Origin of the sequence: Ruegeria arenilitoris (assembly GCF_013030265.1) — a bacterium.
Lineage (GTDB): Bacteria > Pseudomonadota > Alphaproteobacteria > Rhodobacterales > Rhodobacteraceae > Ruegeria > Ruegeria arenilitoris_E.
In genome coordinates this window covers 346,029-403,699 of record NZ_WPZQ01000005.1, presented here as the reverse complement: position 1 = coordinate 403,699, position 57,671 = coordinate 346,029, and the positions used below count along the sequence as shown (strand labels likewise).

49 protein-coding genes and 1 tRNA gene (2 of these 50 cut by a window edge) are annotated in these 57,671 nt (G+C 55.1%); 32 read left to right on the top strand and 18 right to left on the bottom strand.

The window, feature by feature from the left end; all coding sequences use genetic code 11:
- The 5 genes in view from GOX61_RS11405 to nqrF are tightly spaced (at most 12 nt apart) and all read left to right on the top strand, a layout consistent with a single transcriptional unit that may run on beyond the window.
- Positions 1-618 carry the 3' portion of an NADH:ubiquinone reductase (Na(+)-transporting) subunit B gene (locus GOX61_RS11405; RefSeq protein ID WP_170333794.1) on the top strand. The gene continues 591 nt to the left of window position 1, outside the view, so 618 of the gene's 1,209 nt are visible here — the last part of the coding sequence; its start codon lies beyond the left edge, outside the window; it ends in the stop codon at positions 616-618.
- On the top strand, positions 611-1,426 hold the full coding sequence (locus GOX61_RS11400; protein ID WP_170333792.1) for a Na(+)-translocating NADH-quinone reductase subunit C: 816 nt from the start codon (positions 611-613) through the stop codon (positions 1,424-1,426). Before GOX61_RS11405 ends, GOX61_RS11400 begins: the two co-directional genes overlap by 8 nt.
- Positions 1,426-2,079, top strand: a complete 654-nt coding sequence (locus GOX61_RS11395) for an NADH:ubiquinone reductase (Na(+)-transporting) subunit D (protein ID WP_155145536.1) — start codon at positions 1,426-1,428, stop codon at positions 2,077-2,079. Before GOX61_RS11400 ends, GOX61_RS11395 begins: the two co-directional genes overlap by 1 nt.
- Positions 2,079-2,687, top strand: coding sequence for an NADH:ubiquinone reductase (Na(+)-transporting) subunit E (gene nqrE / locus GOX61_RS11390; protein ID WP_010441340.1), 609 nt, complete (start codon positions 2,079-2,081; stop codon positions 2,685-2,687). The genes GOX61_RS11395 and nqrE overlap by 1 nt, the downstream gene beginning before the upstream one ends.
- A gap of 12 nt (positions 2,688-2,699) precedes the next feature.
- Positions 2,700-3,923, top strand: a complete 1,224-nt coding sequence (gene nqrF / locus GOX61_RS11385; protein ID WP_155145538.1) for an NADH:ubiquinone reductase (Na(+)-transporting) subunit F — start codon at positions 2,700-2,702, stop codon at positions 3,921-3,923.
- A gap of 65 nt (positions 3,924-3,988) precedes the next feature.
- On the opposite strand, the gene GOX61_RS11380 is transcribed toward nqrF, so the two are convergent.
- From GOX61_RS11380 to GOX61_RS11370, 3 genes are all read right to left on the bottom strand, one after another.
- The gene (locus GOX61_RS11380; RefSeq protein ID WP_170333790.1) at positions 3,989-4,570 is read right to left on the bottom strand and encodes a hypothetical protein; all 582 of its coding nucleotides are present in this window, start codon (positions 4,568-4,570) and stop codon (positions 3,989-3,991) included.
- 121 nt (positions 4,571-4,691) lie between these two features.
- A complete protein-coding gene (tviB, locus tag GOX61_RS11375) occupies positions 4,692-5,975 on the bottom strand; it encodes a Vi polysaccharide biosynthesis UDP-N-acetylglucosamine C-6 dehydrogenase TviB (RefSeq protein ID WP_170333837.1) in 1,284 nt (427 codons plus the stop codon).
- Positions 5,976-5,989: 14 nt separating this feature from the next.
- Positions 5,990-7,003, bottom strand: coding sequence for an NAD-dependent epimerase/dehydratase family protein (locus GOX61_RS11370; RefSeq protein WP_170333788.1), 1,014 nt, complete (start codon positions 7,001-7,003; stop codon positions 5,990-5,992).
- A gap of 359 nt (positions 7,004-7,362) precedes the next feature.
- Here GOX61_RS11370 and GOX61_RS11365 point away from each other — a divergent pair, with 359 nt between their 5' ends.
- Positions 7,363-8,133, top strand: a complete 771-nt coding sequence (locus tag GOX61_RS11365; RefSeq protein ID WP_170333786.1) for a metallophosphoesterase family protein — start codon at positions 7,363-7,365, stop codon at positions 8,131-8,133.
- Between the two features lie 161 nt (positions 8,134-8,294).
- Here GOX61_RS11365 and GOX61_RS11360 read toward each other — a convergent pair whose 3' ends face one another.
- Positions 8,295-8,819, bottom strand: a complete 525-nt coding sequence (locus tag GOX61_RS11360) for a CBS domain-containing protein (RefSeq protein WP_170333784.1) — start codon at positions 8,817-8,819, stop codon at positions 8,295-8,297.
- Between the two features lie 123 nt (positions 8,820-8,942).
- Between GOX61_RS11360 and GOX61_RS11355 the strand changes: the two genes are divergently transcribed.
- The 7 genes from GOX61_RS11355 to GOX61_RS11325 all read left to right on the top strand — a co-directional run bounded on the left by GOX61_RS11355 (position 8,943) and on the right by GOX61_RS11325 (position 16,332).
- Positions 8,943-9,128, top strand: a complete 186-nt coding sequence (locus GOX61_RS11355) for a hypothetical protein (RefSeq protein ID WP_155145549.1) — start codon at positions 8,943-8,945, stop codon at positions 9,126-9,128.
- Positions 9,129-9,194: 66 nt separating this feature from the next.
- On the top strand, positions 9,195-10,220 hold the full coding sequence (locus GOX61_RS11350) for an FAD:protein FMN transferase (RefSeq protein ID WP_170333782.1): 1,026 nt from the start codon (positions 9,195-9,197) through the stop codon (positions 10,218-10,220).
- Positions 10,221-10,235: 15 nt separating this feature from the next.
- The gene (gene nqrM, locus GOX61_RS11345) at positions 10,236-10,472 is read left to right on the top strand and encodes a (Na+)-NQR maturation NqrM (RefSeq protein WP_155145553.1); all 237 of its coding nucleotides are present in this window, start codon (positions 10,236-10,238) and stop codon (positions 10,470-10,472) included.
- Positions 10,473-10,562: 90 nt separating this feature from the next.
- Positions 10,563-12,236 (top strand): sulfatase-like hydrolase/transferase, encoded by a 1,674-nt coding sequence (locus tag GOX61_RS11340; RefSeq protein WP_170333781.1) that lies wholly within the window; start codon positions 10,563-10,565, stop codon positions 12,234-12,236.
- A gap of 101 nt (positions 12,237-12,337) precedes the next feature.
- Positions 12,338-13,855 (top strand): 2,3-bisphosphoglycerate-independent phosphoglycerate mutase, encoded by a 1,518-nt coding sequence (gene gpmI / locus GOX61_RS11335; RefSeq protein WP_170333779.1) that lies wholly within the window; start codon positions 12,338-12,340, stop codon positions 13,853-13,855.
- Entirely contained in the window at positions 13,852-14,985 is a 1,134-nt protein-coding gene (locus GOX61_RS11330) for a murein hydrolase activator EnvC family protein (protein ID WP_170333777.1), read from the top strand. The genes gpmI and GOX61_RS11330 overlap by 4 nt, the downstream gene beginning before the upstream one ends.
- A gap of 6 nt (positions 14,986-14,991) precedes the next feature.
- On the top strand, positions 14,992-16,332 hold the full coding sequence (locus tag GOX61_RS11325) for a S41 family peptidase (RefSeq protein WP_155145562.1): 1,341 nt from the start codon (positions 14,992-14,994) through the stop codon (positions 16,330-16,332).
- 44 nt (positions 16,333-16,376) lie between these two features.
- Here the strand turns inward: GOX61_RS11325 and GOX61_RS11320 are convergent, their stop codons facing one another.
- The 3 genes from GOX61_RS11320 to GOX61_RS11310 form a co-directional block, all read right to left on the bottom strand.
- Entirely contained in the window at positions 16,377-17,903 is a 1,527-nt protein-coding gene (locus tag GOX61_RS11320; RefSeq protein ID WP_155145564.1) for an MFS transporter, read from the bottom strand.
- Between the two features lie 109 nt (positions 17,904-18,012).
- Positions 18,013-18,375: a hypothetical protein gene (locus tag GOX61_RS11315; RefSeq protein ID WP_170333775.1), complete on the bottom strand. Its 363-nt coding sequence runs from the start codon at positions 18,373-18,375 to the stop codon at positions 18,013-18,015.
- 11 nt (positions 18,376-18,386) lie between these two features.
- Entirely contained in the window at positions 18,387-19,148 is a 762-nt protein-coding gene (locus tag GOX61_RS11310; protein WP_170333773.1) for a DUF6478 family protein, read from the bottom strand.
- Positions 19,149-19,395: 247 nt separating this feature from the next.
- Between GOX61_RS11310 and GOX61_RS11305 the strand changes: the two genes are divergently transcribed.
- Genes GOX61_RS11305 through GOX61_RS11290 form a run of 4 tightly spaced genes read left to right on the top strand, consistent with a single transcriptional unit; the run spans position 19,396 to position 25,642 of the window.
- Positions 19,396-22,491: an ABC transporter transmembrane domain-containing protein gene (locus GOX61_RS11305; protein WP_170333771.1), complete on the top strand. Its 3,096-nt coding sequence runs from the start codon at positions 19,396-19,398 to the stop codon at positions 22,489-22,491.
- On the top strand, positions 22,481-23,380 hold the full coding sequence (locus GOX61_RS11300) for a CPBP family intramembrane glutamic endopeptidase (RefSeq protein ID WP_170333769.1): 900 nt from the start codon (positions 22,481-22,483) through the stop codon (positions 23,378-23,380). The genes GOX61_RS11305 and GOX61_RS11300 overlap by 11 nt, the downstream gene beginning before the upstream one ends.
- A gap of 58 nt (positions 23,381-23,438) precedes the next feature.
- Positions 23,439-24,371 (top strand): acetyl-CoA carboxylase, carboxyltransferase subunit beta, encoded by a 933-nt coding sequence (accD, locus tag GOX61_RS11295; RefSeq protein ID WP_170333767.1) that lies wholly within the window; start codon positions 23,439-23,441, stop codon positions 24,369-24,371.
- Positions 24,368-25,642 (top strand): bifunctional folylpolyglutamate synthase/dihydrofolate synthase, encoded by a 1,275-nt coding sequence (locus GOX61_RS11290; RefSeq protein ID WP_170333765.1) that lies wholly within the window; start codon positions 24,368-24,370, stop codon positions 25,640-25,642. The genes accD and GOX61_RS11290 overlap by 4 nt, the downstream gene beginning before the upstream one ends.
- Positions 25,643-25,695: 53 nt before the next feature.
- On the opposite strand, the gene zapE is transcribed toward GOX61_RS11290, so the two are convergent.
- A complete protein-coding gene (gene zapE, locus GOX61_RS11285; RefSeq protein ID WP_170333763.1) occupies positions 25,696-26,754 on the bottom strand; it encodes a cell division protein ZapE in 1,059 nt (352 codons plus the stop codon).
- Positions 26,755-26,899: 145 nt separating this feature from the next.
- On the opposite strand from zapE, the gene GOX61_RS11280 reads away from it, so the two are divergent.
- Positions 26,900-28,141: an MFS transporter gene (locus GOX61_RS11280; protein ID WP_170333761.1), complete on the top strand. Its 1,242-nt coding sequence runs from the start codon at positions 26,900-26,902 to the stop codon at positions 28,139-28,141.
- Between the two features lies 1 nt (position 28,142).
- Here the strand turns inward: GOX61_RS11280 and GOX61_RS11275 are convergent, their stop codons facing one another.
- The 6 genes from GOX61_RS11275 to mbfA form a co-directional block, all read right to left on the bottom strand.
- Positions 28,143-28,763, bottom strand: coding sequence for an HAD family hydrolase (locus GOX61_RS11275; RefSeq protein WP_170333758.1), 621 nt, complete (start codon positions 28,761-28,763; stop codon positions 28,143-28,145).
- Positions 28,764-28,917: 154 nt separating this feature from the next.
- The gene (locus tag GOX61_RS11270; protein ID WP_170333756.1) at positions 28,918-29,373 is read right to left on the bottom strand and encodes a YaiI/YqxD family protein; all 456 of its coding nucleotides are present in this window, start codon (positions 29,371-29,373) and stop codon (positions 28,918-28,920) included.
- Positions 29,370-30,848: a Si-specific NAD(P)(+) transhydrogenase gene (sthA, locus tag GOX61_RS11265; protein WP_170333754.1), complete on the bottom strand. Its 1,479-nt coding sequence runs from the start codon at positions 30,846-30,848 to the stop codon at positions 29,370-29,372. Before sthA ends, GOX61_RS11270 begins: the two co-directional genes overlap by 4 nt.
- A 3-nt stretch (positions 30,849-30,851) precedes the next feature.
- Complete coding sequence (fghA, locus tag GOX61_RS11260) at positions 30,852-31,685, bottom strand: S-formylglutathione hydrolase (RefSeq protein ID WP_170333752.1); 834 nt, start codon at positions 31,683-31,685, stop codon at positions 30,852-30,854.
- Between the two features lie 102 nt (positions 31,686-31,787).
- Entirely contained in the window at positions 31,788-32,717 is a 930-nt protein-coding gene (locus GOX61_RS11255; RefSeq protein WP_170333749.1) for an AEC family transporter, read from the bottom strand.
- A gap of 43 nt (positions 32,718-32,760) precedes the next feature.
- Complete coding sequence (mbfA, locus tag GOX61_RS11250; RefSeq protein ID WP_170333747.1) at positions 32,761-33,735, bottom strand: iron exporter MbfA; 975 nt, start codon at positions 33,733-33,735, stop codon at positions 32,761-32,763.
- Between the two features lie 128 nt (positions 33,736-33,863).
- Here mbfA and GOX61_RS11245 point away from each other — a divergent pair, with 128 nt between their 5' ends.
- Complete coding sequence (locus tag GOX61_RS11245; RefSeq protein ID WP_170333745.1) at positions 33,864-34,481, top strand: TetR/AcrR family transcriptional regulator; 618 nt, start codon at positions 33,864-33,866, stop codon at positions 34,479-34,481.
- A gap of 12 nt (positions 34,482-34,493) precedes the next feature.
- Here the strand turns inward: GOX61_RS11245 and GOX61_RS11240 are convergent.
- Positions 34,494-34,578, bottom strand: a tRNA-Leu gene (locus GOX61_RS11240).
- Between the two features lie 759 nt (positions 34,579-35,337).
- Between GOX61_RS11240 and GOX61_RS11235 the strand changes: the two genes are divergently transcribed.
- The 13 genes from GOX61_RS11235 (at position 35,338) to GOX61_RS11175 (ending at position 53,439) form a co-directional block, all read left to right on the top strand.
- Positions 35,338-35,766 (top strand): hypothetical protein, encoded by a 429-nt coding sequence (locus GOX61_RS11235; RefSeq protein ID WP_170333743.1) that lies wholly within the window; start codon positions 35,338-35,340, stop codon positions 35,764-35,766.
- Between the two features lie 2 nt (positions 35,767-35,768).
- Positions 35,769-37,781 (top strand): dynamin family protein, encoded by a 2,013-nt coding sequence (locus GOX61_RS11230; protein WP_155145594.1) that lies wholly within the window; start codon positions 35,769-35,771, stop codon positions 37,779-37,781.
- A gap of 8 nt (positions 37,782-37,789) precedes the next feature.
- The gene (locus GOX61_RS11225) at positions 37,790-39,583 is read left to right on the top strand and encodes a dynamin family protein (RefSeq protein WP_170333741.1); all 1,794 of its coding nucleotides are present in this window, start codon (positions 37,790-37,792) and stop codon (positions 39,581-39,583) included.
- 126 nt (positions 39,584-39,709) lie between these two features.
- Complete coding sequence (locus GOX61_RS11220; protein ID WP_155145598.1) at positions 39,710-40,111, top strand: hypothetical protein; 402 nt, start codon at positions 39,710-39,712, stop codon at positions 40,109-40,111.
- A gap of 23 nt (positions 40,112-40,134) precedes the next feature.
- Positions 40,135-41,025, top strand: a complete 891-nt coding sequence (locus GOX61_RS11215) for a hypothetical protein (protein WP_170333739.1) — start codon at positions 40,135-40,137, stop codon at positions 41,023-41,025.
- 72 nt (positions 41,026-41,097) lie between these two features.
- Positions 41,098-43,140, top strand: a complete 2,043-nt coding sequence (locus tag GOX61_RS11210) for a dynamin family protein (RefSeq protein ID WP_170333737.1) — start codon at positions 41,098-41,100, stop codon at positions 43,138-43,140.
- Positions 43,137-44,423 carry a dynamin family protein gene (locus tag GOX61_RS11205; RefSeq protein WP_170333735.1) on the top strand — a complete coding sequence of 429 codons (1,287 nt, stop codon included), beginning with the start codon at positions 43,137-43,139 and terminating at the stop codon, positions 44,421-44,423. The genes GOX61_RS11210 and GOX61_RS11205 overlap by 4 nt, the downstream gene beginning before the upstream one ends.
- Positions 44,424-44,763: 340 nt before the next feature.
- Positions 44,764-46,956 (top strand): protein kinase domain-containing protein, encoded by a 2,193-nt coding sequence (locus GOX61_RS11200; protein WP_170333734.1) that lies wholly within the window; start codon positions 44,764-44,766, stop codon positions 46,954-46,956.
- Between the two features lie 182 nt (positions 46,957-47,138).
- A complete protein-coding gene (locus tag GOX61_RS11195) occupies positions 47,139-48,221 on the top strand; it encodes an FHA domain-containing protein (protein WP_254436831.1) in 1,083 nt (360 codons plus the stop codon).
- 3 nt (positions 48,222-48,224) lie between these two features.
- Complete coding sequence (locus GOX61_RS11190; RefSeq protein WP_170333730.1) at positions 48,225-49,010, top strand: PP2C family protein-serine/threonine phosphatase; 786 nt, start codon at positions 48,225-48,227, stop codon at positions 49,008-49,010.
- A gap of 27 nt (positions 49,011-49,037) precedes the next feature.
- Positions 49,038-50,300: a transporter substrate-binding domain-containing protein gene (locus tag GOX61_RS11185; protein WP_170333728.1), complete on the top strand. Its 1,263-nt coding sequence runs from the start codon at positions 49,038-49,040 to the stop codon at positions 50,298-50,300.
- Between the two features lie 44 nt (positions 50,301-50,344).
- Positions 50,345-51,454 (top strand): transporter substrate-binding domain-containing protein, encoded by a 1,110-nt coding sequence (locus GOX61_RS11180; RefSeq protein ID WP_155145610.1) that lies wholly within the window; start codon positions 50,345-50,347, stop codon positions 51,452-51,454.
- A gap of 413 nt (positions 51,455-51,867) precedes the next feature.
- Positions 51,868-53,439: a carbamoyltransferase C-terminal domain-containing protein gene (locus GOX61_RS11175; RefSeq protein ID WP_170333726.1), complete on the top strand. Its 1,572-nt coding sequence runs from the start codon at positions 51,868-51,870 to the stop codon at positions 53,437-53,439.
- Positions 53,440-53,458: 19 nt separating this feature from the next.
- On the opposite strand, the gene GOX61_RS11170 is transcribed toward GOX61_RS11175, so the two are convergent.
- From GOX61_RS11170 to GOX61_RS11160, 3 genes are all read right to left on the bottom strand, one after another.
- Positions 53,459-54,619: a glycosyltransferase family 4 protein gene (locus GOX61_RS11170; protein WP_170333725.1), complete on the bottom strand. Its 1,161-nt coding sequence runs from the start codon at positions 54,617-54,619 to the stop codon at positions 53,459-53,461.
- 70 nt (positions 54,620-54,689) lie between these two features.
- Positions 54,690-55,952 carry a lipopolysaccharide biosynthesis protein gene (locus tag GOX61_RS11165; RefSeq protein WP_170333722.1) on the bottom strand — a complete coding sequence of 421 codons (1,263 nt, stop codon included), beginning with the start codon at positions 55,950-55,952 and terminating at the stop codon, positions 54,690-54,692.
- 856 nt (positions 55,953-56,808) lie between these two features.
- Positions 56,809-57,671 carry the 3' portion of a glycosyltransferase family 4 protein gene (locus GOX61_RS11160; protein ID WP_217353838.1) on the bottom strand. Its footprint extends 325 nt past the window's final position, so only the last 863 of its 1,188 coding nucleotides appear in the window; the start codon falls outside the window, past its right edge — the gene reads right to left on this strand; the stop codon is at positions 56,809-56,811.

The following is a 57,671-nucleotide window of genomic DNA, read 5'->3' as shown; positions in this document are numbered from 1 at the left end:
GCACTTGTCGGCCGCGCCTTCCTGTATTTCGCTTATCCCGCGAACATGTCGGGCGACACTGTCTGGACACCTGTTGATGGTTTCTCGGGCGCGACGGCGCTGTCGGTTTCTGCCTCAGAAGGGTATCAGGCTCTGGCTACTGAAGGTTTGACCTGGTGGAACGCGTTTCTGGGTCAGATGCAGGGTAGTTTTGGTGAAACCTCAACGCTGGCCTGCATGATTGGTCTGGCATTCCTGCTGATGACCCGCATCGCCAATTTCCGCCTGATTGTCGGCTGTCTGGCTGGGACTATCGGTCTTACTCTGCTATTCAACTTGATTGGGTCGGATACCAACCCGATGTTTGCGATGCCCTGGTACTGGCACATCGTTGTTGGTGGCTATGCCTTCGGTCTGGCCTTCATGGTGACCGAGCCCGTTTCGGCCAGCCACACTAACATGGGACGCTACATCTACGGCGCTTTGATCGGTGTCATGGTTGTGTTGATCCGTGTGGTTAACCCGGCTTTCCCGGAAGGCATGATGCTGGCAATCCTGTTCGGTAACGTCTTTGCACCGCTGATCGACTACTTCGTCGTTCAGGCAAACATCAAACGGAGGGCGCGTCGCCATGTCTGATACGCAACCCCAAGAACCCAAAGGGGCGATTGCCCGGTTCCTGGCGGCCTCGCCGGATTCCATTGGCAAGACGATCTTTGTTGCCGTCGCCGTCTGTCTGGTTGCATCGATGGTCGTTTCGGCCGCTGCAGTCAGCCTGCGCCCGGTGCAGGAAGCAAACGCGCTGAAGGACAAGCAGGTCAACGTTTTGCAGGTTGCCGGTGTTTACGAGCCGGGCATCAACGTGAGCGAAGCCTTCGCCGCGTTTGAACCTCACGTACTGGAATTGGCTACTGGCGAATTCGTTGACGATCAGTTCGATCCGGCGACCTTTGACGACATCGCTGCCGCCAGCGATCCCGAGTTGAGCGTTGCATTGGACAATGACCCGGCGGGTATTGGGCGCAAGTCCAAATACCGTGTGATCTATCTGCTGCGCGACGACGCCGGTGACCTGGATAAAGTCATCCTCCCGCTGCACGGTTACGGACTGTGGTCAACGCTCTATGGCTTTATCGCGCTGGAAAACAACGGCAACGATATCTTTGGTCTGCAGTTCTACCAGCATGGTGAAACCCCCGGCCTTGGCGCCGAGGTGGATAACCCGCGCTGGAAAGCACTGTGGAACGGCAAGAAACTGCGGGATGAGGCTGGCGATCTGCAGATCACCGTGTCCAAGTCACAACCCGCCGCCGGCCCTGAGTTCTATGTTGACGCGCTGGCCGGTGCCACGCTGACTTCGGTTGGTGTCGATAACCTGGTGAAATTCTGGATGGGTGATGCGGGCTACGCTCCGTTCCTGGCCAAACTGCAAGCAGGAGAGATTTGATGTCCCAGACCAAGAAAGAGATGCTGGTCGACCCGCTTGTCGACAACAACCCGATTACCCTGCAGGTGCTTGGCATCTGTTCGGCGCTGGCGGTGACCTCTTCGCTGCAGGTGTCCTTCGTGATGGCGCTGGCGGTAACGTTCGTGACCTCGTTCTCGTCCTTCTTCATCTCGTGCCTGCGCAACCAGATCCCGGGTTCGATCCGGATCATCGTTCAGATGGTGATCATCGCCTCGCTGGTGATCCTGGTGGATCAGGTTCTCAAGGCCTACGCCTTTGAGATTTCGAAAACCCTGTCGGTCTTCGTCGGCCTGATCATCACCAACTGTATCGTGATGGGCCGCGCCGAAGCGTTTGCAATGAAGAACCCGCCGGTCGCGTCCTTCATTGATGGTCTGGGTAACGGTATGGGCTACGGCCTGATCCTGCTGCTGGTCGGTTTCATCCGCGAGCTTTTCGGGAACGGATCGCTGTTCGGCGTCACCATCCTTGAGACTGTCAACAACGGCGGCTGGTATGTACCCAACGGCATGTTGCTGCTTCCGCCATCGGCGTTCTTTATCATCGGTCTGATCATCTGGGCCTTCCGCACATGGAAGCCGAACCAGGTCGAAGAACGTGAATACAAAATTCAGCAGGTAGAGGCCCACTGATGGAAGGTCTGATTTCACTGGCCGTAAAGGCCATCTTTGTTGAAAACCTCGCGCTCAGCTTCTTCCTCGGCATGTGTACCTTCATCGCCGTGTCCAAGAAGATCTCGACGGCGCTGGGACTAGGTATCTCGGTGATGGTTGTTCAGGCGATCACCGTACCGACGAACAACCTGCTGCTTAGCTATCTGCTGAAGCCGGGCGCGCTGGCTTGGGCTGGCTTCCCCGATGTGGATCTGACCTTCCTTGGCCTGATTTCCTACATCGGCGTGATCGCGGCGATGGTTCAGATCCTTGAGATGGTCTTGGATAAATACTTCCCGCCGCTCTACAATGCGTTGGGGATCTTCCTGCCGTTGATCACCGTGAACTGCGCCATCCTTGGCGGCTCTCTTTTCATGGTTGAGCGTGACTATAACTTTGCTGAGGCAGCGACCTATGGTCTGTCTTCGGGCTTTGGCTGGGCGCTGGCGATTACTGCAATGGCGGGTGTGCGCGAAAAGTTGAAGTACTCGGACATTCCGGATGGTCTGCAGGGTCTTGGTATTACCTTCATCACCGCGGGACTGATGGCGATGGCCTTCATGTCCTTCTCGGGCGTGAAGCTGTAAGGAGAGGCTCGCATGGAAACTTTTAGCCTGGGCGTCGTCCTTTTCACCCTGATTGTTATCGCACTGGTGGCCATCATTATGGCTGCCCGTTCGAAACTGGTGTCGACCGGTGATGTGAACATCACGATTAACGGCGAGAAAACCATCTCGGTTCCAGCGGGTGGCAAACTGCTGCAAACACTGGCGGCCGAGAAGCTGTTCGTCCCGTCGGCCTGTGGTGGCGGTGGTACCTGTGCGCAGTGCCGCGTGCGTGTGCATTCGGGTGGCGGATCTATCCTACCGACCGAAGAGAGCCATATCACCAAGCGTGAAGCTGCCTGCGGCGACCGCCTGTCCTGTCAGGTTGCGGTCAAGCAGGACATGGATATCGAAGTTCCCGAAGAGGTCTTCGGCGTCAAGAAATGGGAATGTACAGTTCGTTCTAACGAAAACGTGGCGACCTTCATCAAGGCGCTGACGCTGGACTTGCCCGAAGGTGAGGATGTGAACTTCCGCGCCGGTGGATACATCCAGATCGAAGCCCCTGCGCACGCTCTGAAATACACCGATTTCGATATTGAAGAAGAGTACCGCGAGGACTGGGATCGCTTCAATCTGTGGCAGTATGAGTCGGTTGTGAACGAACCGATCGAACGTGCCTATTCGATGGCCAACTATCCGGACGAAAAAGGCATGATCATGCTCAACGTTCGGGTTGCTTCGCCACCTCCGGGGTCAGAAGGCATCCCGGCCGGTCAGATGTCGTCTTACATCTTCAACCTGAAGCCGGGTGACAAAGTGACAATCTCGGGTCCGTTCGGTGAATTCTTTGCCCGCGAAACCGAGAAAGAGATGGTCTTCATCGGCGGTGGTGCTGGTATGGCACCGATGCGCAGCCACATTTTTGACCAGCTCAAACGTCTTGAGAACCGCAACCGCAAGATCAGCTTCTGGTACGGCGCGCGTTCAAAGAAAGAGATGTTCTTTGTCGAGGATTTCGACACGCTGGCCGCAGAGTTCGATAACTTTGAATGGCACGTAGCCCTGTCGGATGCGCAGCCTGAGGACGATTGGAAAGGCTATACCGGCTTCATCCACAATGTCCTGTTTGAAGAGTACCTCAAGAACCATCCGGCACCAGAGGACTGTGAGTTCTACATGTGTGGCCCGCCAATCATGAACCAGTCGGTCATCAACATGCTGCTGGACCTGGGAGTGGACCGCGAAGACATCATGCTCGACGATTTCGGCGGGTAAGAAACGAAAAACCGGCGCTAATGGCGCCGGTTTTGTTTTTCAGGCAGTGCTTGAGCAGAGCAGTGTCACTGTTTCGGTGGATAAAGCCAAAACGCCATGAGGCGTGTAAATCTCGGCATTATGACGTATGTCATCAGGACCACTACGATGGCCACCGCAATTCCATTTCCTAGAATCGTTGGAAGCGCTTCGAATTCAGGAACGTATGCTAAGGCGGCATGGACCAGCAGGATCGTCGGAAAAAGCGCAATGTAAGTTGTGATGGCCATCTTATAAGCCGGTGGCCTTGCTGCTGCGTTAGCCGAGACCGGCAAGGTAAACCAAGTCTCCAACCCGGTCAGCCAGGTCCGCTGAGGCTCACCTGCCGTAAACTCGTCAGCAGCTGTGACGAGGCGCACATGGTCATCAGACGCCTCCCAGGCCTTCAGATGCTCATCGCTGTCGAAGGTGCAAATTACTCGGTATGCAGGCTGATGCGGCAGGGAGGGACGAACGACATGAACACTGTTGAGCCCATAAGCGCTACACATTGCATCGATTATATCACTGATCGCAGCTTCAAGCTGCTGCTCCTGACCAGCCTTCGGTATTCTATCGATGATTTTCGTTGCGCCCTCACTAACGTGATCGCCTGTCGCACTGCTCATCAATCTCGTTCTCCCGAAACAAATCTGTAGCTATGTTAGCACCTGTATCCCACACAAACTGCGGTGTGTTGCAAACTACTGAATGACAGGTTGGCGTCTTTTCGTGAGCGGTTTCTGACTGTTACAACCTCAGATCGCTGGCTTCTCGCGGCAGGCAAGACTTTACGTCGAACAGGATGTTCTTTGCTTTGCCATAGGATCGGATTTCTTCCGGAGACAGCGTAAGGAACTCTCGATGCGCGACTGCCAATACGATCCCGTCATAGCTGTCTCGCTGAGGTTCTGACACGAGCGTGATACCATGTTCGTCCAGCGCGGCCTGCGCATCGGCGTGAGGATCATGAACATCCACCGTGACACCGTAATCCTGCAGTTCATGGACAATATCGACCACGCGGGTGTTGCGCAGATCGGGGCAATTCTCCTTAAAGGTCAGCCCCATGACCAACACCCGTGCTGACCCTACGTTGATCCCATCGCGCGTCATGCGTTTGACTAGTTGCGAAACCACATAGCTGCCCATCCCGTCATTCAACCGTCGCCCGGCGAGAATGATCTGCGGATGATGCCCAACCGCTTCGGCCTTGTGTGTGAGGTAGTAGGGGTCGACACCGATGCAGTGTCCGCCCACCAAACCGGGGCGGAATGGCAGGAAATTCCACTTGGTTCCTGCGGCACGCAGAACGGCGTCAGTGTCGATATCCATCCGGCCAAAGATCATGGCCAGTTCATTCACCAAAGCGATGTTCAGGTCCCGCTGTGTGTTCTCGATGACCTTAGCCGCTTCGGCCACACGGATGCTTTCGGCCTTGTGTGTACCCGCCGAGATTATCCTAGCATAGAGGGCATCCACCAGTTCAGCGACTTCGGGGGTAGATCCAGAGGTTACCTTGCAGATATCGGAAATCCGATGGGTTTTATCCCCGGGATTGATCCGTTCGGGGCTGTATCCCGCAAAGAAGTCCTGATTGAAGCGCAAGCCCGAGACACGCTCCAATACCGGAACACAATCCTCTTCGGTTGCGCCGGGATAGACCGTGGATTCATAGATCACGAGGTCACCGGGTTTAAGTACACCGCCTACTGTTTTAGACGCACTTAGCAGCGGGCTCAGATCAGGCTGCTTCCCTGCAGTGATCGGTGTTGGGACAGTAACAATGTAAGTATCGCAATCTGCCAGATCCGCAGCGTTGGTGGTGAAATTCAGGCCTGTGGCGGTGGCAAGGTCTTCCGGCTCAACCTCAAGCGTTGAATCCTCACCACGCTGCAGTTCCTCGATACGTGCCTGATTGATATCAAACCCAATTACCGATCCTAGTTTTCCAAACGCCACAGCCAGTGGCAGCCCGACATAGCCAAGGCCGATGACTGCGATTTTTCGGGAATTGGGGTTCGTTTCCAGCATCCAGATCTCTTGGGTCATTTTCCGTGGTAATCACGGAACCATTCTACAAATTGCGCGATGCCATCCTTGAAATCCGTTTGCGGACGGTATCCAGTCAGTCGCTGCAACAGGTCCGTATTGGCCCATGTAGCAGGGACATCACCCATCTGCATGGGCATGTAGTTGCGGATCGCCTTTTTTCCGACGGCTTCTTCGATGGCTTCTACAAAATCCAGCAAGCGCACCTTGTCACCGTTTCCGATGTTCACGACCCGATACGGAGCAACCGGCGACAGGCTGTCGCCTTCTTCGATATCGTCAGGACTCGCAGGTCGGATTGGGGGGGTATCAATCAACAATCGAATGCCCCGGACCAGATCGTTGACGTTGGTAAAGTCACGATGCATGTCACCATGGTTGTAGATATCGATCGGGCGACCGTCCAGAATCGCATCGACGAATTTATAAAGTGCCAGATCAGGGCGACCCCAGGTGCCATATACGGTGAAGAACCGGAACATTGTGGTCGGCAGGTCCCAGAGGTGAGCATAAGAGTGCCCCATCGCCTCATTTGCTTTTTTGGTCGCCGAGTAGATGGTCAGCTGGGTGTCCGCCTTTTCGACCTCGGTAAAGGGCATCTCATCGTTTGCGCCGTAAACCGACGAAGTGGATGCCATCAGCAGGTGATCCACCTTATGCTGACGGGCGGCCTCCATCACGTTGAACGTACCAACAATGTTGGAATCTATGTAGCTTCGTGGTTGTTCCAGACTGTACCGAACTCCGGCCTGCCCGGCGAGATGGACAATGACATCGGGTTCAAACTCGTCCGCGACCTGCATCAGGCGTTCGTGGTTTTCCAACAGGTCTTCGGTGGCGGAGAAACCGGGTGTCTGCAGCAGCATCTGGTGACGGCGTTGCTTGAGGCTGACATCGTAATAGTCGGTCATCCCGTCATAGCCATGGACCTGAAACCCCTCTGACAGCAACAGCTTTGCCAGATGGAACCCAATGAACCCCGCTGTACCCGTAACCAGAACCCGTTTCATGAAACCCTCGAACGTTATCCAAACACTGTGACCATCAGGGACCCTTTCCATCCGGTGAGGTCAAGAGGATTTCCCTGTCGGCGACCGTCATATCAGCCGGGCAGAGGTCAGCGTCAACCAGTTGGCTTATCAGGAGGAGATTGACCTGAACAGGCAGAAGCTAATCCAGCACGCGACCTCATTGGTGGTGGATTGCGTTCGGATGGAAGCGAAACAGTCGATGCGCGATATCTGATCGAGACTGCTTGTCGTTGACCGCAAATCAGGTCCAGCGCTTGTTGATGTGTTGAAGGCTCCTAAGTAACCTTTGGCAGTTGGGAATTGCCGATAACGACCGGGCAGGGTACTGAACTTCAGAGATGATTAAGGAATGGATCAGAAAACTCGTTAAGCAGTCAGCTGCCCAGGATATGGGAGCTTCGCTTGCCGAACTCGCACCGGATCAGCGGTTTTATGCGGTTGGTGACATCCATGGTCGACTTGATCTGCTGCAGGCGTTGCTTCCCCGTTTGGACCGCCGATACCCTTTGGTCTTTGTTGGCGACTACATCGATCGGGGAGAGTACAGCGCACAAGTCTTGCATCATCTGAAACACCTCAGCGAAGACACCAACCGTCAGGTCGTGTGTCTGCTGGGCAATCACGAAGAAATGCTGTTGAAATTTGTCGATGACCCCAAGCGGATGGGGCGACTGTGGCTGCAAAATGGTGGCCTGCAGACATTGGCTTCTTTTGGGCTTGGCAATGTCACCGAAGCCGTTATCGGCAAGGATGCGGTAGAGGTTGCAGGGCGATTGCGGGCCAGAATTGGCGACCGGGTTCTCGACTGGCTGCGAGGGTTGCCTCTGACCTGGAGCAGCGGAAACGTGACCGTGGTTCACGCCGCTTTGGATCCCGCCTTTCCGCTCGATGATCAGCCCCGACAAGTATGTTTGTGGGGGCATCCACGATTTCGTCTGGATCGTCGCACTGATGATCAATGGGTTGTGCACGGTCACACAATCGTTTCCGAGCCACGCATCAAACATAAGATTGTATCGATCGACACGGGCGCTTTTGCGACCGGTCGATTGACCGCGGCTGAAATCTCGGCAGGCGAAATCCGATTTATTTCAGCTGATCAGAAGTAACCGAAACGGTATCTGATGACTTTCTCATAACTGGCAAGTCGGTGCAGCTGCACACCCAAAAGGCCACCCCATGAGGTCGTCAGCAATAATCTGCACAATTGGCTACACCGACCAACGGGCAGGTCCGTGAGGTCCTTGCCCGTTGCGACGAGGTTTATCTGTCAGCCGACAATCATCTGTTTCATGCGCAAGGCTTCATATTCCAGCTCTTTAAGCCGGAAATGTACGACATCTCCAATGGTGATGACACCTTTGAGGTTGCCATCGCTGATCACTGGCATGTGACGGAACCGTCCTTCGGTCATGGTTTTCAGCACATCCATCAGCAGATCATCCGGAGCGCAGCTTTTCACCTCTCGCGTCATCAGATCTTGGACAGATTGCGGCAGCGTCTGACCGGGTGTATCGGCCATGCGCCGAACGATATCCCGCTCGGACAGGATACCCTGCAGCGCACCGTTCTGATCTGTGACGACGACGGCACCGATGCGTTTTTCCTTCAGGATGTCCACGACCGAATGGATCGTATCGTTTGGACGTACCGCGATCACCGCATTTCCCTTGCCTTCCAGCAATTTCGCCACCGTCGTCTGAGTATGTGACAGGTTCGACTCGACGGATTGGCTGTAAGTACTGGACTCGGCCTTGTCGCCACGCGTCGGGGGCTGGTAAGAGCTTGGGGCCATGGGCGGTCTCCTCCTTTACCGGATTTGGCTTATACCTCCACCTTAGCGCAGGGACAGAACCTGTATAGGGTGCAATTTCACAAACTGGCGTAACTCCGCCACTTCGCAAGGAAAATTGGCTTCTTGGACCAGCTGTATCTTACCCCTCCCGTTGCGGCGCTGATCTTTTTCTTTGTGGTGGTGTGCGGTCACAACTTCCGGAAAACCTGGAAACAGCAAGAAGCGGGCTGGCAAAAGCGCGCGTGGCTGTTCGGGGTGCCTGCCGCCGTTGGGTTATTGGCATTGGGCTTTCTGCCGCTGAAAATCTGAAGCCGGTTTGACTCTGTTGGGGACCGCTGGCATACGCCGGTCACAGTTTTCCCAGGAGGTCGCCTAATGCGCCGTTTGACTGCACTGGCCCTGATGCTTTTCGTTTCCGGCTGTCTGTTCGACAAAGAACCCGAGGTGGTTCGTCTGTCGGGTGAGACGATGGGAACCACGTTCAACATCACTGCGATTGGTGAGGATATCGACGAAACAGCGCTTGCTGCGTCCGTTGAAGAAACGCTCGCGCAGGTCAATGCCAAGATGTCCAACTGGGATCCGAATTCCGAGGTTTCGACTTTCTCGGCCTCGGACAGCACAGCTCCTGCTGATGTATCCGAAGAATTCGCGTATGTGATTGCTGCCGCAAATGAGGTTCACGAGAAAAGCAACGGTACCTTTGATGTGACCTTGGGCCCGCTGATCGAGCTGTGGGGCTTTGGCCCGCGCAAACCAGAGGATCCTGTACCAGCTGACGCCGACATTCAGGCCGCGCTGAATGGGGTAGGCCAGGCGCGCTTGCTGAAACTGGATAGCGCGGCTGGAACGCTGGCGAAATCCAACGCGGATGTTGGCATCAACCTGTCCGCCATTGCCAAAGGTTACGGAATCGATGCTGTAGCTCAGAGCCTCAGCGATGCGGGTCTTGAGAACTATATGGTCGAGATCGGCGGCGATCTGGTCGCCAAAGGTCAGAATGATAAAGGTGAAAGCTGGCAGATCGGCGTGGAAAAGCCGGAAACCGGTAGCCAGCTCATTCAACTGATCGTCCCTGTAGACAATCTGGGCATGGCAACATCCGGTGATTACAAGAACTTCTTCGAACAGGATGGTGTGCGCTATTCACACATCATTGACCCGACGACCGGGCGCCCGATTACGCACCGCACAACCTCGGTCACTGTACTGGCTGAGAATGCGATGATGGCTGATGCGTGGGCAACGGCAATGCTGGCCTTGGGTCAGGAAGAAGGCTTGAGACTAGCCGAGGAGCATCAACTTGCCGTGTTCTTCATCTCTCGGGATGTTGCCGCTGGCGAAGATGCTTATATCACGGTACAAAGCAGTGCGTTCAAAGACGCGCTGGGAACCAACTGACAGGTAGGAACCGGGATGAGCACCTTTATTCTAGCTTTCGTGCTTTTACTGATCATCATGGTGGGCATGTCTCTGGGTGTCATGCTGATGGGCAAGACAATCAAAGGCAGCTGTGGCGGTCTGAACGCGATATCCGGTGCCGACAAATGTGTCGTCTGCAAGAAAGATGTCGATCCGAACAGCCCTCTGCGTGATCAGTTGCAATGCAAGCGCGCGAAAAAGATGCTGCAGCAGATGGAAAGCCAGACCTGAATTTTGGACAACCCTGAAATTTTGTCTTCGCTGTCTGGCCGTGACCGGTTAAGTTAGCATGTGAAGTAAATTTCAGGGACACCCATCGTGATGGCCAAAGCCAGGAACATTCTGTTCATCATGTTCGACCAGCTCCGCTGGGATTATCTGAGCTGCTACGGCCATCCACATCTGCAAACACCGAATATTGACCGTCTGGCGGCGCGCGGTGTCCGCTTTGATCGCGCCTATATCCAATCTCCGATCTGCGGTAGCTCCCGCATGTCCACTTATACCGGGCGGTATGTCCATTCTCATGGTGCATCGTGGAATGGTATCCCCCTGAAGGTGGGTGAGGTGACCATGGGCGATCACCTGCGCAAGGCGGGGATGGATTGCTGGCTGGTTGGCAAAACGCATATGCGCGCGGATGCCGAGGGTATGGAACGGCTGGGTCTGGAGCCAGACAGTCTGATCGGTGCCCGAGTGGCTGAATGTGGTTTTGATGTTTTTGAACGCGATGACGGCATGCGGCCCGAGGGGCCGGATGGCTTTTATGATCCTGAAGGCTCTCGAGAATACAACAAATACCTGAACGCGAAGGGGTATGAGAGCGACAATCCATGGCACGACTTTGCCAATTCCGGCCTCGACGCGGACGGGAACGTTCTTTCGGGTTGGTTCCTGAAAAACTCTCCCGAGGCTGCAAACATCGCCGAAGAGGACAGTGAAACCCCATATCTGACCACGCGCGGAATGGAGTTCATGGAAACCCACGATGGCCCGTGGTGCTGTCATCTCAGCTATATCAAACCTCATTGGCCCTACATCGTGCCGGAGCCTTATGCGTCAATGTATGGACCCGAACACGTACTGCCGGTGGTTCGATCTGAATCCGAGCGACAGAATGCACATCCCGTGCTTGCCGCTTTCATGAACACCAAGATCGGGCAGACCTTTTCGCGTGACGATGTGCGGGATGCCGTCATTCCAGCTTATATGGGGCTGATCAAACAAGCCGATGATCAGATCGGGCGTCTGCTCGACTGGATGGAAGAAACGGGTCGGATGGACGATACGATGATCGTACTGACCTCGGACCACGGCGACTTTCTGGGTGATCACTGGATGGGGGAAAAGACATTCTTCCACGACGCGTCGACTAAAATGCCGCTGATCATCTACGATCCATCAGCCGAAGCGGATGCTACGCGCGGGACTGTCAGCGACGCGCTGGTCGAGTCGATTGATCTGGCACCAACCTTTTTGGATGTGGCAGGTGGTCAAGTGGCAGATCACATCCTCGAAGGTCATTCCTTGCTGCCCATCCTGCACGGCCAAGCCGAGGCCACAGCCCGGGAATATGTGATCTGCGAATACGACTACTCTGCCTCACCCATCGCCGACATTCTGGGGGTTTCGGTTCGGGACGCGGTGATGTTCATGGTGGCGAACAGGAAATGGAAGCTGATCCATTGCGAAGGCGGATACAGACCGATCCTGTTTGACCTGGAAAATGACCCGGACGAATTGGTTGATCTGGGCACCAGTGCTGAACATGCGGATGTGATTGCAGAGATGTATGATCATCTGTTCGCGTGGGCTCGCAGACCGTCGCAACGCACCACGCGTTCGGAACAGCAGCTGATCGAAATGCGCACAAAAAGCCGGGGAACTGGCGTGGTATTGGGTATCTATGATGAAAACGATGCGCCGCTGGATCTGACGGTCAAGTATCGTGACAGAAAGGCCAAGCCGTATCGCGATCTCATCGATAAGGGTTAGGGCGGCAGAATTAATTCTGGCAACCCGGACATAAAAGACGGTTCACGCCCGCGCGGGCAGGGGGTAGAAGACTGCGCAAGAGCAGTAACCGGAGATCCTCTATGACCGCCCCCAAGCCCGTTGTCCTGTGCATTCTCGATGGATGGGGTCTGTCGAATGACACACGGGCCAACGCGCCTTTTCTTGCCGAGACGCCAACCATTGACGCGATCATGTCCAAGGGACCGCATGCAACGCTGATCACGCATGGCCCGGATGTAGGGCTGCCGAGCGGTCAGATGGGTAATTCCGAGGTCGGTCACACCAATATCGGCGCGGGCCGGATCGTCGCGATGGATTTGGGACAGATTGATCTGGCGATCGAAGATGGATCGTTTTTAGATAACGCGGCGCTTCAGGATTTCATTAGCAAGGTCAAGGCTGCCAATGGTACTGCGCATCTGATGGGTTTAATCTCGGATGGCGGGGTACATGGTCATTTGAATCATATCATCGCCGCTGCAAAGGCCATCACCGATGCAGGTGTCCCTGTGGCATTGCACGCCATGACAGATGGGCGCGATGTATCGCCCAAATCGGCCTTCACATACGTTGCCCAGCTTGAAGAACACCTGCCCAAAGGTGCAAAGATTGTCACTGTCAGCGGGCGCTACTTTGCCATGGACCGCGACAACAGATGGGAACGCGTAAGCGAAGCCTATGACGCGATGATCAACGCAAAAGGGCGCGAGGGTAGGACCGCTCACTCTGCAGTGGACCATGCGTATAATCAGTCGGAAACAGACGAGTTCATCACGCCAACGGTGCTAGCAGGCTATGAGGGTGTTAAGGATGGGGACGGTGTCTTCTGCCTCAATTTCCGGGCCGACCGCGCCCGTGAAATCCTGCGTGCCATTGGTGAGCCTGGATTTGCAGATTTCGATACCGGCCAGCGGCCACACTTGTCTGCGTTGCTAGGTATGGTCGAATACTCAGATGGCCACAACGCCTATATGACAACCGTTTTTCCCAAGCGCGATATCGTGAATACTCTGGGCGAATGGGTGGCAAAGCAAGGGCTACGGCAGTTCCGGCTAGCCGAGACCGAAAAGTACCCGCATGTGACCTTCTTCCTCAACGGCGGCAAAGAGCAGCCGGAGGAGGGCGAGGATCGCTTCATGCCCAATTCACCCAAAGTGGCCACCTACGATCTACAGCCCGAGATGTCTTCGGCCGAAGTCACAGCCAAATTTGTCAAAGCAATTGAAGCGGGCTACGACCTGATCGTCACCAACTATGCCAACCCCGACATGGTTGGACATACCGGAGATTTGCAGGCCGCGATCAAGGCCTGTGAAGCAGTGGATCAGGGATTGGCTCAGGTCGTCGCAGCGCTGGAGAAGGTGGGTGGTGCGATGATCGTGACTGCTGATCACGGGAATTGTGAGATGATGGTCGATCCCGAAACGGGTGGCCCACATACAGCACATACCTTGAACCCGGTTCCTGTGGCTCTGGTTGGTGGACCAGAGGGGGTTAAACTGCGGAATGGTCGTTTGTCCGATCTGGCACCGACCCTATTAGAGTTGATGGAGCTGCCTAAACCACCCGAGATGACCGGAGAAAGCTTGCTGTCATGAGGTTTCTTGCGCTTCTGTTTGCAACTGCTTTGGGATCTGCGCCCGCATACGCGCAGACAGATCCTGCTCAGGCGGCGTTGGAAGCAGCGCAGATGCTGGAACAAGCTTCAATCTCTCTGACCGAGGCGGATAGCGCCCGTGATCGGGTGCGTGCACTGACCGAAACATTGCAGGCCTATGAGGCAGGTCTGACCGCCATGCGTGACGGGCTGCGCAAGGCTGCTACGCGTGAAGCCCAGCTGACCGCAGAACTGCGCGCACGGGAAAAGGATATCGCGCAGCTGTTGGGCGTTCTTCAGACTATCGAAACCACTGCGCCGCCGGTGTTGATGCTGCACCCATCAGGCCCATTGGGTGCCGCACGCACGGGAATGATGTTGTCCGAAGTCACACCGGGCCTGAACGCCAAGGCGCAGGCTTTGGCGCACGACCTGCAAGAAGTGCAAACCTTGCGACAGTTGCAGCAAAGTGCAGCTGAGACCCTGACAGAGGGCCTGATTGGTGTTCAGGATGCGCGCACGCGGCTCAGCGAGGCGATTGCCGACAGAACTGATCTGCCGCGCCGGTTTGTCGAAGATCCGGTGCGCACGGCAATCCTGATTTCGTCAACCGAAACTCTGGACGGTTTTGCCAGCGGGCTTTCCGAAATCTCCGAGGGTGAGATCGTGGAAACCAATGCCGATGTAACGGATCTGAAGGGGCAGATCGCATTGCCCGTTCAGGGGGTTCTCCTGCACAAGGCGGGCGAGACGGACGCGGCCGGAGTGACACGCCCTGGGCTTGTCATGGGTACCCGTCCCCGTTCGTTGGTAGTTTCTCCCACAGCTGCAACAATCCGTTATCGAGGGCCATTACTGGATCTCGGTAACCTCATAATTCTGGAGCCTCAGCCCGGATTATTGTTTGTGTTCTCAGGCTTGCAGGAAGTTTACGGTGAACCCGGACAGGTGATCCCCGAGGGCACTCCGGTCGGATTGATGCCCGGCGGTACGCCAGAAATAGGCGCGATTTTGTCAACATCCGGTGATGGCACTGGAACTGACCGGTCAGAAACGCTCTATATAGAAGTAAGAGAAGAAAATACGCCCGTGAATCCGGAATCGTGGTTTCGGACAGACAAGGATGGATAAACGAGTATGAAGAAATTTATTATGGCCGGTCTGGCCGGAACCGTGGCAGGGATTGTTGCCACGACACAAATCGCCGGACCACTGCTGGCGCAAGAGGCTGAAAACAAGGCCAGTGTCTATGAGCAACTGGACCTGTTCGGTGACATCTTTGAACGGATCCGTGCACAATATGTCGAAGAAGTCGAATCTGACGAACTGATCGAAGCGGCAATCGATGGCATGCTGACGTCGCTTGACCCGCACTCCAGCTACTTGTCGCCTGATGACGCTGAGCAGATGCGCGTTCAGACTCGCGGAGAGTTCGGCGGTCTGGGCATCGAGGTCACGCAAGAAGAAGGTTTCGTCAAAGTGGTTTCGCCCATTGACGACACACCAGCGGATGAGGCCGGGATCGAAGCCGGCGATTTCATCACCCATGTCGATGGTGAGAGCATTCTTGGCCTGACGCTCGACAAAGCGGTTGACCTGATGCGTGGACCAGTTGGGTCCGAAATCGTCATCACGGTGGTTCGTGAAGGCGAGCAGGAGCCATTCGATGTCACCATCATCCGTGACACGATTAAGCTGACCGCGGTGCGCGCCCGTACCGAAGGCACCAGCGTTGTTCTGCGCGTGACCACCTTCAACGATCAGACCTATCCGAACCTTCAGGCCGGGCTGGAAGAGCAAATTGAAGAAGCTGGTGGCATCGACAAAGTCAACGGTTTCGTTCTGGACCTGCGCAACAACCCCGGCGGTTTGCTGACACAGGCAATCAAGGTGTCTGACGCGTTTCTGAACGAAGGCGAAATCGTCTCGACCCGTGGCCGCAACCCCGAAGAGGGCGAGCGTTTCAACGCGACACCAGGTGACCTGGCCGAGGGCAAACCGATTGTGGTTCTGATCAACGGCGGTTCTGCGTCAGCGTCCGAAATTGTTGCCGGTGCTCTGCAGGATCACCACCGCGCGATTGTTGTCGGCACCAAGAGCTTCGGCAAGGGATCGGTGCAGACTGTCATGCCACTGCGTGGTGATGGAGCTATGCGCCTGACGACCTCGCGCTATTACACCCCTTCGGGTCGCTCGATCCAGGCGCTTGGTGTCAGCCCCGACATCATCGTTGAGCAACCGCGCCCGACGCCGGAAACCGAAGAGGAAGAGACCAACACGTTCTCACGCTCTGAGGCCGATCTGCGCGGCAGCCTGAACAATGACAGCTTAAGTGAAGACGAAATTCGTCAGATCGAAGAAGACCGTGCCAAAGCCGAAGCAACGGCTGAACTGCGGGAAGAGGATTATCAGCTGGCTTACGCCATCGATATTCTAAAAGGTCTGTCCGCCTTCAACCCGAACGGGCCATCGCAGTAAGACAAAAGGGTCGCGCCACTGTCGCGGCCCTTTTCATTTCCAGGTCAGCTTTCGACTTTGTGCAGCTTGTTCTCGTCCAGCATCAGGGCCAGCAAAACGCCGATAGATACGGATACAGTCGCAAAGATAAACGCCATATTCATACCGCTGTCGAAGGCTGCATTTATCGCGTTTCGAACCTGTTCTGCCTCAGTGGTACTAAGCTTGTTTAAAACGTCCTGAGCAGAAGCTGTCGAAAGTGTACCCCCATTGATCGCGCGTTGATCAGCCTCGGACATGCTAATGCCCGCGGCACTCAGTCGTTCGCGCAGTGATGAAAGACTGGTGACATACATAATCGCAGTCGCACAGGCGACAGAGATGGCACCATAGACCAGATGAGTCATGAAGCTGAGGCCGCCAACCAACCCCGCGCGCTCAGGTTTGACGGCACACACTGCTGCAGTCCCGGAAGGACCAACGGTAAGCGTCGCTCCAAGGCCAATCATCGCCATTCCGGGCAATATCTGAAAATACCCTAACCCGGCGGGTAAGATCACCACGCTGGCCGCTCCGAGCGTTGCGCACATATAGCCCCAAAACAACAACCGCTTAGGACCAAAGTCGTTGTAGAGAGTGCCAGAAATAATCGATCCGACCGCCAGCAATACCGTAAGTGGAGCCAATCCAAGCGCAGATTGAAAAACCGACCAGCCCAGAACCTTTTGCATGTATTGGGGGAAGTACAGCAGGCCAACAAACGCAGCTGACACATTGAACATATTCAGACCAAGGGTGATCAGAAACTCTCGGTTCTGCATCATTTGGGGCAGCAGTAGCGGTTCCTTCACCCGTTTTTCGACCCTCGGGAATAGCAGGAACAGCACAGCACTCACGAAAAACAACAAAAGCAGCGGAACCGAAGTCCAGCCCCAGTCCGCGCCCACATCCAGCCCATAAAGCAACAGCAGAACCGCAAAAGACAGGATGCCCATTCCGGCAAAGTCGATGTGTTCACCTTGTTTGTGGGTCTTCTCGCGCTCCATAAGTATAAGGGCGGTCGCCATCGAAATGCACGAAAACACAACGTTGGCCAGGAAGAACAGGCGCCAATCTCCGAGATTGACGACAAACCCACTGATCATGGGCCCAAAGACGTTTCCGGTGGTAACACCCGCAAGGATCAACCCCATGACCATGGCGCGGTGTTCCTCTCGGGATACTTTTGTTGCACCAAAGGCCAAGGTGCAGGGCCAGACGCATCCGGCACCGATGCCTTGCAGTGCACGTGCCCCAACCAGAAAATCCAGACTGGGCGCAACAAAACACATAATGGACGAAAACAGGAATATCGAAAGGCCGATGATCATCATCTTCCGGTGACCGAACATGTCACCCAACCGACCACCAGCAACCATGGTCATGGCAAAGAACAGGGCGTAAATATTCAAAACCCACTGCGTGCTGGTGATGTCTGCGTCGAATGTGTTTTCGATGGCCGGAACCAGCATAAGCGCGCCCGTGAAATCGATACCGATACCAAAGGCAGTCACCATCAGGGCGATGACCTTTACAATGCTGCTGCGTTCCATGGGGTCACCCGAAATGTGCTGGATGCCCGTTATGATGCATTGTTCCGGCTAAAAAGATAGAAAAATCGGTCAATTACCGCTTTCTACCTAGTGTCATGCCCAACCCGGATCAGGGGTTGTTTTCGCCGTGAAGCCGGCGAAACGCGCGTTTCAACATATCCAGTTCAGCACGTAGCAGAGACAATTCAGCCCGCATGTCTTCTGCGACTGGTGAGCCAGAGATAACTGTGAAATCACCTAGTTTGTGGTTGGAACGCTGATCCCAAATAACAACGCTATGTACACCTTCGGATAACAGGCTCGAGGGGACCGGGACGCGCAGCGTCCATCCACCTTCGGCCTCTACCAATTCAACATCCGGCAAGGTTTGATCCCGATAGCGCACTTCAATCTCAGGCGTATCTTCCGAGGCCAGATGCCCTTCCCAGATGGCATTTTCAAAGCGAATGGGGGTCAAATTCGTTTGTGTCATTTATTGAACTCTCACAAATCAGCCCGATGATGGCGGCACAGGGTCAGGTCGCGCAGAACGATCCGGTTCATTCTCGGATCGTTTATGATGAGATCCAACCAGATTTTCTCGACCCGGCGTTCATTCAGATGGAGATGAGCCAGATCGAAATCTACCGACATAGAAGAATCAGAGTGGCTCAGTTCACGCAGCACTTGTTCAGTGTTGGGCCCGTGCTGAATGTTGAGGCGTGCGAACATGCCTGTTGGTCTTTCACACTCGATCTGGGCACTGGCGCGTATCAGATGCTGCCGTGTTAAGCCAATAGTGGCTTCGGCAGGCAGTTCGATGGACAGAGACAGGAACGAACCGGTGAATTCAAAAATCTCCAGTGCAAGACTGAATGGTGCCAGATCCTTGTCCGCCGTGTTTCGGGTTTGCCGGATGGCGATTTCGCCAAGATCGCAGTCATGAAACAGGGTAACCTGCTTATCCATTGACGTTTTGCGCGAAAGTGATGCGTGGCCATGCTTTGCCAAAGGTCCGCGCCATAGATCTGGTCGCCACGCCCAGTCGGTACCGAGCGGTTTGGGAAAACTCGTCGATCCGATCAGGGGGCGGGTTAGTCTCCCATCGGCAACTTGGATCAACCGCTCCAGATGCAATCTGAATTGACGGGCTTCATCTCTCTGCCGTCGCAACAAATGCAGCGCGGTAAATGGCGCCGACTGCGCTGCTTTGCGCCAACGCCCCAATACCTTGCGGCTCACATATTGATCCAGAATCTTGCCCATGGCTCCAACGTTTGAAACTGCATCTGTTTAGTCAAAGATAACAGGTGGGATAAACCCATGTTTCGACTCCGACTTCAGAATTTTGTGATTTGTTAAGGTCACGACCAGAGGGCGAGCTCTTATTCGAAATTTGTAGCTTCTGCCATTCTTGAAATAGTCGAACCCAGAGCTTACCGTCAGGCACCCGGTCGCAGTGGATCCCCCGCAACGTGCCGAAGATCACTCAAGTTCATGGCGAGGCCGGGGTATGGAACCCACTCTATTCGCGTTCATCTGGAAACACTCAAAAAAGCAGCAGTTAATCCTGCTGTTGCTGACTGTATTGTCGTTTCCGTTTCTGTACGCCTCGCTTGAACTGCCGAAGCAGATCATCAATGACGCAATCGGTGCGCCGGGTGATACCGTCACCAAATTTGGCATAACGGTCACCCAGATACAGTATCTGCTGGTCTTGTGTTTCGCATTTCTGGCGACAGTGATTGCCAGCGGCCTGATGAAAATGCGCATCAACACCATGAAGGGCATTCTGGCCGAACGGATGCTGCGCCGGTTGCGATTCACGCTGATTAGCAGGTCCATGCGGTTTCCAAAGTCATATTTTGCCACCACCAGCCAGGGTGAGCTGGTGTCGATGATCACGTCCGAGGCCGAACCCATGGGCGGGCTCATGGGTGATGCCATTGCACAGCCGGTGTTTCAGTTCGGACAGATGATGACCATCGTTACCTTCCTGTTCATGCAGAGCGTTTGGTTCGGGCTGGCAAGTATCGCGCTGATCCCGCTACAAGCTTGGCTGATCCCCAAGCTGCAGCGGCAAATTAACCTGCTGAACAAGGAACGTATTCAGGAAGTCCGCCAGCTTAGTTCGGAAATTGGTGAAAGCGCGGCCGGGATCAGTGATCTGCGCACAAACGGTGGCTGGCGGTATCGTCTGGCGCAATTCAGCCATCGGCTAGGGACTTTGTTCGAGATTCGGTTCCGGATCTACAACAAGAAGTTCTTTATGAAGTTCCTCAACAATCTGATCACTCAGATGACGCCGTTTCTGTTTTATTCGGTCGGCGGCTATCTGGCGATCACAGGTGAGGTAACGGTCGGTGCGCTGGTCGCCGCACTTGGAGCCTACAAAGACCTGAGCGGGCCCTGGAAAGATCTGCTGACCTATTACAACCAGGTACAGGACATGTCTCTGCGCTGGCAAATCGTGACCGAGCGGTTTGCCCCGTCAAACATGATCCCCGAAGATCTGTTCGAGAATGAGCCCGAGACGATCCCGCATCTGAAAGGCGATATTGAACTGCGGAACGTGACTGTCCGCGACGATGACGGCAAGACCGTTCTGGAAGATATCGACCTGACCATACCCAGCGGTGCGCGCGTCGCGATTCAATCGACCCACGCTGCGGAACGCAATGCACTGGCTCAGTTGCTGACCCGTGAGCTTTTGCCGACTCAGGGCGAAGTCGTTTTGGCCGGACATAATCTCAGAGAATTGCATCAGGCAGTGATAGCCGCGCGGATCGGCTACGCATATTCCAGACCCTATCTGTTCGACGGCACATTGGGCGATAACCTGATGATGCCACTTCGCACGCACCCGCAGCACGAAAGCGATGCAATCAAAGCGCCCACGCGCCGCCAGATCGAGGCCGTTCGTGCGGGCAATCCACCGGACTCGCTATCGGATGAATGGGTCGATCCGGGCCTTGCCGGGCTGGATGATATTGACGAAATTCGCGACTGGTGGTTCCAGCTGGTTGAAGCGATGGGCATTGACGAGTTCATGTTCCGGCGCACTTTGCGCTCGCAATTTGACCCTGAACTGCATCCGGATCTGGCAGGTGAAATCGTAAGATTACGAAATACGGTTGCCGAGCGGCTGCAAGAGCGCGATCTGGACCAATACGTCTACCGATTTGATCCGGACCAGTTCAACCCGGCCGTACCTTTGGGTGGAAATCTGTTGTTCGCTTCGCCTTCGCGGGATATTTCGCCTGACATTCTGGCCGGTGATGGCCGGTTTATGGCGATGCTCAAGGCGCATGATCTGGATGAGGATGCGATGGGAATCGCGAATGCGGTTCTCGACACGCTTCACAAGACATTTGGGCGTGATGGCACCGATCACCCGCTGTTTTTACGGCTGGGCATGGCCAAGGATATGTTCCACCGGCTTCTGGATATTGAAGAGCGGCGCAAGTCCAAAGGGGATGCAGACCTGAGCGATCAGGAACGTGCTTTACTGCTGACAGTACCCTTCCTTCTGACTGCTGAACAAATCGGTCCGAGTTTCCCAGAGGAATACAAAGAAAAAATCCTCTCAATCCGGAAAAGTCAGGCTGAAAAGCTCCATGCGTCTCTTAACGGGCTGTTCATTCCTGTCACACCTGACGTCTACGTGCCGCGGCTGACTGTCATTGAAAACGCTCTATATGGTCGGATTTCAATCATGGCCGGTGCCCACGCGGATGAGATTGAAGAGGTCGTGGCCGAAGTCCTGAACGAAGCCGGCCTGAGACGTCGCGCGGCCGCTATTATCTATGACCTTCCATCGGGCTTAGGCGGGAACAACCTCCCGACAGTGTTCCAAGAACGGGCAGCGTTCTCGCGCGCGGGGATCAAGCGTCCTGACATTCTGATACTGGACAAAGCTCTGGCCAGCCACGATTCCGAGAGCCGTCTGAGAACCCGCCTCAGACTGCGCGAGCTGCTGCCGGATTCGATCATGATCTTCATGGAGGATCATTTCGCGCATCCCGAGGCATATGATCTGTTTGTCGAAGTCAAAGATGGCCGCATTGATGGCATTTCACGTACACAGCTCGAAACCGAAGAGGAAACCTCAGACGACCTGAGCCGCAAGCTCAAAATCATATCTTCGACCGAGCTGTTTTCGCGCATCGACGCAAAGAACCAGCGACTGTTGGCTTTTTCAGCCCAATGGTACGATGCTGCGGCAGGTCAGACTATTTTCGCACGCGGTCAAAACCCGGACGCCGCCTATCTGTGTATCTCAGGTCAGGCCAGTCTGAACTGGACACAAGGTGACGGAGAAAAAGGCTCAATCTCGATCGTCGAACCAGGTCGGCTGATTGGTGATCTGTCCATCATCACCGGAGACCCGAGACAGCTGGATCTTGTCGCGTTGACCGATTGTTCGTTCCTCAGAATCGGAGCCGAGGAACTGCGTGCCGTGGTCGAAAGTGATGCAACGGTGGCGGTAAAGCTGCTGGAAACCGTGGCGGGATACCTGACAGAACTTGCTGAAATCATGCGGGAATCCAACACGCTGATACCTACGGATTCGGTCACTGCAACCACCGAGCAAGTCAATGAAGGATGAGCGATCGATAGGCGCTTATGCCAGCCATGAACAGCTGGTGGCAAAGGCCCGTCCATATCCGGAACTCTGGCGCCTGTTGGTTGGTCTGGCGATTGTTGTTGCAACCTATACTATCCTGAACCTGATTTTGTTTGGGCTTGCCGCCGGGCTGGGGCCAAGCGGGTGGCAGACAGGCCTGCAGAATGGCTCATCACCGCTGGCTATGCTGGTATTGCTGGCAAGTTTTGGATTTGTGACCTTTGGTGTCACACTCGCTGCCAAATGGATGCAGCACCGTACCCTGACCTCAGTAATCGGCCGGTGGTCAGCGACGATTCCGCAATTTCGTGTCGTTTTGCGAGCCTTGTTGATTCTGGGCGCGGTTATTTTTGTTTTACCACCCTATGACTACGGCGCTCCTCTAGTGCCGAACCTGGCGTTTTTTACCTGGCTGGCGCTGCTCCCGCTGTCAGTGCTGGTGGTTCTCATCCAGACGAGTGCCGAGGAGATTCTGTTTCGCGGCTATCTTCAACAAAGCCTTGCCGCCCGTTTCCGGTCTCCGCTGATTTGGATGGGCCTTCCGTCCTTGCTGTTTGCAATTGGTCACTACGCACCCGCAGCTGCAGGCGACAACGCAATGCTGGTTGCGGTTTGGGCCTTCATATTTGGACTATTGACGGCTGATTTGACTGCAAGGGCAGGGACGTTAGCACCCGCTATAGCACTGCATTTCTTTAACAATGCGGTGGCTCTTCTGGTTGTTTCACTGCCAGATAGCCTCAGCGGCCTTGCGCTCTATCACCTCCCATATGACATGACGGACACTGGGGTTCTAAGACAATGGCTCATCGTTGATTTCGCGGTGATGATTGTCAGCTGGCTGACAGTACGTCTTGCACTCAGGCGTTGATTGCATTTCCTTCCGTTGCGTCTTATTTGACGTCAACGCCGCATAACAAGGTTCCGACATGAACTGGATCACAAACTACGTCCGCCCCCGGATCAACTCGATCTTCTCGCGCCGGGAAGTGCCTGAAAACTTATGGCATAAGTGCGATGAGTGCGGAACGATGCTGTTCCATCGTGAATTGGCGGAAAACCAGAATGTCTGCACCCAGTGCGATCACCACATGGCGATCACCCCGCGCGATCGCTTCAAGCATTTGTTTGATGGCGGCATATTTACCGAAGTTGCGGTTCCGGCCCCCAAAGATGATCCGCTGCAATTTCGCGACCAGAAGAAATACCCCGACCGTATGAAAGCGGCCCAGAAAAAAACGGGCGAGAAAGAGGCGATGCTGGTGGCAACCGGCGAAATCGGGCGGACACCCATCGTGGCAGCAGCTCAGGATTTCTCGTTCATGGGCGGATCGATGGGCATGTATGTCGGCAACGCCATCATCGCGGCTGCGCAAGAAGCGGTGAAGCTCAAGCGCCCGCTGATCCTGTTTTCTGCCGCAGGCGGTGCCCGGATGCAGGAAGGCATCCTCAGCCTGATGCAGATGCCACGCACCACTGTTGCGGTGGAGATGCTGAAAGAAGCGAACCTGCCTTACATCGTTGTTCTGACCCACCCGACCACGGGTGGTGTGACCGCTTCTTATGCGATGCTGGGCGATGTTCATATTTCAGAGCCAAACGCCCTGATCTGTTTTGCCGGTCCTCGCGTGATCGAACAGACCATCCGTGAAAAACTGCCCGAAGGTTTCCAGCGCGCCGAGTATCTGCTGGATCATGGCATGCTGGACCGTGTGACCAAGCGGACCGAGATGCGGGATGAACTGATTACCATCACCCGAATGCTGATGGGGATGTCCCCTGCGGTCAAAGGCGATCTGCCTGCACCCGCAGCCGAAGAAACCCCGGCCGAGACCGCTGCTGAAGACGCAGGCGAGAAATGACCACTCAGACTTCGGACGTCATCCTTGATCGGATGATGGCGCTGCACCCCAAGATCATTGATCTGACCTTGGATCGTGTGTGGCGTTTGCTGGCCACGCTCGACAATCCGCAAACCAAGCTGCCTCCGGTGATCCACATTGCCGGGACCAATGGCAAGGGGTCAACGCAAGCGATGATCCGGGCGGGTCTGGAAGGCGCCGGTCTGTCGGCACATGCCTATACTTCACCCCATCTGGCGCGTTTCCATGAACGTATCCGTTTGGCGGGCGAACTGATTTCCGAAACCGACCTGACTGCGGTTCTGGATGAGTGCTATGCCGCCAATTGCGGTGAGAACATCACCTATTTCGAGATCACAACCTGCGCAGCGTTGCTGGCCTTTGCCCGTACAAAGGCAGATTACACGTTGCTTGAGGTTGGTCTGGGCGGACGTCTGGATGCAACCAACGTCATTGAACAGCCTGCGGTGACGGTCATCACGCCCATCTCGATCGATCATGAGCAGTTTCTGGGCGATACACTTGGAAAAATCGCGGCAGAAAAAGCTGGCATCATCAAACCTGGTGTTCCATGCATCGTCGGGCCGCAACAGGATGAGGCACTGGAAGTCATCGAGTACACGGCCGCACGATTGGGTGCGCCGCTGCTTGTGCATGGTCAACATTGGCACGTTCACGAAGAAAACGGACGTCTGATTTATCAGGACGAAACTGGTCTGCGCGATCTGCCGCTTCCCAACCTGTTGGGTACCCACCAGATTCAGAACGCAGGCGCAGCTGTCGCTGTTCTGCGCCATCTTAAACTGGGCGATGACGCCTACGAAGCAGCCGTGAGCAAAGCCGAATGGCCCGCACGGATGCAACGGCTGAAAACCGGTCCCTTGGTCGAACAGGCACCTCAGGCCGAGCTTTGGTTGGATGGGGGGCACAATGCGGCTGCCGGGATCGCCCTTGCGGACGTGCTGTCGAAACTGCCCAAACGTCCGACCCATATGATCTGCGGTATGCTGAACACCAAAGATGTCACGGGTTATCTGGCACCGCTCGCTGCACAGGCAGAAAGCCTGACGGCAGTGTCAATTCCGGGTGAGGCCAATACGCTCAGCGCAGAAGACACATCCGCTGCCGCAAACCGAGTCAACTTGCCTTCTGATACGGCTGACAGTGTTGCAGATGCTTTAGCGGCGATCACTGCCAAGGATCCGCAAGCACGTGTTCTGATTTGCGGCTCGCTTTATCTGGCGGGCAACATTCTGCGCGAAAACGGATAGACTGCCTCCTGCTGGATGGGTTCTGAAGCGTTGCCCATGACTGGGCAGTGCCTTTACTTGCCCCAATCCTTATCCTGCATCTCACGCAGGCGCGAGGCGGTACGTTCAAACTCAAAAGTTCCCTCACCTTCGACATAGAGCATTTCCGGTTCTGCGGCGGCGGAACAGATCAGCCGAACTTTGGCCTCATACAGCGCATCGATCAGCGTCACGAAACGCTTGGCTTCATTGAAGTTGTTCCGTGATAGGCGAGGAACATCTTCAAGTACCAGAACCTTCAGTGCGTCTGCGATCGCCAGATAGTCGCCCGGCCCCAACATACGCCCACACAAGTCATAGAATGATGCCCGAGCGACCCCATTCCTGAATGCCGGCAGCACCACTTCGCGACCCTTGACCTGCAAGCTGAGCGGTTCTGCGGGCCCGCCAGACAGATCATTCCAGACAGACCGGATCTTCTCTCTGGCTTCGGGTCCGATTGGGGTGAAGTAGACCGGCGATCCCTCCAGACGGTTTTGCCGATAATCGGTGGGAGAAGTCAGCTCCCATATCACCAACTGCTCTTTGATGTGATGGATAAAGGGCAGGAACAGTTGGCGGTTCAGACCGTTCTTGTAGAGGTCATCAGGATGCCGGTTTGAGGTCGTGACAATCACGACACCGCCATCATGCAGCATATCAAACAGGCGACCGACTATCATCGCATCGGTGATATCGGTGATCTGCATTTCGTCAAAGGCCAGCAACCGAACGGTTTTGATCACCTTTTCAGCAACCGGGGCGAGCGCGTCCTGAACGCCATCTTCTCGCGCCTTGTGCATTCCGGCATGGATTTCCTGCATGAAGGCGTGGAAATGAACACGCCGGGCAGGGATGTCACCCATCGTCTCGACGAACATGTCCATCAACATCGACTTGCCGCGCCCCACACCGCCCCACAAATACAACCCTTTTGGTGGCGGGGGTGGCTTGCGGAACAATCCACGCTTTACCGGTGTGGCCAGAGCCGAGCGAATGCGTTCGAATTCAGGAAGAACAGCCTCTTGCGCGTCGTCCCGCGTCAGGGTGCCATCTGCAATGCGGGCTTCATAGAGCGAAATCAAATCCGTCATAACCGAGCCATAGCGCTAGCTCAGCGCCTTGAAAAGCAGACAATTTCGGCACGCATCAAAAATGGTTAAGCGTAACCGCAAAACTCCTGAATTGACGCGATCAGCATTCCGGATAATTTCTGTCCCGATATGTAACGGAGGCCCCATGCCGCAATCAGCCCGCTTGCTGAACCCTGTTCTGATCGTTGGATGTATCATCATCACGGTCAGCTTTGCCGTGCGTGCCTCTTTTGGGGTATTTCAGATTCCGATTGCGGATGAGTTTGGTTGGTTGCGAACCGATTTCTCTCTGGCAATCGCGATTCAAAATCTCGCCTGGGGTATCGGGCAGCCGATATTTGCAGCCATCGCCGAAAAGGTCGGCGACAGACGCGCAGTGGTTCTGGGCGCATTGACCTATGCCGCAGGGATGGTTCTGTCTGCCTGGTCGGTCACGCCATTTGGCCATCAGATGTATGCATGGCTGGTTGGATTTGGCATCGCAGGTACCGGATTTGGTGTCGTACTGGCCGTGGTTGGGCGCGCGTCATCGGACAAAAACCGATCCATGTCTCTGGCAATTGTCACCGCCGCTGGCAGTTTCGGTCAGGTGATCGGCGCACCAACGGCGGAATGGCTGCTGTCCTTCCTGCCGTGGCAGCAGGTTTTTGTTGTCTTTGCCGTATCGATCCTCGCACTCGTGCTGACGCTACCTTTCATGCGTGCACCTACGCCGATCAGCAAAGCTGAGCTGGAAGAAAGCATGAGCCAGATACTGGGCAAGGCGTTCCGCGATCCATCCTATGCGCTGATTTTTCTTGGTTTCTTCAGCTGTGGCTATCAGCTCGCATTCATCACCGCGCATTTTCCGGCTTTCGTGACTGAAATGTGTGGTCCGATCCAGCCCGGTGGCGTTCTACACTCACTGGGCATCACGACCACGTCCGCTCTAGGGGCAGTTGCAATTTCATTGGTTGGGCTCGCCAATATCGGGGGCACTCTGCTGGCGGGCTGGGCAGGTAATCACTTCCCAAAGAAGTATCTGTTGGCGGCCATCTACACAGCCCGAACGATTGCAGCAGCCGCGTTCATTATGATGCCGATCACACCCATGTCGGTCATCGTATTCTCGATTGTCATGGGTTCGCTCTGGCTTGCGACCGTTCCGCTAACCTCCGGTCTGGTCGCCCATCTTTATGGCCTTCGCTACATGGGAACGCTCTATGGCTTCGTATTTCTCAGCCACCAGATTGGCGGGTTCCTCGGCGTTTGGCTGGGTGGTCGGATGTATGATCTGTACGGGGATTACACCATGGTATGGTGGATCGGCGTAGCAGTAGGCGCCTTCAGCGCCATCGTCCATCTGCCAATCCGCGAGAACCGTACGGCTGAGCCTGTTGCCGCCTGAGTCAGGCGGCTTCTTCAGGGCTCAACAACCCTTCGGCGACCAACCGGTCCGCCCACCCCTGTGGCCCATTAAAGTGATGGGTCTGCCAGCCACGCGCTCTGGCCGTTTCGATATTGTCGATACGGTCATCTGCAAACAGCAGTGTTTCAGGTGAATGCCCGCAATCCGCCTCGACCATCTCGTAGATTGGAGAATGAGGCTTTACGTTCTTCATCCGTCCCGAAACATAAAGACGGTCAAATTCATTCAAAAACGGGTAGACGGTCGTCGCATAGTCAAAATTCTGCACACCGAAATTGGTCAGGGCAAACACCGGAACGCCCTTTTCGCGCAGGGCACGTTGCAAACGGACTGAATGCGGAATCTCGGGCGAAGCCAGCTTGATCCAATCGTCATGCCACATACGGATTTCATCACGCCATTCCGGGTACTTGTCCGCCCAGTTGTAAATTGTGTCAGTGAAATGATGACCCTGATCGACCAGATCGTTCATACCGTGCAAGTCAACCTCCGAGAACATGGCCCGGCGGCGGTCTTCTCCAATCACACGATCATAATAGCGTTCGGGTTGCCATTCGATCAGAACATTTCCGATATCAAAAATCACGGCTTCAACGGGCATGGGCATTCCTGTCTGCTCGGGTTTGATTGCAATAACTGAAGCAAGCTCTGCCGCCATATTCAAGGCGGAACCGCACCGAGCGGGCTTTGCCCGGGCGGTGCCATGCCCAACAGGAAAGGGGGCATCATTGATGCCTCCTGCGCTGGCGGGAGCCTCAGCTTCGCATTGCGGCGCGGATTTCCCGTTCCAGGGCATCCAGAAAGCGTGACCTGTCCGCTTTACCAAAGGGTTTTCCACCGCCGCCCGCACCCAGCGGATTTGCGGCGCGCAGGTCCGCCATCAGATCGCGCATTGCGAGCTGCTGCCCGATGTTGGCGGCTGTGAAGGCCTCGCCATTGGGGCGCAGGACTCGCGCGCCAGCTTCAACGCACTTTGCCGCCAATGGTATGTCGGAGGTCACGACCACATCTTCAGGACCACAGCGCTCGGCTATCCACTTATCCGCTTCATCTGCGCCTTCAGCCACCATGATGACCTGTACCAGCGGGTTCGCGGATGGCCGCAACCCGCCGTTCGAGACCAGAGCCATGGGCACCTTATGTCGCGTAGCGACCCGTTCAGCCTCGGCCTTGACCGGGCAGGCATCACCATCGACATACAGGGTCGTCACGCTTTCTTCGCCTCTTTCTTGGCGGGTTCGACTTTAGCCTCAGCAGGCTTAGCTTCTTTTTTGCGCACCTTGAACTCGTCCGGGATCGGCATCCGGTTGAAGGCATCCAATCCGGCGATTTTATAAGCCTCGGCCAATGTCGGATAATTGAAGGTGTTCTGAACGAAATAATCGACCGTACCTTTGAGGTTCAGCACCGCCTGAGCAATATGGATCAGTTCAGTCGCGCCTTCACCAACGATCTGCACACCCAGGACCCTGCGGGTTTTCAACGAGAACAGCATCTTCAGCATGCCATGCTCCAACCCCATTATGTGGCCGCGCGAAGTTTCGCGGAATCGCGCCACACCAACTTCGTAAGGGATGCCACGTTCCTGCAGTTCTTCCTCGGACATGCCGCAGGTCGAGATTTCAGGAACGGAATAGATACCGTAAGGGTACCAAGGGCTCTCGGGCAATGTGGGGGTCTCAAGGGCGTGACAAGCAGCAACCCGGCCTTGCTGCAGCGAGGTCGAGGCCAGCGAGGGGTGGCCGATCACGTCACCCGTTGCATAGATATGCGGCACCGAGGTCTGATAGGTCTTCCGATCCACACTGATGCGATTTCGGTGATCCGTCTCAATACCCACTGCATCCAGATTGAGAGCCGAGGTCGCGCCCATACGCCCGGCTGCAAACAGCAGCATCTCAGACCGAACGTGACGCCCGTTTTCCAATGTGATCTCGACGTGACTTCCTGCGTCTTCGATCTTTTCAACGGCCGAGCCCAGCCGCAAATCCACGCCATTTTCACGGATCTGGTGCGTGAATTCGTGGATGATCGTGTTGTCGATGAAATCAAGAAACGAGTCGCGTGGTTCTATCAGGGTCACCCGGACATCGAGGGCCGAAAACATCGTCGCATATTCAACGCCGATCACACCCGCACCGACCACACACAACGAACGAGGGATTTCCGCCATCTCAAGGAAATCATCACCATCCACAATGGTTTTGCCGTTGAAGGGAACATATTCCGGCCGATAGGTTTTGGTCCCGGTGGCGATCAGGAACTTTGCGCCCGTCAGGCGCGTCGTCTCACCTGAATCGGTAGCCACCTCAACCTCGTGCGGACCAACGAATTTGGCCAGCCCTTCCAACGTTTCAACGTGGTTACGGTTGAATTGGTGCTCCAGCACATCGACCTCATAATCGAGGGTCATATGCAGACGCGCCTTGAGGTCCTCTGCTCGGATCTGATCTTTGACACGGTAGGACCGGCCGTAAAAGCTGCGCTCACGCCAGCCCGACAGGTTGAGAACGGTCTCACGCAAGGTCTTGGACGGGATCGTACCGGTATGTACCGAAACACCGCCCAATTTGTCCTTGCGATCAATGACAAGTACCCGACGCTTGAGTTTACCCGCCTGAATCGCAGCGGACCGTCCCGAAGGGCCGGAACCGATGATGATCAGATCATAGTCGTATTTGCTCATGCATCAGTCTCCGTAAAGAGCTTCTGCGTGGAAGGACACGTGGTCTTCCATGAAGGTCGAGACAAAGAAATAGGAATGATCATAGCCAGGTTGCAGACGATTTGTTGCTTGCTGGCGACGCTCGGCGATGGCCTGCGCGAGTGCTTCGGGGCGCAACAGATCGATGAACTGATCATTGGTGCCAGTATCGATCAGGATCGGCCCGTCAAAACCTTTTTCCTTCATCATCAGCGTTGAATCGTGCTTGGCCCATGCAGCCTCGTCATCACCCAGATAGGCAGACAGCTGCTTGCGGCCCCAATCGGAACCTGTCGGGTTCGAGATCGGAGCAAAGGCCGAGACGGAGCGGAACCTGCCCGGCAGGTTCATGGCGAGTGTCAGGGCTCCATGACCACCCATCGAATGACCCGTGATTGACTGGCGCTCACCATCTATGGCGAATTTCTCGGTCAGCAAGGCGGGCAGCTCATCTGCCACGTAGTCCCACATATTGAAATGCGGCGCCCATGGCTTTTGTGTTGCGTTCACATAAAAACCGGCACCCTGGCCAAGATCATAATCATCATCATCTGCCACATCAGCCCCACGCGGAGAGGTATCGGGAAACACCAGTGCAATCCCTTGCTCGGCGGCCCAGCTTTGCGCACCGGCCTTGGTCATCGCGTTCTCATGTGTGCAGGTCAGCCCGGACAGGTACCACAGCACTGGAACCGGGCCATCCTTGGCCTCGGGCGGCAGGAACAGGCCGAAAGTCATGTCACATTGGCAGGCCGACGAAGCATGGCGATAAACGCCCTGCACACCGCCGAAACATGCATTTTCCGATAGGGTTTCCATCTGGCATTGTCCTTGCGTTAGGTCTGGCCCATGGCTAACGGTCCGCGGTCCCGGCGTAAAGTGCGCGGGTTTGTTACGGCGGCTTTTTTCGAGTGTGACACCCTAGTTTGCACTCACCCAGGCGATCACAAACGGTAAAGTGATGATGCTGGCGATGGTGGACAACAAAATTGCAGCCGAAGCGCGATGCGGTGCGATCCCATAATGCGCCGCCAGCATGTATACGTTGCCCGCAACCGGTAGCGCGGCAGCAGCGATGGCAACGGACGCGGGGAAGGGTTCAATCGGAATAATCCAGATCAGAACGATCGCCACGCAAACCGGATGAACAATCAATTTGCAAAAGCTCAGCCAGGCGGCAATCTGCACCCTTTCAGCAGACTTGGTGGCCAGCGAGGCGCCGATAGCGAACAATGCACCCGGTGTTGCCGCCCCGCCAAGAATGGTCAGAAAATCATTGAGAGGCGCGGGTACAGGCAACCGCAGGGCTGACCAGATCAGACCCGACGAAATCGATACAATCATCGGGTTCTTCAGCAGGCCAACACCGATCAGTCGCATCGTGCGCAGCGTTAGCCGACCATCGCGACCGCCGTTGATCAGGATCACGATCAAGGACGAAAACACCACCAGATCGACGGCAAGCACCAACATAACCGGACCAATTGCCGCCTCAGAGAACAGCAGGGCCAACATTGGCAGGCCAAGAAAACCAACATTGCCGATAGCCGCACATTGCGCCTCAACCGCAGCCGTCGGGATGTCGAGGCCACGAAGGTAAGCAACAAGCGTCGCCAAACCATAAACGCAAAGCGTTCCGATCAGATAACCGATCACCAGTCTTCCATTGAAGATATCGGCAAAGGGCAGGGTTGCCGCAAAACGAAACAGCATTGCGGACAGTGCAAAGTAGAACACGAATTTGGTCAGGTAGGCAGTGGCTTCTTCACTGAAAAAACGACTGCGACCGGCCCAGTATCCAAGGCCGATGATCGCGAAAAAAGGCAGGGTGCGCAGAAAGATATCGACCATGGGCGAATTGGTAACATGAATTTACCGCACCGCAAGCAGGACATCAGCCACTGCCGATCAGAATACCTGCAGCCAGCACCAGTGAGCCACCCAGCACAACCTGGAATGCTGCGCGAAAGAACGGAGTGTCCATGAAGCGATTCTGAATCCACGCGATCGCCCAGAGCTCGCAGAATACGATCAGGAAGGCGATGCTGGTGGCCGTCCAGAATTCTGGGATGAGGTAGGGCAGGGCATGCCCCAGTCCTCCGACTGTAGTCATGACCCCCGATGCCAGACCGCGCTTTACAGGAGAACCCCGCCCGGACAACTCTCCATCATCTGACGCCGCCTCGGTAAACCCCATGGAAATCCCGGCACCGACTGAGGCTGCAAGACCAACAAGAAACGTGGTCCAGGTATCCTGCGTCGCAAAAGCGGTGGCAAAGATCGGTGCCAGTGTGGAAACGGACCCATCCATCAGCCCGGCCAGTCCTGGCTGAACCCATGTCAGCACAAACTGACGACGCGAGACCGCCTGTTCGGATTCCTGACTGTCCGGATCCAAATAGGTTTGCTCCAATTCGGCCGCTGTGGCCTGATGGCCTGCCTCGGCCACGGCGAGATCGCCGAGCAGCTTGCGGGTTGCGGTATCGGTGCTGCGCTCAGCGGCGGTCAGATAAAACCTTTCGGCATCGCGCTCCATCATTTCGGCTTCTTCGCGGATACGTTCGATGCCCAAATTTTCGATCAGCCAAATGGGCCGTCGCGCATAATATCCTGCGACATGCTCGCGACGGATCAATGGGATCACTGATCCGAACCGCTGCTCATGCAACCCGATCAGAAGGGACCTGTGCTGATCCTCTTCAGCAGCCATGCCGTCGAACACCTTTGCACTCGCGGGATAGTCACTTCGCAGCATTTCAGCATAAGACCGATAGATGCGCGCATCGTCTTCTTCGGACGAGATGGCAAGCGCAATGATCTCCTGTTCGGTCAGGTCGCGGAAGTGTTTTCGCTGGGTGAAAAAACGCATCAGCGCCTCACTATATTAGAACGATTCCAATTTACCGAACGTAACGAAGCTTTCAACCAGAACCGAAAATCGTTGAAACTAAACCGAACGGTTTATAGATTTGGAATACGTCAAGCCAAGGAGACAACATGACCCAAGCCGCCACCATTCTGCGTACAGGCCGAAAATTCGATCAGGTCTTGCGCGGAGCCCGCGAGGTTTTCATGGCGGATGGCTTCGAAGGTGCCAGCGTGGACGATATCGCCCGCGCTGCAGGCGTCTCAAAGGCAACGCTCTATAGCTACTTCCCCGACAAACGGCTGTTGTTTATGGAAGTGGCTCAGACCGAATGCAGCCTGATGGCTGAACGTATCATCTCGATGATCGACGAGACCAAACCAGCGCGTGAGGTCCTGACAATCGCAGCGACTCAGCTGACTGCCTTTCTGGTGTCGGATTTCGCACAACAGGTGTTCCGGATCTGCGTAGCCGAAAGGGATCGGTTTCCTGAGCTTGGTAAGGCTTTTTATCAGGCTGGTCCCGAGAACGGTCAACGACAGCTCGCAGAGTATCTGGAAAAGGCCGTCGCCAACGGCGAACTGGTCATCGAAGACATTTACATCGCGGCGGAACAGTTTTCTGAACTTTGCAAAGTCCGACTGTGGGGCAGAGCAGCTTTTGGCATCCAGTCAAGCTTTTCGCAGGAAGAAATCGATGAGGTCGCCCTGCAGGCGGTGGACATGTTCATGGCCCGTTACGGGACCTGACATACAAATCTTTGGTGCGGGTGGAGGGACTTGAACCCCCACGCCTTGCGGCGCCAGAACCTAAATCTGGTGCGTCTACCAATTTCGCCACACCCGCAACCCGGCGCCAATGACCCCGGAATGTGGCGCTGCATAACAAAGCTTCCAGACAAGTGCGAGAGGTAAATTGCGGTGTGATGGAGTTTATTGACCCCCACATCGCAACAATACATCGCAACCGATCAGGAAACTTCTGGCTCGAACCAGCGAACAGCAGCAAGCTCTCTCTCGAACTGCATCGAAAAAAGCTCCATGATTCATTAGAATTTAGGCACTCTCATATCCTAAAAAACCTGTCAAAATCTTATTAGGAAGGGTCTGCCACAAATTGCCTCTATTGTTGCCAATTACGAGACATTAAAATTTATCCGCCAGATTCTTTTAGCTCGCTTACGTTGAGTAATGCTGAATCAACAACGTTCCGCACAATGCCCTTCAAGACCCTCAAAAGTTTCACTCCAGATCAAAATGCACTCTAAAACAACTAAAGGGAGAGTCGCATTGGTGTCGATTATGTATTATTAATGTTTATTATCATGTATTTAGGTGGAATATGAGCTGCATTGCGCAACCGACGCACAAAAGGTCAGGCGCTCGTCCAATCGATGCCGACATTGTCGAACACTCTCCCATTGGTTGAGGCATTAATAAGCAAGTGCAAACACAATTGCGCCACAATTCAACCGCCAAAAAATCTTATTCACGTCAAAATAACACCGCCTTAAAGGTTGTTATTTCTAGCAAGGAGTTAATGAGTCTTTTCGCCGCGAGGCATTGTTACGAGTTCCTGCTCAACTCCAACACAAGGGTCTCCGTCGTGACCGAACAGATCAACTCCGCTGCCGCCGAGCAAGACGCTGTCTTTCTTGCACGTGAGAGCTTTATCGGCGAGCTCAAAACTCTGAACAAACAACACCCTGATACGGGCTTTGGTATCGCGCTCAAGACGCATTCAGGCGAACAGTATCTGCTGGCCAATACCCGGATGCCGCTGCCATCCAGCAAATCCGATGGCTTCCCGACAGGTCGGCGCGTAGCCTGCCTTGAGAATGGCGACCGGTTCAGCTCGATCGAAGTTCTGGCTGACTCACAGGCCTACGAATCGATCTCTCCGCGCAAAGAAGCTGCGATCTTGGGTAACGCTCTGGATCTGATCGCGCGGATCGACACACTTACCAGTATTCCGGCTGGACGTCTGTCTGACGTTGCAGAGGCACAGATTCCCGCTACTGGCACCGGAGGCTAAACATGGCGCGTAACGATCACCTTCTGTCTGTAGGGAACGAAACACTTGCGCCGATGACATCGGCCATGTCTTCGCTGACGACGCAGATCGACCAATTGACAGAGGTGGCGGATGCGCGCTCCTCGGCCCGACTTGCAACGCTCAAGACGCGGATGGAGAATTTCACTGCCAGCGTCACGATGGTGGGGCAGGTCAAAGCCGGAAAATCCTCGATTGTGAACATCCTCGCGGGTCGCCCGGGCTTGCTGCCATCGGACGTAAACCCGTGGACCTCGGTCGTTACCACGCTGAACATCAACACCCGCACACCGGGTGATACCAAGTCCAAGTTTACCTTCTTTGAGCAGGAAGAATGGGACAACCTGATGGTCGGCGGCGGCCGCTTGGGCGAGTTGGCCAACCGCGCCGGCGCCGATGACGAAATGGACGATATCCGGCGTCAGATCGGTGAGATGAAGGCCAAGTCCGAAGAACGGCTAGGCAAGCATTTCGACCTCGTGTTGGGCCAAAGCCACCAATACGACTATTTCGATGAAGAACTGATCCAGCGCTATGTCTGCCTGGGTGATGAAGACGACCCGGACATCGACCCCAAGACCGGTCGCTTTGCAGATGTGACAAAATCTGCGGAACTGTACATGGATATTCCGCAATATCCTATTTCGCTGAAACTCTGCGACACGCCCGGCGTGAACGATACCTTCATGGTACGCGAGCAGATCACACTGCGCAGCCTGCGCGGATCAGAAGTATGTATCGTGGTTCTGGCGGCCAGCCAGGCACTGACCACCATGGACATGGCTCTGATGCGGATCATCGCGCAGTTTGAAAACCGCCAGATCATCCTGTTCGTAAACCGCATTGATGAACTGTCAGACCCGGTTAATCAGGTCCCGGAGATCCGTGATCGCATTCAGGACACGCTCAAGCAGAATAATATCGATGCCAACACCAGCATCGTGTTCGGAAGTGCCCTTTGGGCCGAGGCCGCTCTGACTGGTAATCCTGATGTTCTGAACGAGGAATCGCGTCAGGCGTTGAACACTTTCTATCTGGCGGCCGGGTTTGGTGAACAGGCGGCTTCGCTGGACAAGATCTGGGCGCTATCGGGTCTGCCCGATCTATTGCTCGCGATGAATGAACGAATCGCCGAAGGAGCGGGCAATCGCTTGCTGGATCGTGTGCGTCATCGCGCGCGTAACATCGCGAGCCAGATTCGTGCCACGGCTGTTGCCAAGAACCTCTCGAGTGGTGAGGGCGTCGTACGCGATCTGGATGGCGTATCTCCCGAAGACGCGATTTCGGCAGTTTCCGCTGAATATGAAAAGAAAGTAGCCGAACTGACGACAGCGTTGCGCGACAAAGTGCTCGAACGGCTCGCTTCGGCTGAAGCAAACTTTGTCAAACGCGCTACAGACTCGCTGATTGCACATCTCGAGCAGAACGGCGAACAGGGCACTTGGCAATATGATCCGGCCGGACTTCGCACCCTTCAAAAGGCCGCATATTTCAGCTTTGCACGGTCAATGCGCAAAGACGCAGGTGCGCTGTATTCTTCTGCCGCAGGTGACGTTGAAGCGCTGTATCACAAGCTGTTGGGCAACCACCTGGGTGAGTTCAGCATCGAAGCGCCGATCGTTCCGCGCGTGCCGCCGCCACTGGGGATCGGGCGTACAATCGCGCTGGATCTTCAAAGCACCTGGTGGCGCCGCTGGTGGCAAAAACGCAAGGGCTTTGAAGCATATGCCGCTGATTACAAGCGCCTGATCGCGTCCGAGGCGAATTCGATCACCAAGGACATCGAGGAAAACCAAATCGCAGCCGTACTTGAAAATGTACGCGCCATTCTCTCGGACTTCATGCGTGAACAGAAGGAGACACTGCTGAGCATCTCGCATTCGGCAGAAAAGGATCCCGCACGCAATGCCGAGTTGATGGCAGGGATGCAGCCCACGAAATCACGTGATGAGATCCTGGGTGACATCCTCAAAGACCTTAGTAACGAAGCAGCATAAGAAGAGTTATGGTAAAAGATTCTACAACCCGCTTCGTCTCTCCTCGGGCATGGGAGCGTATCGAGCAGTGGTCCCGCCGCAAGCCCGTTTTCGCGCTTATGGGAGAATTCAGCGCTGGTAAATCCACGCTGATGAACTTCCTGTTGCGCACGCAGGCCCTGCCAACGCAGGTTACGGCAACGCAATTGCCGCCCGTTTGGTTCAGTTGGGGCAATCAGTCCGCGTATGTCAAAGGCCACGATGGCAGCACTCGCAATATTGAACTGGATCAGCTGGATGAAATCGGCGTCAACGATGCACAGTTCATCCGAATCTATCTCGAGGCCGACATTCTTGAAGCTGTTGACCTGATCGACACTCCTGGCATCTCGGATCCCAAGATTTCGACTGATGTGTGGCGCCGAGCGGTTGGCCAGGCAAACGGGGTATTGTGGTGCACCCACTCGACGCAGGCATGGCGCGAAACCGAACGTGCAACCTGGGTGTCGTTACCCGAACGGCTGCAGCACAATTCGCTGCTTCTGGTCACACGTGCGGATGCTTTGGGACCGAAAGACCGCCAGAAGGTACTGCGCCGCGTGAATCGCGAAGCAGGTCATCTGTTCAATAGATCGATCCTGTTTTCGGCGCGTGATGCGATTACCGCGCGTGACCAGACAGGTGATGCCGAACTTTGGTCGCGCAGCGGCGGCGGCAAAATGATCGACAGTTTCCTCGAGATCACCGAGCAGATCATGGACAACCGCGCCGATCAGCTAGCCCGGTACCAGATCGACAAGAGCCTGTCCGAAGCGCCCAAGGTTCAACCTTTGCGGCCAAAACAACAAATGGATCAGGCAGCACCAGCGTCGGTCGAAGCAGATCAGAGCGCTCCGCTGAAACTGATGAACCCACTTGAGGATACTGAGACCCCCATCAGTCCGACTGACGAAGATGATGTCATCACCAGCTTCCCAGTACGCCCAGCCCGGGTCGAGCGGAGAAGCGAAGAACCCGAACGTACCCGTATTGACTCGGATGAGGCTGAACGGCTGCGTGCAGAAATGGCTCCTGAAACCAACCTCGAGGAAGACGCTGCAACGGGCACATCCGAAGATGAGCTGCGAGCTTTCTTCAAGGATACAGCGAACGATCCGTTGGAATTGTCCAATCTCGGACAATCCATGTCTGATAGTGACGAATTCGATCTCGATTACATCGACGACGATGACGATCAGGACGAGGAAGTGCTTCTTGAGGCTGAAGATGCCCCAGCGCTGTCCGAACAGACGAATGAGACGGAGTCGGATGACCTGCTGGAGTCGTTGGCCAGCAAACTTGCTGATCAGCCAATAGCGATTGCAGAAGAGACTGAAGCTGAGGAAACGCCTGTTTCCGAAATCGAAGTATCGGTTTCCTCAATTACGGCATTGCTCAGCGAGCAATCCGAAAACAATGATGAGTATGAGCCGGAGCCAGTGTCAAACGCACTGAATGGGGCTGAAGTCGTGTCGATGCCTGACGTGACACCCGAAGCTGAAAAACCGGAAACTCTGGCCGAAACCAGCAAAACCGAAACCGCGCTGGAAGAGCTTCTGAACGTGCCTGCAGGAACACCGCTAAGCGCGGCGGCCATGTGGCGCGAGATTGCAGCCAACGAAGATCTGCCTGAGGACTCTCAGGGACTGAAAACCGTGTTCAAGGCATTTCTGGAAGAGTTCGACCAGATCGCTCTGGAGCACAACGCAAAGCAGACGAAGGAGGCCCTTCGGGCGCTTCCGAATGCCAACAAGAACAGTGGGGCGGAGTGGCATGTCTTGTGACCGTCCGCCTCCTTTCCGGCCGCATGTCGATTTTCATTTGCGGTGTCGGATAATGATGTTAATCAGCGGCGCGACGGTTATAACCCGTTGCGCCTGAAGGATTTTTATAGGGTTGCAGGTTTTTAGATGACAATCGAAGCTGCGTTGACAACAGCAATGGAAACCATCCCCGACTGCATCGCAGCCGGATATGTAGATATGGAAACCGGAATGCTGTTGGGAACCAAAACCACAGAGCCAGAGAGTGAGGAAGTTCTGGATACTCTGGCAGTTGCGGTGGCCAATCTGTTTCAGGGTCAGGGTGTGAAAGCATTCGAAAAACTTCTGCGTGCAGCAGGTGTTCAGGATTCGGAAAATCCGGGATTTGGGGAAATCGCCGTGTTTTCGAATGACCGGCTGCACATCTTTCTGCGGACCAAGGAATATCCTGAACATGTGGTCTGCTACATCTGCCGCGACAGCGCAAATATCGGGCTGGCGCTTACGAAATCACATCTCAGCCTGGGGCCGGTTGCGGCCGCAGTTTAGACGGGACCAGAGGGGGTCACGGGATGATGGATACAGAAATACTCGACATGCTCGAAGACATCGGGCGGTCAGCGCGACCTCGTTTGTCGCCCGCGATTCAGCTGCCGGGGGAAACGGCTGATGCCCGCCGGTCAGATGTGCTTCGTGTGATACGCGGCACTATTCTGCCGCGTCGACTTGAGTTTACATCGCCAAATGGCAACTGCCTCGCGGTTGAGGTCAACAGCTCTCGAGTGACCGACGTATTTGGTGCCAGCACCGGTTCCGTACCGGATTTCGAAACCGAGCCGCGCGAGGCTTTGACGGAAAAGCTGGCCCAGCTTGTTTCAAATATCGCCGCCGCGCCTGGCCCGCTCCAACTGGTGTCTGTACGCCCGGATACTGCGCTGGAAGCAGATGATGTGGGCATCACCTATTCAGAGATCGAAAGCGCCTGTGCTCAGATTGAATTGCCTGCGGAACCTCGGGTTTCGATCGTTCCGGATATCGAGGACGTGGCATTAGACGCGCCAGATTCCGAGCAAGAACCCTCGGCGATTGAACAAGCCGCTGTTCCTGAAGGTTTGGGTATGGCGCAACGCTTCTTTGACGGTGCCGAGCGTTTTGCCTTGGGCCGTTTCCTTTCTGCCAGCGATAGCAGCGCCACGCAACTGGACGGCGCATGTACCGAGGGACAACCCCTGCATCCGGATCAGGCATTGTTGCAGAACTTTGCCAAGGATCTTGCCGGTTGGGACGCTGACAGCGCAACAACCCTCACGCATCCGCAGTTGATCGTGATGCGCCCGGCAGGCGGACAAGGTGCCGGACTTGCCCTGCTGCGCGACGGCAAGAACGTTGCTGCTGCCGTACATGAGGCGCGCAAGCTGGGTGCTGTAGTTAGTCTGTGGAAATCCATACGGGAGACGGCCTAATGACCGTCTCCCCAAAACATTCATTATTTCTGTTGAGTCGATCCTTGAATACGAGTGCTTGGGGTAAATGTTATGAGTGAATCTGATCGTCGTGAGTTAATACGCATCGCAAACGACATGAATGAAGTGAGCAATGACGAAACCCGTCAGTTCATTTCGCGCATCGTTGATGACCTATCAAATCTGAAACCATCGATCGCCTTCGTCGGTCAGATCAAGGCCGGGAAATCCCGACTTATCAACGGCTTCACCGGTCAGGCAGAATTCCTGCCTTCTGATGTGAACCCTTGGACCACAGTCATTACCGACATGCATTTCGGTCATCCCTCAGGACGCAAGGCGGGGGCCGAGTTCCATTTCTTTGACAACCGCCAATGGCAAGCCCTCATCGCCGAAGGCGAAGAGCTGCGCAACATGTTCCCCGATGATGAGGACAGCTATAAGCGCGAGATGATCGAAGAACAGGTCGAGGCGATGAAAACGCGCGCCCGCCTGCGTCTTGGTGACAGTTACGAGCAGCTGTTAGGCCAGCAACACGACCTGGAAGAGCTGACTTCGGACGATCTGGCCCGCTATGTGTGCGCCGGTGATGACCCCTCAGATGAGGAAGAGCACGATCCGGGTTCGGATCGCGGGCTCTATAGCGACATCACGCGGAAGGCCGAGGTCTATTTTGACATTGGTCACTTCCCCTACCCCCTGACCGTTACCGACACGCCCGGCGTTAACGACCCCTTGCTGATCCGCGAAGAAATCTCGCGGCAGTACCTCAAGGAATCTGATTTCTTCGTCGTCGTCCTTTCTGCGCATCAGGCCCTCTCGCGTGCTGACTTGAAGCTGTTCCGGCTAATGCAAGCGCTGGAGTTGGGCCAGATCGTCGTTTTCATCAACCGCGTGGATGAGCTTGGCGGCGGTGCAGAAGATGCAGGTAAAGTCCGTGCAGATGTGCTTGATGGCTTGGAAAAGGCGCTGGGGAACTCGAACATCGATGTATTGATGGGCAGTGCTCAGTGGGCGCACTATGCGTTGACCGGCGATGAGACAGGCATCAATCACGATGCAGTTCTGGCCTGGCTGCGCGCGCATCCAGAACAGATGAAGCAGTATCTGGATGGGGTCGAAGAGATCAAACAAGGCCCCGGCCCTATCAGCCGCGAGGCGGTTCTGCGCTTTGCAGCAATGATCGCTTCGGGCCTGCCTGATTTACGTCGACATGTGACAACCGCTCTGACGGATGGCCCGCGCAGTGAACAGTTGCGGATGGCATGGCAACATCTCAACAGCTTTGCTCAGGGTGAACTCGAGCGCAGCACTGCACGGCTGCGCGTGCTGGAGAGCGAGGATGACTCGACTGCTCAGAATGCAGATGAGAATGACAAGACCCTTGCCTCGTTGCGCGAACTGGTAGCTGACAAAACAAACGAGATAACCAAGGATATGGACGATGTCCTTGCCAACTTGCGCGGCGTTATGGACGACACCGTGTCCGAGGCGGTTTCTAACGTTGTTCGTGGACCAGATGGGCAATCGCCCCTGCTTGCCAAAGGTGGCGCGACCGAACTGAACTTCACCCCTCTGCGGGAACGGATGCGTGAGCTGGTACAGGGTGCGACACAAGTGGTGCGCCAGCGGATGCTGAGCGAGCTTTATGCGATCGATATGCAGAGCAATGCTGCACTGCGCGCCCTGCCCGGCTGGCAGGAACCGGCTGACAACCGCATGAACACCAGTGCTGTGCGGTGGTTCCGCCCGGACACGACCGCTCTGACCCGCGGCATTACGGTGGAACTGCGCGTCAATTGGCTGTCCCGGCTGATCTCGCGCAATAGCGTGGTTTCGCGCGCTGAAAAGATGATTGTGCAGGAATTCGAGATGATTGGGGACGATCTGGTCGATACTGCACGCGGTGATCTGATGGAGCGTTTGAACACGGTTCTGGATCATTTTCTGGCTCTGCTTGCAGGCCATCTTGAAAACCGCACCGGCTCGGGCGAAACATGCGCCCGAACCGAAGCGCAGGCCGATTTCGACCGTGCGCGCCGCATCGCAGATGAGCTGGGATCGGCATTTGGATCAGAACACGCGGAAGATATACAAGCGGAGGCTGCCGAGTGATCGAATTTCCCGGAACCGAGCAGGAGGTGCGGCAGCTGGAGCGTTTTCTCAACGCGACCGAAAAGCAGCCGTCCACGCCCGAATTGGATGATATGCGCACACGGGCGCTGGCCCATGCCGAGCGGTTGTCGAACGCCGTCTCTATCGGTTTTGCCGGCGAGTTTGGTGCAGGTAAATCCAGCCTGGCAAATATGCTGGCTGGCGCAGACATCCTGCCGACCGGGCCTCAGCATCTGAAACTGCCGCTGGTGATCGTCGCTTATGCCGATACCCCGGAAACCACGGTTGGCTGGTGGGACAAAGAACCCAAAGTCTACTCTGGTATCGCGCTTGAGAAGGCAGCCGCTGACAATCCCGACTTTATTTCCGTAGGGTTGAATACCCCTGCCCTGCGCGAAATCTCATTGTTTGATCTGCCGGGTACCGGCGCCTTGGACGAGACATACAAGCCAACCCTGGACCTGTTGAAATTCGTCGATTGCGCGATCTGGTGTACCAACGGTGCAAACGCATGGCGCGAAACGGAACGGCACCTTTGGGCGCAGGTTCCGGAAGAACTGCGAGCCAACAGCCTGTTGGCCGTCACCCATGCCGACCTTCCTCATGTCAGCGATGCCTTGGACCGGGTTCTTTCGCGCCTTGAGAAAGAAAAGGCCGGCATGTTCCGATCTGTCGTTCCGATTGGTACGCCGGTTGCCGTGCGCGCCATGGCGAAGGAGCCTGAACCCGATTTTGCACTTTGGGAAACCTGTGGCGGTCAGAATCTGGCTGAGCAGGTTCTCGAGGCCGCATCGGATCGTCGTCAAAGTGATCTGGATGCAGCCCGCAAAGATCTGTCGGAACATTTCATGCCATATCTGGATGAACTGACCGGCGACAAATCTGAAGAACCTGAACCCGACAATCGTTCCATTCAGTCGAGCCTTGGCTCGGCCCTTCCGCCTCTGAACAATCCTATCCTAGAGGATTGGCTGGCCGCCATCGCCAGCATCTACGAAGATCTTCGCGATTCCTCGGATATCGAACCGGCAGCCTTCCTCCAAAGCTGTCAGGAAATTGTTGAGGACTTCGCTGAACGCCTGGAAAGTGGTGCTGAAATTGACCCGGAAGCAGATTGGATTCCCGGCGAATTCGAAAAGGCCACAGACCTGCTGCTTTTGCTTCAGTTCGAGAGTGGTGATGCCCCGCTCAAAGATGCAATCGGCATACTCGCTCAGCTCAGCGACAACCTTGCATGGGCCGGAAGCACAGTCGAATCTGCGCAGACAAAAACCGGGACATGATAAGTTCACGCATTGATTGAGCCGCAGTGCGGCGAATCGAATCCATCGGAATCAGATTCGCATTGTTTCGAATTCGTAGACCAAACGAACATATCGGGGGCAACTGCCCCCATTTTTTTGGCCCATCATATCTATATATGGTTTTTACACCCACCATAAAAACAACATATAGATGTTCGCAAAAAACGATCCTTAGTGAAGCCATGAGGCGGCCCCAATAAAGTCAAATTTGAAACGTCTAACCGTTCTCAAGTGTCCTGCGGTTGTGTCTGGTTATGAGTTCGCGGGTTTTTAACCCTGTTAAATAAGGCCGCAAAACGAGTAATATGGGCGGGTAGAAATGAGCCATAACCAGGCTGTCGGTGCATCGCACGACGAACCACAGATTCAAGGTCTGCAACCAGGTGCAAAACTGTTGCGTGGCCAGTATGAGATCCTTCGCTTTCTGAGCAATGGCGGCTTTGGGATCACCTATCTTGCACGCGATAGCCTAGAGCGTGATGTCGTCATCAAAGAGTGCTATCCGGGTGCGCTTTGCCGCCGCGACGGTGATCATGTCGAACCCGCTGATCCGGCCTACAAAGAAGATCTGAGCGCGATTGTTGACCTCTTTATTCAAGAGGCCCGCAACCATGCACGCCTGGTTCACCCCAACATCGTCGATGTGCATCAGGTCTTTGAGGACAACAACACTGCATATATCGCGATGGATCTGATCCGCGGTTGCGACCTGTTGGATTACATGGACGATCCTGAGAATGAATCCGGTCCGGATTTCATTGTTCAGGTAACCGAAAAAATGCTGTCAGCGGTGTCGTTCATTCACCAGAGCGGCATGCTGCATCGTGATATTTCGCCCGATAACATCCTGATCGATGAAAATGGTGAGCCTGTCCTGATCGACTTTGGCGCCGCCCGCGAGCAGGCCGCCAACAAGACTGCGGCGCTTTTGACGCTTCGGGTGATCAAGGACGGCTATTCCCCGCACGAGTTTTATGTTCGCGGTGCCGAACAGGGGCCTAGCAGTGACCTCTATGTACTTGCCGCCACATTGTATCACGCCATCAGCGGCGAACGTCCGGTTGACGGTCAATCCCGCCTGACTGCTTTCAACAATGGTCAGCCGGATCCCTACACTCCACTGGTCGGTCGTTTCGAAGGATACCCCGAGGGTTTCCTTGAAGCTATCGACAAGGCGATGGAGGTTCATGCAACCGATCGCCTGCAAACTGCGCTGGACTGGCTGCGCATGTTCCGCGGCCCCGGCGTGATGTTCGACTCGTTCGCTTACCGTCCGGTTTCGGTGATCGTTGGTATGGATCGCAAGGATGAAGAGGCCGAACAGGCCCGCATCAAAGCGGAAAGCGAGAATGCCGAGGCGGTCGTGACAGCGCTTTTGGCAGGCAACTCCGATCTCGCATTGGGCAACGAAGACAAGAAAGACGACGAACAGGCCAAGTTTGCTGCCAGTGAGGACACCCCAGCTGCCGTTGATACGGTGGTGCAGAGTGGATCAGGCGGCAGCGGCAAGATGATTGCTGGTGCAGCCGTTGTGGCGGTGGCACTTGCTGCAGGTGGCTTTTTCGTATTGTCGGGTGACAAGTCCGAGCCCGAAGCCCCGGCAGAGACAGCTGAGGTAACTCCTGCACCTGAAACGCAAGCTCCGACCCCCGAGCCTGCTGAACAGACGGCAGAGGCTCCGGCAGAACCGACACCTGCGGCAGCGGAAGAAACAGAAACTGCCCAGAACAATTCAGCAGCACAGGAACAGCCTGTCGAGCAGGCACAAAGCGAACCTGTTGAGCAGCCTCAGACTACGCCTGTCGAGGTTCAGCCGGAAGAAACGCCAACCGCAGCTGCAGAACCTTCTGCGGAAGAAGCCGCTACAGCCGCAGCTGAAACTCCGGCCCCTGCCACGCCCGTGAATCTGGCTGAGAACCAGGTTGCCTTTGGACACTGGGACGTCGAAATCCCATTTGCAACGGCCAAGCGGCGTGCCTCGACCGGCAGCACTATCGCGATTACCGGCGTCGATCCTAACCGGGACATGTCCGTCATCGGTGACTGGGTCAAGCGCGGAGCAGCTATCTATACGCTGAACGGAAAACCGGTTCGTGCAGATGCAACCTTTGCTGCGCAGGTACTGGACGACCTCAAGGTGGATCCTGACGGTTATATTCGCGTCGCGGCGCGGTATCGCCCCATCGGTGAGACACGGGCCAAGAATGGTCTGCTCGCCCTCCCCGCAATCCGCATGTTCGGTCTTGAGAACGGGTATGGCCTGACCGTGCGCAATACCTCTGATGCAGGTTGGCAGACCGTTGTCACCAATGTGCCTGCTGCGCATGCCGGTGGGCTGCAACAAGGGGATATCTTGCTGCGGGAAAACAACTCCGACACGGTCATCGATAGTCCGGAAAGTCTGGATGAGGCGTTGGCCCAGCTTGTTTCCAATGATCAACCCGAAGCGCGACTGACTGTTTTGCGCAACGGGGCCGAGACAACTGCTGTCATGCAGTTAGCGCAGGAGTAGTCTGACCGGTTCAATTGTAATCCGCCAGTGTGTGTTTTGCTGAGGGTGGCTGCCTGAACAGCCATCCTGACGGGGACCGGCCCGCCGCGGAAAGTAAGAGTTCTCTGGTTTTTTCAATCATCAGTACCACTGCGCAACTTGCGCGCAGAGGACAGTAGCAGACGCGTGGGTTCTCAACCCCCATGCCCAGAATTCAAAAAGGTGTCGACACCATGTTCAAATACAAAAGCCCTCTCAGCCGGCTTCTCGAAGGTGCCGGCAAAGCCAAAGAAGCCGAAACCGAGCAGCCCAAAGAAGAAGCCGCAGATCAGCAGGAACCAATTGCGGATTTCAATGCACTGCGTCAGGCATTGGCCGGTGGTAATCTGTCATCCGATTCATACGAAGAATCCGATGAGCTGATCCCCGAAGAAAAGATGCCTGACTTCGCCGAGCGCGAAGAAAAAGCCGAAGAAGGCGAGATTGCCGAAGCTGAAGAAACTGTTGCTGAGGCACCGGCCGTCGAGGCAGAAGCTGTCGAAGAGGAACAGGTCGTCACCCTACACGTGGCACCGACCGAGGCCGCTGAAAGCACCGAAGAAGAAGATATGTTGGCTGCCGTCGCGCAGGCATCTGCAGAAACAAGTGAAGAGATAGCAGAGACCCCGGCAGAACCTGAAACACCGGCAGAAGCTGTCACCGCTGAGCCTGAACCGGTTGCCGAAGCACCCGAAGCCCCGGCTGAGCCAGTTGAAGCTGAGCAGGTCGCAGCAGAACCTGAGCAAGAGAAACAGCCAGAACCGCTTGCAGCGCCAGCACCCGCCGAAGATCGCCGGTCGCGCGTAAAAACCACGTTCCTGGGCTTCGAACGCGCTGACACGCATGTTCAGGATCTGATGGAAACCGCCGAACCGGTGGCCAAGACCGAAGCTGCACAAGAAACCTTCCCCGTAGGTTGGCTGGTCGTGACCAGCGGTCCGGGCCGCGGCTCCAGTGTCACACTGACCGAAGGGCTGATGCAGATTGGTCGTAACGATGATCAAGCCATTCAGCTCGATTTCGGTGATACGGGTATCTCGCGCAGCAACCATGCTGTGATTGCTTATGACCCGGAAGATCGCAAATGCTATCTGGGACATGGCGGTAAGGCCAACCTTGTGCGCCTGAATGGCAAACCGGTGCTCAGTACCATCGCACTGAACAGCGGAGACCTGATCCGTATCAGCGAAACCTCTCTTCGTTTTGCAGCCTTCTGCGACGATGGTTTTGATTGGCGGGACGCATAATAGATGCTGGCGACTCCGGCATATGACATTGCACTGATCCTGAACCAGGGTCAGCGCGAAACGCAGGAAGATGCGATCGCCGCTCGTGTCTTTGATGCTACGAACTCGGGTTATGTTGTGGTGGCCGATGGTATGGGTGGCCACGAAGCGGGTGAAGTTGCATCAGAGCTGGTTCTTTCCGCCTGGAGAGAAGTGGTCGATGCGCAGATGGAAGATCCCGATGCTGCCGAAGGCGCATTGATCGATGCACTGCCCATGGCTGCGATACAGGCCAACGCCGCAATCGCCAATCACGGTGAAGAGCAGAGCCAGGGTTTCAGCATGGGTTCGACCTTGTTGGGCATGCTGCTTCTGGGGCAACGGGTGTTCTGGATTTCGATCGGTGACAGCCCGATGTACCTGTATCGGGACGGCACACTGACCCAGATCAACGAAGACCATTCAATGGCCCCCGAGATCGATGCGCAGGTCGCCAAGGGGATTTTGTCCCCTGACGAGGCGCGGTCACACCCCGACCGCAATCAGCTGACGTCGGTGATCATGGGTGCATCCATTCCCAAGGTCGATTGTCCCGAAGAGCCTCTGGTTCTGAATGCGGATGACATCCTGATCCTGGGCAGTGATGGACTGCAATATCTCAGCAATAACGAGATCCAGTCGATCCTGAATGATCATGCGCAGTCTTTGTCTCAGGACATCGCCGATACCCTGCTGCAGGCGCTGCAGGCCAAGGAGGATCCCGACCAGGACAACGTTTCAATCGCCGTCGTCAAGCCGGCAGGACAATAACCAAAAAAAGGCAAAGCAACAGGACTCATGCGAACACACCTGATCATATCCAGCCTGGCACTTGCTGCCGCGACGGGGGCAGCCTCGGCGCAAGAGGCTTGTTCAACATATGAAATCCAGCGCGGCGACAGCCTGCGGGAACTGGCAATCCAGGTCTACTCGACCGAAGATTACCGGATCATCTATGATGCAAACCGCGACGTGATCGGGTCCAACCCGAACATCATCCGGGTCGGCGACGTTCTGGAATTCCCCTGCCTGGAAGACGTGGGCCGCGCTATACCTCAGGGTGAGACTGAAGCCGAGCGCATGGCCGCGGAAATGGCTGCTGAGCTGGTCAAAGCCGCCGAAGCACGCGCCGAGCAAGCCATTGCAGATGCCGAAGCGCGTGTTGCGGCAGCTGAAGCTGAGGCCAAGAAAACCAGCGAAGAGGCCGTGATTGCGGCCAAGGCAGAGGCGAAGAAGGAAATTGAGGCAGCCCGCGCCGAAGGTGCCGCGCTGATCCGCAATGCCACAAGCGGCGAACGCCCCGAGATCCGCGATCGCCAGCTGCTACTGATCACTGGCGGCAACTACGCCCCGTTCACCGACGAGGCCCTGCCACATCGTGGTCTGTATACCCAGTTGGTTGAAACCGCCATGTTCCGGGCCGCGCCAGAGCAGGCCTATAAGATCCAGTTCGTCAACGACTGGTCATCGCATCTGGATCTGCTGATGCCGACTTTGGCATTTGACGCCACCTTCCCTTGGTCGCGACCGAACTGTGAAGAAGCAGAGGCCCTGTCTGAAAAAGACCGCGTGCGATGCGAAACTTACAACTTCTCGAACCCGTTTTATGAAGTTGTGGACACCTTCTTTGCCAAGGAAGGAAGCGGTTACGAGGAAACTCTGACCTATGCCGACTTTGCTGGCACCACGATTTGTCGTCCTGAAGGCTGGTCGCTGTCGCACATGGATGCGGTCGGCCTCTATGAACCAGCTATCACGATGCTTCGCCCGGTTGAGCCTGACGAGTGTTTCCACGCCGTCATGGATGGCCGCGCTGACATCGTCGCAATTGAGGCGCATCTCGCGGTCGAAGCCATCAGCCGCCTCGGCTACGAACATCAGATCATCGAAAACCCCAACCTGGCGGCGGTAAAGTCGCTTAACGTCATGACCCACAAAGATAATCCAGATGGGGAAGCGATCCTTGAGACGCTTAATCAGGGTCTGGCGATCATGCAGCAATCGGGTGAATGGCGCGACATCGTGTCGACCGCCCTGCGTCATCAAATGGAAAATGGCTAAGGCCCCAAGAGGCCTGACAAAACAAAAGTCTGGAGGAAGTGGACATGTTTGAATTGAAACTGAAGAAAGCAGTGATGTCGGCCGCAGCCGTTACTGCGCTGAGCGCCGGTGCAGCCGCTGCACAGGAAGCTTGTACAAACTATACGGTTGTCGACGGTGACACGATGGCGACGATCGCCATCGCGGCTTACGGCACATCGAACTACCAGCCGATCTTTAACGCGAACCGTAACATCATCACCAACCCGAACTCGCTGGAGCCGGGCTTGGTACTGGCCCTGCCTTGTGAAGACGGTAGCCTGCCGAACGGCCGTTCGGCCCAAGAGATCATCGCGGCGGAAGAACAGCGTGCTGCAAGCGTCCAACGTTCGAGCGTTTACCAGCCACCGATCAAGTTGGTCACCGGCAACGGCTGGGCACCTTTCGCGGATGAATCGCTGAACGGCGGTGGTGCGATTACCCGTCTGGGTACCACAGCGCTGCAGCGTGGCGGTAACGCGCGCGACTACTCGGTCAGCTTCGTAGATGACTGGAACTCGCACCTGGAAACCCTGCTGCCGCTCGGCGCGTTCGATGTATCGATGGCATGGAACATGCCTGACTGCACCAACCGTTCGTATGAGTGGTCTTGGGAAACCGAAGTACGCTGCACCCAGTTCGACTCGTCTGTTCCGGTGTATGACATTGTTGTCGGCTTCTACACCCTGCCAGAGAGCAACTACGCCAACGCAACAACCTTCGACGAGCTGAAAGGCGCAACCATCTGCCGTATGGACGGTTGGTTCATCCACGATCTGGAACAAGAAGGCCTGCACAACGGCGAATCCATGACCCTGATGCAGCCGATCACCGCGCGTGAGTGCCTTGATGCGGTTCTGACCGGTACCGCGGACATCGCCACCTTCGAGGTTCAGCTGTTCTCGGACACCATGTCGGAAATGGGCCTGAACCAGAACGACATGATTGAAAACCCATTCGTGACCTCGCTGTCGTCGCTGCGTTTCATCGCACACCGCAGCAACCCGTTCGGCAAGCAGTACCTGGCCATGCTGAACAAAGGTCTGAACGAGATGCGTGAATCGGGTGAGTGGTACGCCATCGTTTCCGACACACTGCGCGAGCATAACGAAAAACTGATGGCAGCGTCGAACTGATCCCTCGGTTCACCTGTATAATCTGGGCCGGTCAAATGACCGGCCCTTTTTTGTTGCTGGGTCGGGTCCAAATCGGCTGATCCAAACTGCCAGCTGGACCTTTCTCCACAAATGAGTTTTGTGGTCCAATCGGCGTTAAAAACGCTCGCCCGACAGCTCGGGCACAACATTTACTTTGGTAAACAATGTCCGAAAATTTACCTTTCCGTTTACGAATGTCTCCCTAAGCCACCCGCCTCACTCACCGTGGTCAAAGTTAGTTTACAAGCCCTGCCTACCATCTGTTAGGCTGTAATTGAGCGGCTGATTTAGTTGGGTCGCATTTGAATTTTTGATTGTCTTCTGGCGTGCCTCCAAGGTCTCTGGCGCGATCCGGATGTAAGTGGTTCGGCCAGCGTTGTGAGGTTCGGGAAATGAATATTCTGTCGTTTAAATCAGGTCATGACGGCACGGTTGCCGGTATCGACAGTACCGATCAGAAACTGCTGTTTTCCTACGAGGCCGAAAAGAACAGTTTTCCCAGATACACCCCGGTAACTCCCGACACCTTCATAGACGCGGGGCTTTGGTTCAAAGACCTGCCGGATGTTTTGGCCCTCAGTGGCTGGTCAAGCAATGGATCGGATCATGTCACCACGTCGGGTGCGGGGTATTTTGGTGTAGGTCCTGGGTCTGAAAGTATCGGCAAACGAACGTTTTTCGGAAAATCGGTGGACTATTATTCATCCACTCATGAACGCGCGCATATCTGGTGTAGCTACGCCCTGTCGCCTTTCCAGCAGGGTGAGCCATGTTATGTCCTGCTTTGGGAAGGCGCTTTGGGTGATTTCTATGAGATCGACGCTGGGCTCAATATTCGCCATCTGGGTCAGGTGATGACATCTCCGGGCACACGATTTGCCTTTCTTTATGCACTGGCCGACCCGGACTTCCCGATTTCAGGCGGCGAGCTGCGGCCTGAAGATCCCGGGCGGTTGATGGCAGCTTGCTCATTTGGTGAAAACGGCCCAGCGGACGAAGACGAACAAGCGCTGATTGATCAGATTCTGTCCATCAACACGGCAACTGATCCGTTGCGCAAAAGCTCCTTTGTGAATTCGCCCTTTTTCAACATTGGCACTGACAGCCAAAAGCTGAAGAATCTTGCAACCAAACTCTCAGATGCCATTTTTGACCGGTTCCACCAGTTCGCAGAAAAGAACCTCAATCAAAGCTACCCGCTGCTTATCGCTGGCGGCTGCGGGTTGAACGGACACTGGAACACACGCTGGAAAGAAAGTGGTTTGTTCCGTGAGGTGTTTATTCCCCCGACCACCGGTGATTCAGGTTGCGCAATCGGTACTGCCGTCGACGCAATGCGCCACTTTACCGGTCGCGCCAAGCTGGATTGGTCCGTCTATTCCGGTCAGTCATTCTGTGACGACAAGGTCGATACTGATGGAATCACCATGTCAGAGCTCAACCTCAAAGTCGTTGCGCAGGCCCTGATGGATGGTCAGATCATCGGCTGGACGCGCGGGAATTGCGAAATTGGACCACGTGCCCTTGGAAATCGTTCAATTCTGGCTGCGCCATTTTCCAGCGAAACGCGGGTCAAACTGAACCGGATCAAAGGGCGAGCACTGAACAGTCCCGTCGCTCCTTCAGTGCTGCAGGAAGATGCCGCCCAGCACTTTGATCTGTCCGGTTCCTCGCCTTACATGCTTGATTTTCATCGGGTCAAAAACCCGGATCTTGCCGCAATAACACATGTCGACGGGTCAGCACGCGTGCAGACTGTCGAGCGTGATCAGAACCCAATCTTCTATGATTTATTGAATGAGTTCAAAACGATCTCCGGTGTCGGTGTGCTGTGCAACACCTCTCTGAACTTCAAAAACTCGGGCTTTATCAACAAGACCAGCGATTTGGCTCACTACGCGCGCCAGGTTGGACTGGATGGGTTTGTTGCGGGGAACACCTACTATAAAGTCGATGCTCCCTGACACCACGTTCTGTCAATCGTCAGGACAGCAACCGATCATAGATTTCGCAGACACCTTTCACATGAATTGAAAGACCAAAGTTTTCGTTTGCATACGCTTGCGCGGTTGCCGAGATGCGATCGCGCAGCTCCTTGTCCTGGTGCAGTTGCTTGACGGGTTCAACGAACGCGGCCGGATCGAACGGATCAACCAGAAAGCCGTTTTCCCGATCCCTGATCGCTTCGATATTGCCACCATGGCGTGTCGCGACAACGGGTGTTCCCAGATACATCGCTTCGATGAGAGTGCGGCCAAAAGGTTCGTCCAACGCGGTTACCAGATTGGCATCCATCGCCGCCATATAGCCATCAATCGGTTGCCTGAATCCCATCAGATGAATGCTATCCGTAATGCCCGCATCTGCAGCTATATCGAGGCAGGATTGCTTCAGTTCTTCGTCTCGTTCAGCAACGCTGCCAAAAAGGAAGCCGTGAACCGGTACATCAGGCATCGCCTGCTGAATGGCGGCGATGACCTTAACGAAGTGATCAGGGCGTTTTCTGGTGACGAAATTCCCGAAATAGCCCAGCAAAATGGCGTTATCCGGCAAGTTCATCTCGGCAAGAACCGCTTGGCGGCTTGTCTCACGATCGGGCGGGTTTGGATTGAAATCAAATGGGCTGCGAACCACCGTAAATTTCTGATCAACCGATCGAAGCGGTTTGCTGGGTTTTGCAAACTGCGAGACACTGATGATGTGATCGGAAAACAATGGCGCCAGCTTGTTGATGCCAAACGCGGTTGGATCCTGACGGTGATGCCAAATGTGTTTCTTGCCCGCCAGCTTGGTCGGCAACACCCAGTTGGCATGCATCCGGCCTTCGTTCGTGTGCACGATGTCAGGGTCAATGCGAGACAAGGTAGACACTAGACGGCGCATGCTGGAGATCATGTAAGCCCCCGCCCCGCAATCCTTGGGATAGCTCAAGCCCCCTGGCGACATCAGACTGGGTTCTTCCAAAACCTCAAAATCCAGCCCAAGCGATTGCGCATAGTCTGCGGCAGGTCCAGCCTCATAGTGGATCAGGATGTGGGGTTCGTATTTGGACCGATCCAGCGCTGCTGCCAGCTTCATTGCTGAAACATGGCTACCGCCGATTACTGTGTCACCCTCAAAGGGGAATAGGATTTTCTTAGGCATTGGTATCTCGGGAAGCTCGTAAAACAGTTACTCGGTAAAACAGTGATCAGGTGTCGGAAGCTTTGACATGTCATTTGTTCCTAGCCAGATAAGCCCGGATGGACAGGATACATCCCAGCGTCCAAACGAGATTGAACAGCACATGTGTTAACGCGATGCCTTCGATCCCCAACCAATAAAGCAGCGGCAGGAACGAGATTGCAAAAATGCAGGTCGAAACGAAAGTCGTTCTGACCAATGCGCTATCCAATCCCATACTCAACAGTGCCGGGTTCAGAACCAAGGCGCCAAGATAAAGGACCGCGGCAAACATCAGGATGGTCATCACCGGCGCTGCCTCACGGAACTCAGGGCCAAACAGCAAAACCGCGATTTCCGGCATCTTCCACGCCAATGGCAAGGATACGATCAGAGAAACACCAAACATTGCGAAGGTGACATAGCGCACAAGACGCCAGAATTTTTCAAATTCAGCACTGGCCCAGAGGCGTGTCATCTCAGGATATAGAACCTGTCGAATAGGGGCGCCAAGCCGCACGACATTTGTCATGATGCGCTTGCCGACCTGATAGAATCCCACTGCGGTGACATCCAACATTGCACCAGCCACAATCACATCCAGTCGTTGTGTCGATTGTCTGAGAATTACGTTGAAGTTTGAGTTCCAAAGAAAGCGCAGAAAGCCAGGATTGTCTGAAAACGCCTGGGACAATTTCAGCTTCATAAAGGCCTGCAGGCTACGCTTTCGTAACTCATTCACTGCGAGGAAAAAGGCCACCAATCCGGTCAGGATCTGATGCATCAGCATCAGCGCAAGAAATGCCCAGATATCGAGGCTGAGCATGTAGGCAATCACGATGCCAACAAAGCGCAGACCAGCGATCACCATGTCGGAAATCGCAAGAACATCGAACCTGTCAAAAATACGCAGTACCGCGATACCTGTTGGCCGAAGCGACAGGAACAGGCCGATCGCGACCAGTGAGATATACGATGCACCGATACCTTCTGGAAGCCCAATCAGCGGCGCCAGAGTGGGTGCTAACAACAGGGCAATTGTACCTGCCAGTAATCCACCAAGGATATCGATAACGACTGATAGCTTGACCAGATGACGAAAGCGCGATGTGTCATCCTGTGCGAGCGCTTCGCTTCCATACTTGATCACCGCTTGCCAGGGCTCCAACCTGAAAAGGCGGTCCAGTATCTGCACATATGCATCGACAAGAGCTAGAATCCCAACAGCCGCTGGGCCCAAAGCCCGCGCCGTAATGATCAGGCTGGCAAGGCCAAAGAAGGCAACAAGGATTTGGGACAAGAACAGCCATGACATGTTCTTGGCAATTCGCTTCACCAATGATTTGGAACGAGAGCCGGTCATACACTCAATCTGAAACGTTCTGGAATACTAAAACGAACATCCCAGAACCGGGTCGGTAGTTAACCCATGGCACCAGGTACAGTTTAAACACCTTTCTGTTTCTAAAACGTCCTCAGATGATTCTGATTGTCACTATTCTTATCATTTAGTTTGCTGAAATTATATCGCTGCACAAAAACACAAATTGATTTTGGGGTCCGGAATTAGCTTTCATAGGCAACCAAACTTTGACGGTTTCGACGTCGCATCAGAGGGTTTGCCTAACTACACTGCACCAATAGCCAGCAGATCGGAGCCAAAAATTTATAAGAACAAGCGCCTAAAGACCTGAAAGTTTTTAGCTGGTGAATTCTTCAATGTATCGCAGCCTCAACAACAATCTGCCAATTACCAATGCATTGTAGTCAATCCCGGCTTTGGTCGAAAGTTTACGAGACTAAATCGCCAAATCGGAAAGCTATTTCCGAAAACCTTGGATGCCGTGCCGCGCAATCGTTTGCCCGAAAACACCATGGATCGCTTTGGTGGCACATTTGAAAGTTAAGCCTACCCACAAAGAAAAATGACCAGCACCCCATATGCTGGTCATTTTCAGAGTGAGTGGTCAGGCTAAGCGCCTCACCGGTCTTCATTCAAGTTAACCTAAAGCTAGCTGATCACCCCCATTCTGGGTATTAGGGGTATCCCGTAGGTTGGTGGATTTTCTTTGCTACAAGAAGGTCAAATTTCGCATTTGTACGATCTTGTTGACCGCATGATCACCCAAAACTGGTCATTTGCTCATATCTTAAATGGTTAATATGAATGGTCAGAGGGCCTCACCATCCGCCAGCAAACCCATCTTGCCCAGAAGGATGGTGTTTATCCTTCTGACGTCGAAATCGGACACAGCCCTGTCACGCGATGCCTGACCCATTTTGACGATCAGCTCAGGGTTCTCAACAAAGCGCGCCATAGCCTCACACAGTTTGTCCGGGCTGCGAACCGGGATCACATATCCGGTTTCTCCGTCAATGACCGGATCTGCACATCCCGGCGCGTCAGATGTTATCACCGCTCGTCCTGTCGACATGGCTTCGAGAGTGGCGCGCGGAATTCCTTCACGGTAGGCCGTCGGCAACACAAATACGGAACATTTGGCCAGATACGGTCTGACATCTGCCGTTTCCCCCAGATACTCGACAATGCCCTCTCGAGACCATTCATCGATATCTCGCTGACTGACGGAATCGGGGTTTGCATCCATCGGCCCCAACAGCTGGCACCGGGCCTCGGGATGTCTGCGCTTCAACTCCCGCGCAGCCTCGACAAAATCGAAGACACCTTTCTCACGCAAAAGACGCGCGATCATCAAAAAAACCGGTGCCCCGTTGGGGGGATTGGAAAATGCATAAGAATCAAGGTTCACACCAGACCCGGGCACGATGCTCAGCTTCGTGGCATTGTTGATCAGTCTTCTTTCGCGAAACTCTTTCTCGTCGGCCTTGTTGTAGACCAGAACCTCGTCGACACCTCTGAGCGCGCTTCGGTACAGGAACGATGACAGTGTCCTTACCACACGACGTTTCAGGGTCAAGTTGTGGGTACTATACACATAACCCAACCCGGTATTCATCGCGTATATGCGCGGGACACCCGCAATCTTGGCAGCGAGGCATCCGTAAATGATCG

Excerpts from the sequence above, each read along its gene's own strand:
- GOX61_RS11170 (WP_170333725.1), bottom strand. The coding sequence starts at position 54,619 with ATGCCTAAGAAAATCCTATTCCCCTTTGAGGGTGACACAGTAATCGGC.
- gpmI (WP_170333779.1), top strand. The coding sequence starts at position 12,338 with ATGACCGCCCCCAAGCCCGTTGTCCTGTGCATTCTCGATGGATGGGGT.
- GOX61_RS11180 (WP_155145610.1), top strand. The coding sequence starts at position 50,345 with ATGTTTGAATTGAAACTGAAGAAAGCAGTGATGTCGGCCGCAGCCGTT.
- GOX61_RS11230 (WP_155145594.1), top strand. The coding sequence starts at position 35,769 with ATGGCGCGTAACGATCACCTTCTGTCTGTAGGGAACGAAACACTTGCG.
- GOX61_RS11365 (WP_170333786.1), top strand. The coding sequence starts at position 7,363 with ATGATTAAGGAATGGATCAGAAAACTCGTTAAGCAGTCAGCTGCCCAG.
- GOX61_RS11325 (WP_155145562.1), top strand. The coding sequence starts at position 14,992 with ATGAAGAAATTTATTATGGCCGGTCTGGCCGGAACCGTGGCAGGGATT.
- GOX61_RS11370 (WP_170333788.1), bottom strand. The coding sequence starts at position 7,003 with ATGAAACGGGTTCTGGTTACGGGTACAGCGGGGTTCATTGGGTTCCAT.
- GOX61_RS11210 (WP_170333737.1), top strand. The coding sequence starts at position 41,098 with ATGAGTGAATCTGATCGTCGTGAGTTAATACGCATCGCAAACGACATG.
- GOX61_RS11195 (WP_254436831.1), top strand. The coding sequence starts at position 47,139 with ATGCCCAGAATTCAAAAAGGTGTCGACACCATGTTCAAATACAAAAGC.
- GOX61_RS11330 (WP_170333777.1), top strand. The coding sequence starts at position 13,852 with ATGAGGTTTCTTGCGCTTCTGTTTGCAACTGCTTTGGGATCTGCGCCC.
- GOX61_RS11300 (WP_170333769.1), top strand. The coding sequence starts at position 22,481 with ATGAAGGATGAGCGATCGATAGGCGCTTATGCCAGCCATGAACAGCTG.
- mbfA (WP_170333747.1), bottom strand. The coding sequence starts at position 33,735 with ATGCGTTTTTTCACCCAGCGAAAACACTTCCGCGACCTGACCGAACAG.
- GOX61_RS11380 (WP_170333790.1), bottom strand. The coding sequence starts at position 4,570 with ATGAGCAGTGCGACAGGCGATCACGTTAGTGAGGGCGCAACGAAAATC.
- GOX61_RS11290 (WP_170333765.1), top strand. The coding sequence starts at position 24,368 with ATGACCACTCAGACTTCGGACGTCATCCTTGATCGGATGATGGCGCTG.
- GOX61_RS11185 (WP_170333728.1), top strand. The coding sequence starts at position 49,038 with ATGCGAACACACCTGATCATATCCAGCCTGGCACTTGCTGCCGCGACG.
- GOX61_RS11305 (WP_170333771.1), top strand. The coding sequence starts at position 19,396 with ATGGAACCCACTCTATTCGCGTTCATCTGGAAACACTCAAAAAAGCAG.
- fghA (WP_170333752.1), bottom strand. The coding sequence starts at position 31,685 with ATGGAAACCCTATCGGAAAATGCATGTTTCGGCGGTGTGCAGGGCGTT.
- tviB (WP_170333837.1), bottom strand. The coding sequence starts at position 5,975 with ATGCTGGAAACGAACCCCAATTCCCGAAAAATCGCAGTCATCGGCCTT.
- GOX61_RS11215 (WP_170333739.1), top strand. The coding sequence starts at position 40,135 with ATGATGGATACAGAAATACTCGACATGCTCGAAGACATCGGGCGGTCA.
- GOX61_RS11315 (WP_170333775.1), bottom strand. The coding sequence starts at position 18,375 with ATGACACAAACGAATTTGACCCCCATTCGCTTTGAAAATGCCATCTGG.
- zapE (WP_170333763.1), bottom strand. The coding sequence starts at position 26,754 with ATGACGGATTTGATTTCGCTCTATGAAGCCCGCATTGCAGATGGCACC.
- GOX61_RS11255 (WP_170333749.1), bottom strand. The coding sequence starts at position 32,717 with ATGGTCGATATCTTTCTGCGCACCCTGCCTTTTTTCGCGATCATCGGC.
- GOX61_RS11350 (WP_170333782.1), top strand. The coding sequence starts at position 9,195 with ATGCGCCGTTTGACTGCACTGGCCCTGATGCTTTTCGTTTCCGGCTGT.
- nqrE (WP_010441340.1), top strand. The coding sequence starts at position 2,079 with ATGGAAGGTCTGATTTCACTGGCCGTAAAGGCCATCTTTGTTGAAAAC.
- GOX61_RS11175 (WP_170333726.1), top strand. The coding sequence starts at position 51,868 with ATGAATATTCTGTCGTTTAAATCAGGTCATGACGGCACGGTTGCCGGT.
- GOX61_RS11190 (WP_170333730.1), top strand. The coding sequence starts at position 48,225 with ATGCTGGCGACTCCGGCATATGACATTGCACTGATCCTGAACCAGGGT.
- GOX61_RS11280 (WP_170333761.1), top strand. The coding sequence starts at position 26,900 with ATGCCGCAATCAGCCCGCTTGCTGAACCCTGTTCTGATCGTTGGATGT.
- GOX61_RS11340 (WP_170333781.1), top strand. The coding sequence starts at position 10,563 with ATGGCCAAAGCCAGGAACATTCTGTTCATCATGTTCGACCAGCTCCGC.
- GOX61_RS11200 (WP_170333734.1), top strand. The coding sequence starts at position 44,764 with ATGAGCCATAACCAGGCTGTCGGTGCATCGCACGACGAACCACAGATT.
- GOX61_RS11310 (WP_170333773.1), bottom strand. The coding sequence starts at position 19,148 with ATGGGCAAGATTCTGGATCAATATGTGAGCCGCAAGGTATTGGGGCGT.
- accD (WP_170333767.1), top strand. The coding sequence starts at position 23,439 with ATGAACTGGATCACAAACTACGTCCGCCCCCGGATCAACTCGATCTTC.
- GOX61_RS11360 (WP_170333784.1), bottom strand. The coding sequence starts at position 8,819 with ATGGCCCCAAGCTCTTACCAGCCCCCGACGCGTGGCGACAAGGCCGAG.
- GOX61_RS11165 (WP_170333722.1), bottom strand. The coding sequence starts at position 55,952 with ATGTCATGGCTGTTCTTGTCCCAAATCCTTGTTGCCTTCTTTGGCCTT.
- GOX61_RS11220 (WP_155145598.1), top strand. The coding sequence starts at position 39,710 with ATGACAATCGAAGCTGCGTTGACAACAGCAATGGAAACCATCCCCGAC.
- nqrF (WP_155145538.1), top strand. The coding sequence starts at position 2,700 with ATGGAAACTTTTAGCCTGGGCGTCGTCCTTTTCACCCTGATTGTTATC.
- GOX61_RS11395 (WP_155145536.1), top strand. The coding sequence starts at position 1,426 with ATGTCCCAGACCAAGAAAGAGATGCTGGTCGACCCGCTTGTCGACAAC.
- GOX61_RS11225 (WP_170333741.1), top strand. The coding sequence starts at position 37,790 with ATGGTAAAAGATTCTACAACCCGCTTCGTCTCTCCTCGGGCATGGGAG.
- GOX61_RS11275 (WP_170333758.1), bottom strand. The coding sequence starts at position 28,763 with ATGCCCGTTGAAGCCGTGATTTTTGATATCGGAAATGTTCTGATCGAA.
- GOX61_RS11245 (WP_170333745.1), top strand. The coding sequence starts at position 33,864 with ATGACCCAAGCCGCCACCATTCTGCGTACAGGCCGAAAATTCGATCAG.
- GOX61_RS11320 (WP_155145564.1), bottom strand. The coding sequence starts at position 17,903 with ATGGAACGCAGCAGCATTGTAAAGGTCATCGCCCTGATGGTGACTGCC.
- nqrM (WP_155145553.1), top strand. The coding sequence starts at position 10,236 with ATGAGCACCTTTATTCTAGCTTTCGTGCTTTTACTGATCATCATGGTG.
- GOX61_RS11400 (WP_170333792.1), top strand. The coding sequence starts at position 611 with ATGTCTGATACGCAACCCCAAGAACCCAAAGGGGCGATTGCCCGGTTC.
- sthA (WP_170333754.1), bottom strand. The coding sequence starts at position 30,848 with ATGAGCAAATACGACTATGATCTGATCATCATCGGTTCCGGCCCTTCG.